The 56,466-nt window shown below is 68.4% G+C and carries 47 protein-coding genes, 1 tRNA gene and 2 pseudogenes (1 of these 50 only partly in view); 28 read left to right on the top strand and 22 right to left on the bottom strand.

Features of this window, described 5'->3' with window-relative positions; genetic code table 11:
* A protein-coding gene (locus CS1GBM4_RS18935) for a diguanylate cyclase (RefSeq protein ID WP_186420302.1) crosses the window boundary here: on the top strand, positions 1-1,251 show its 3' portion. It extends 54 nt beyond the left edge of the window; the window shows 1,251 of its 1,305 coding nt (coding positions 55-1,305); its start codon lies beyond the left edge, outside the window; its stop codon occupies positions 1,249-1,251.
* A 14-nt stretch (positions 1,252-1,265) separates the two neighbouring features.
* Here the strand turns inward: CS1GBM4_RS18935 and CS1GBM4_RS18930 are convergent, their stop codons facing one another.
* Positions 1,266-2,204, bottom strand: a complete 939-nt coding sequence (locus CS1GBM4_RS18930) for a LysR family transcriptional regulator (RefSeq protein WP_244607304.1) — start codon at positions 2,202-2,204, stop codon at positions 1,266-1,268.
* A gap of 121 nt (positions 2,205-2,325) precedes the next feature.
* Here CS1GBM4_RS18930 and CS1GBM4_RS18925 point away from each other — a divergent pair, with 121 nt between their 5' ends.
* The 4 genes from CS1GBM4_RS18925 to nudC all read left to right on the top strand — a co-directional run bounded on the left by CS1GBM4_RS18925 (position 2,326) and on the right by nudC (position 7,045).
* Positions 2,326-3,822, top strand: a complete 1,497-nt coding sequence (locus CS1GBM4_RS18925; RefSeq protein ID WP_186420300.1) for a CoA-acylating methylmalonate-semialdehyde dehydrogenase — start codon at positions 2,326-2,328, stop codon at positions 3,820-3,822.
* 21 nt (positions 3,823-3,843) lie between these two features.
* Positions 3,844-4,995: an isobutyryl-CoA dehydrogenase gene (locus CS1GBM4_RS18920; protein ID WP_186420452.1), complete on the top strand. Its 1,152-nt coding sequence runs from the start codon at positions 3,844-3,846 to the stop codon at positions 4,993-4,995.
* A 58-nt stretch (positions 4,996-5,053) separates the two neighbouring features.
* Entirely contained in the window at positions 5,054-5,995 is a 942-nt protein-coding gene (gene mmsB / locus CS1GBM4_RS18915; RefSeq protein ID WP_186420299.1) for a 3-hydroxyisobutyrate dehydrogenase, read from the top strand.
* A gap of 93 nt (positions 5,996-6,088) precedes the next feature.
* Positions 6,089-7,045, top strand: a complete 957-nt coding sequence (gene nudC / locus CS1GBM4_RS18910; RefSeq protein WP_186420298.1) for an NAD(+) diphosphatase — start codon at positions 6,089-6,091, stop codon at positions 7,043-7,045.
* Between the two features lie 127 nt (positions 7,046-7,172).
* Here the strand turns inward: nudC and CS1GBM4_RS18905 are convergent, their stop codons facing one another.
* Together CS1GBM4_RS18905 and CS1GBM4_RS18900 are read right to left on the bottom strand one after the other, a co-directional pair.
* Entirely contained in the window at positions 7,173-8,027 is an 855-nt protein-coding gene (locus tag CS1GBM4_RS18905) for a prephenate dehydratase (protein ID WP_186420297.1), read from the bottom strand.
* Positions 8,028-8,123: 96 nt separating this feature from the next.
* Positions 8,124-8,861, bottom strand: coding sequence for a 3-deoxy-manno-octulosonate cytidylyltransferase (locus tag CS1GBM4_RS18900; RefSeq protein ID WP_186420296.1), 738 nt, complete (start codon positions 8,859-8,861; stop codon positions 8,124-8,126).
* A 173-nt stretch (positions 8,862-9,034) separates the two neighbouring features.
* Between CS1GBM4_RS18900 and CS1GBM4_RS18895 the strand changes: the two genes are divergently transcribed.
* From CS1GBM4_RS18895 to CS1GBM4_RS18865, 7 genes are all read left to right on the top strand, one after another.
* Complete coding sequence (locus CS1GBM4_RS18895) at positions 9,035-9,580, top strand: cytochrome c family protein (protein ID WP_186420295.1); 546 nt, start codon at positions 9,035-9,037, stop codon at positions 9,578-9,580.
* 166 nt (positions 9,581-9,746) lie between these two features.
* Positions 9,747-11,609 (top strand): extracellular solute-binding protein, encoded by a 1,863-nt coding sequence (locus CS1GBM4_RS18890; protein ID WP_186420294.1) that lies wholly within the window; start codon positions 9,747-9,749, stop codon positions 11,607-11,609.
* On the top strand, positions 11,609-12,013 hold the full coding sequence (locus tag CS1GBM4_RS18885; RefSeq protein WP_244607302.1) for a DUF4260 domain-containing protein: 405 nt from the start codon (positions 11,609-11,611) through the stop codon (positions 12,011-12,013). The genes CS1GBM4_RS18890 and CS1GBM4_RS18885 overlap by 1 nt, the downstream gene beginning before the upstream one ends.
* Before the next feature lie 4 nt (positions 12,014-12,017).
* A complete protein-coding gene (locus tag CS1GBM4_RS18880) occupies positions 12,018-13,109 on the top strand; it encodes a microcin C ABC transporter permease YejB (protein WP_186420293.1) in 1,092 nt (363 codons plus the stop codon).
* A 73-nt stretch (positions 13,110-13,182) separates the two neighbouring features.
* The gene (locus CS1GBM4_RS18875; protein WP_244607313.1) at positions 13,183-14,289 is read left to right on the top strand and encodes an ABC transporter permease; all 1,107 of its coding nucleotides are present in this window, start codon (positions 13,183-13,185) and stop codon (positions 14,287-14,289) included.
* Positions 14,286-15,914 carry an ABC transporter ATP-binding protein gene (locus tag CS1GBM4_RS18870; RefSeq protein WP_186420291.1) on the top strand — a complete coding sequence of 543 codons (1,629 nt, stop codon included), beginning with the start codon at positions 14,286-14,288 and terminating at the stop codon, positions 15,912-15,914. Before CS1GBM4_RS18875 ends, CS1GBM4_RS18870 begins: the two co-directional genes overlap by 4 nt.
* On the top strand, positions 15,914-17,131 hold the full coding sequence (locus CS1GBM4_RS18865; RefSeq protein WP_186420290.1) for a phosphopentomutase: 1,218 nt from the start codon (positions 15,914-15,916) through the stop codon (positions 17,129-17,131). The genes CS1GBM4_RS18870 and CS1GBM4_RS18865 overlap by 1 nt, the downstream gene beginning before the upstream one ends.
* A gap of 4 nt (positions 17,132-17,135) precedes the next feature.
* Here CS1GBM4_RS18865 and CS1GBM4_RS18860 read toward each other — a convergent pair whose 3' ends face one another.
* The 5 genes from CS1GBM4_RS18860 to murA are packed head-to-tail and all read right to left on the bottom strand — an operon-like array spanning position 17,136 to position 21,191.
* Positions 17,136-17,540 carry an arsenate reductase ArsC gene (locus CS1GBM4_RS18860; RefSeq protein WP_186420450.1) on the bottom strand — a complete coding sequence of 135 codons (405 nt, stop codon included), beginning with the start codon at positions 17,538-17,540 and terminating at the stop codon, positions 17,136-17,138.
* Positions 17,541-17,586: 46 nt separating this feature from the next.
* Complete coding sequence (locus CS1GBM4_RS18855; RefSeq protein ID WP_186420289.1) at positions 17,587-18,060, bottom strand: UPF0262 family protein; 474 nt, start codon at positions 18,058-18,060, stop codon at positions 17,587-17,589.
* Between the two features lie 46 nt (positions 18,061-18,106).
* Positions 18,107-19,399, bottom strand: a complete 1,293-nt coding sequence (gene hisD / locus CS1GBM4_RS18850) for a histidinol dehydrogenase (protein WP_186420288.1) — start codon at positions 19,397-19,399, stop codon at positions 18,107-18,109.
* Positions 19,400-19,423: 24 nt separating this feature from the next.
* Positions 19,424-19,870: a DUF2948 family protein gene (locus CS1GBM4_RS18845; protein WP_186420287.1), complete on the bottom strand. Its 447-nt coding sequence runs from the start codon at positions 19,868-19,870 to the stop codon at positions 19,424-19,426.
* 31 nt (positions 19,871-19,901) lie between these two features.
* Entirely contained in the window at positions 19,902-21,191 is a 1,290-nt protein-coding gene (murA, locus tag CS1GBM4_RS18840) for a UDP-N-acetylglucosamine 1-carboxyvinyltransferase (protein WP_186420286.1), read from the bottom strand.
* Between the two features lie 673 nt (positions 21,192-21,864).
* On the opposite strand from murA, the gene CS1GBM4_RS18835 reads away from it, so the two are divergent.
* The 4 genes from CS1GBM4_RS18835 (at position 21,865) to CS1GBM4_RS18820 (ending at position 28,446) form a co-directional block, all read left to right on the top strand.
* Positions 21,865-22,824 carry an enoyl-CoA hydratase-related protein gene (locus tag CS1GBM4_RS18835; RefSeq protein ID WP_186420285.1) on the top strand — a complete coding sequence of 320 codons (960 nt, stop codon included), beginning with the start codon at positions 21,865-21,867 and terminating at the stop codon, positions 22,822-22,824.
* 167 nt (positions 22,825-22,991) lie between these two features.
* Positions 22,992-25,352, top strand: a complete 2,361-nt coding sequence (locus tag CS1GBM4_RS18830; protein ID WP_186420284.1) for an EAL domain-containing protein — start codon at positions 22,992-22,994, stop codon at positions 25,350-25,352.
* A gap of 179 nt (positions 25,353-25,531) precedes the next feature.
* A complete protein-coding gene (locus CS1GBM4_RS18825; RefSeq protein ID WP_186420283.1) occupies positions 25,532-26,980 on the top strand; it encodes an NAD(P)/FAD-dependent oxidoreductase in 1,449 nt (482 codons plus the stop codon).
* 11 nt (positions 26,981-26,991) lie between these two features.
* The gene (locus tag CS1GBM4_RS18820; protein WP_186420282.1) at positions 26,992-28,446 is read left to right on the top strand and encodes a HAMP domain-containing sensor histidine kinase; all 1,455 of its coding nucleotides are present in this window, start codon (positions 26,992-26,994) and stop codon (positions 28,444-28,446) included.
* A 48-nt stretch (positions 28,447-28,494) separates the two neighbouring features.
* Here the strand turns inward: CS1GBM4_RS18820 and CS1GBM4_RS18815 are convergent, their stop codons facing one another.
* Positions 28,495-29,121: a helix-turn-helix transcriptional regulator gene (locus tag CS1GBM4_RS18815; RefSeq protein ID WP_186420281.1), complete on the bottom strand. Its 627-nt coding sequence runs from the start codon at positions 29,119-29,121 to the stop codon at positions 28,495-28,497.
* Positions 29,122-29,369: 248 nt separating this feature from the next.
* On the opposite strand from CS1GBM4_RS18815, the gene CS1GBM4_RS18810 reads away from it, so the two are divergent.
* The 4 genes from CS1GBM4_RS18810 to CS1GBM4_RS18795 all read left to right on the top strand — a co-directional run bounded on the left by CS1GBM4_RS18810 (position 29,370) and on the right by CS1GBM4_RS18795 (position 32,991).
* Entirely contained in the window at positions 29,370-29,711 is a 342-nt protein-coding gene (locus CS1GBM4_RS18810; protein WP_186420280.1) for a DUF952 domain-containing protein, read from the top strand.
* The gene (locus CS1GBM4_RS18805; protein WP_186420279.1) at positions 29,708-30,796 is read left to right on the top strand and encodes a quinone-dependent dihydroorotate dehydrogenase; all 1,089 of its coding nucleotides are present in this window, start codon (positions 29,708-29,710) and stop codon (positions 30,794-30,796) included. The genes CS1GBM4_RS18810 and CS1GBM4_RS18805 overlap by 4 nt, the downstream gene beginning before the upstream one ends.
* A 57-nt stretch (positions 30,797-30,853) precedes the next feature.
* Positions 30,854-31,312 carry a helix-turn-helix domain-containing protein gene (locus tag CS1GBM4_RS18800; protein ID WP_186420278.1) on the top strand — a complete coding sequence of 153 codons (459 nt, stop codon included), beginning with the start codon at positions 30,854-30,856 and terminating at the stop codon, positions 31,310-31,312.
* A gap of 194 nt (positions 31,313-31,506) precedes the next feature.
* Complete coding sequence (locus CS1GBM4_RS18795) at positions 31,507-32,991, top strand: DHA2 family efflux MFS transporter permease subunit (RefSeq protein ID WP_186420277.1); 1,485 nt, start codon at positions 31,507-31,509, stop codon at positions 32,989-32,991.
* Here CS1GBM4_RS18795 and CS1GBM4_RS18790 read toward each other — a convergent pair.
* The 4 genes from CS1GBM4_RS18790 to CS1GBM4_RS18775 form a co-directional block, all read right to left on the bottom strand.
* On the bottom strand, positions 32,963-33,235 hold the full coding sequence (locus CS1GBM4_RS18790) for a DUF6460 domain-containing protein (RefSeq protein WP_186420276.1): 273 nt from the start codon (positions 33,233-33,235) through the stop codon (positions 32,963-32,965). The two genes, CS1GBM4_RS18795 and CS1GBM4_RS18790, sit on opposite strands and share 29 nt — an antisense overlap.
* A 264-nt stretch (positions 33,236-33,499) precedes the next feature.
* A complete protein-coding gene (locus tag CS1GBM4_RS18785; RefSeq protein ID WP_186420275.1) occupies positions 33,500-34,165 on the bottom strand; it encodes a response regulator transcription factor in 666 nt (221 codons plus the stop codon).
* Between the two features lie 131 nt (positions 34,166-34,296).
* The gene (locus CS1GBM4_RS18780) at positions 34,297-35,985 is read right to left on the bottom strand and encodes a cisplatin damage response ATP-dependent DNA ligase (RefSeq protein WP_186420274.1); all 1,689 of its coding nucleotides are present in this window, start codon (positions 35,983-35,985) and stop codon (positions 34,297-34,299) included.
* Positions 35,982-37,052: a ligase-associated DNA damage response exonuclease gene (locus CS1GBM4_RS18775; protein ID WP_186420449.1), complete on the bottom strand. Its 1,071-nt coding sequence runs from the start codon at positions 37,050-37,052 to the stop codon at positions 35,982-35,984. Before CS1GBM4_RS18775 ends, CS1GBM4_RS18780 begins: the two co-directional genes overlap by 4 nt.
* A gap of 60 nt (positions 37,053-37,112) precedes the next feature.
* On the opposite strand from CS1GBM4_RS18775, the gene CS1GBM4_RS18770 reads away from it, so the two are divergent.
* From CS1GBM4_RS18770 to CS1GBM4_RS18745, 6 genes are all read left to right on the top strand, one after another.
* The gene (locus tag CS1GBM4_RS18770; protein WP_186420273.1) at positions 37,113-38,048 is read left to right on the top strand and encodes a methyltransferase domain-containing protein; all 936 of its coding nucleotides are present in this window, start codon (positions 37,113-37,115) and stop codon (positions 38,046-38,048) included.
* A gap of 62 nt (positions 38,049-38,110) precedes the next feature.
* Positions 38,111-38,362 (top strand): type II toxin-antitoxin system ParD family antitoxin, encoded by a 252-nt coding sequence (locus CS1GBM4_RS18765; RefSeq protein WP_186420272.1) that lies wholly within the window; start codon positions 38,111-38,113, stop codon positions 38,360-38,362.
* Positions 38,362-38,676 carry a type II toxin-antitoxin system RelE/ParE family toxin gene (locus CS1GBM4_RS18760; protein ID WP_186420271.1) on the top strand — a complete coding sequence of 105 codons (315 nt, stop codon included), beginning with the start codon at positions 38,362-38,364 and terminating at the stop codon, positions 38,674-38,676. The genes CS1GBM4_RS18765 and CS1GBM4_RS18760 overlap by 1 nt, the downstream gene beginning before the upstream one ends.
* Before the next feature lie 44 nt (positions 38,677-38,720).
* Positions 38,721-41,219: a ligase-associated DNA damage response DEXH box helicase gene (locus CS1GBM4_RS18755; protein ID WP_186420270.1), complete on the top strand. Its 2,499-nt coding sequence runs from the start codon at positions 38,721-38,723 to the stop codon at positions 41,217-41,219.
* Positions 41,216-41,926 carry a ligase-associated DNA damage response endonuclease PdeM gene (pdeM, locus tag CS1GBM4_RS18750; protein WP_348522334.1) on the top strand — a complete coding sequence of 237 codons (711 nt, stop codon included), beginning with the start codon at positions 41,216-41,218 and terminating at the stop codon, positions 41,924-41,926. The genes CS1GBM4_RS18755 and pdeM overlap by 4 nt, the downstream gene beginning before the upstream one ends.
* Positions 41,927-42,115: 189 nt before the next feature.
* Positions 42,116-42,190 (top strand) — tRNA-Thr (locus tag CS1GBM4_RS18745).
* 384 nt (positions 42,191-42,574) lie between these two features.
* Here the strand turns inward: CS1GBM4_RS18745 and CS1GBM4_RS18740 are convergent.
* Positions 42,575-42,744 (bottom strand): annotated as a pseudogene (locus CS1GBM4_RS18740) (transposase); the annotation flags it as partial.
* Between the two features lie 356 nt (positions 42,745-43,100).
* Here CS1GBM4_RS18740 and CS1GBM4_RS24845 point away from each other — a divergent pair.
* Positions 43,101-43,205, top strand: a pseudogene (locus CS1GBM4_RS24845) (short-chain dehydrogenase); the annotation flags it as partial.
* 23 nt (positions 43,206-43,228) lie between these two features.
* Here CS1GBM4_RS24845 and CS1GBM4_RS18735 read toward each other — a convergent pair.
* From CS1GBM4_RS18735 to CS1GBM4_RS18705, 7 genes are all read right to left on the bottom strand, one after another.
* Positions 43,229-44,101: an FAD:protein FMN transferase gene (locus CS1GBM4_RS18735; protein WP_244607301.1), complete on the bottom strand. Its 873-nt coding sequence runs from the start codon at positions 44,099-44,101 to the stop codon at positions 43,229-43,231.
* Positions 44,102-44,236: 135 nt separating this feature from the next.
* Entirely contained in the window at positions 44,237-44,815 is a 579-nt protein-coding gene (locus tag CS1GBM4_RS18730; protein ID WP_186420268.1) for a nitrous oxide reductase accessory protein NosL, read from the bottom strand.
* Positions 44,812-45,642, bottom strand: a complete 831-nt coding sequence (locus tag CS1GBM4_RS18725) for an ABC transporter permease subunit (protein WP_186420267.1) — start codon at positions 45,640-45,642, stop codon at positions 44,812-44,814. Before CS1GBM4_RS18725 ends, CS1GBM4_RS18730 begins: the two co-directional genes overlap by 4 nt.
* The gene (locus CS1GBM4_RS18720; RefSeq protein ID WP_186420266.1) at positions 45,639-46,559 is read right to left on the bottom strand and encodes an ABC transporter ATP-binding protein; all 921 of its coding nucleotides are present in this window, start codon (positions 46,557-46,559) and stop codon (positions 45,639-45,641) included. Before CS1GBM4_RS18720 ends, CS1GBM4_RS18725 begins: the two co-directional genes overlap by 4 nt.
* Entirely contained in the window at positions 46,556-47,953 is a 1,398-nt protein-coding gene (locus tag CS1GBM4_RS18715; protein WP_186420265.1) for a nitrous oxide reductase family maturation protein NosD, read from the bottom strand. Before CS1GBM4_RS18715 ends, CS1GBM4_RS18720 begins: the two co-directional genes overlap by 4 nt.
* Positions 47,954-47,955: 2 nt before the next feature.
* On the bottom strand, positions 47,956-49,902 hold the full coding sequence (gene nosZ / locus CS1GBM4_RS18710; protein ID WP_186420264.1) for a TAT-dependent nitrous-oxide reductase: 1,947 nt from the start codon (positions 49,900-49,902) through the stop codon (positions 47,956-47,958).
* Between the two features lie 38 nt (positions 49,903-49,940).
* Complete coding sequence (locus CS1GBM4_RS18705) at positions 49,941-52,208, bottom strand: NosR/NirI family protein (protein WP_244607312.1); 2,268 nt, start codon at positions 52,206-52,208, stop codon at positions 49,941-49,943.
* 301 nt (positions 52,209-52,509) lie between these two features.
* Here CS1GBM4_RS18705 and CS1GBM4_RS18700 point away from each other — a divergent pair, with 301 nt between their 5' ends.
* Positions 52,510-53,391: a ferritin family protein gene (locus tag CS1GBM4_RS18700; RefSeq protein WP_186420262.1), complete on the top strand. Its 882-nt coding sequence runs from the start codon at positions 52,510-52,512 to the stop codon at positions 53,389-53,391.
* A 1,192-nt stretch (positions 53,392-54,583) separates the two neighbouring features.
* On the opposite strand, the gene CS1GBM4_RS18695 is transcribed toward CS1GBM4_RS18700, so the two are convergent.
* Positions 54,584-56,466, bottom strand: a 1,883-nt coding sequence (locus CS1GBM4_RS18695; protein ID WP_186420261.1) for an autotransporter domain-containing protein, incomplete at its 5' end; no start/stop codon positions are given.

Genomic DNA, 56,466 nt, shown 5'->3' with positions numbered 1-56,466 from the left:
AAGATCCTCGTCGTCGAGGATTCGCGGACCTATGCACTAGCCCTGTCGCGCCGCCTCGAAGCCGAGATTCGCCTGCCCATCGTCGTCTGCCAGTCGCTCAACGAGTTGCACGAGGTCGTCACCGAGGATCGCGCCGCCTTCACCATGGCGGTCGTCGACCTGAACCTGCCCGACGCCCCGCGCGGCGAGGCGATCGACTTCACCATCCAGCGCCACATCCCGACCATCGTCCATACGGCCAGTTTCGATATGGAGACGCGCAACCGCATCATGGAGCGCGACGTCATCGACTATGTGCCGAAAGACAGCGCCTTCGCGCTCGAAACGGTGGTCGGAACGGTCAAGCGCGCCCTGGCCAACCGGCTGACGCGCATTCTCGTCGTCGACGACACCGCAGCGACCCGAAAGCTGCTGGCCCATATGCTGAAGGTGCAGCAATACAGGGTGATCGAAGCGGATTCCGGGGCCGAGGCGCTGTCGCAGCTGCAGGCGGATCCCGCCATCCGTCTGGTGGTGAGCGATTACTACATGCCGGATATCGACGGATACGAGCTGACGCGCCGGATCCGCCGACAGTTCGCCTCCGACCGGCTGCGCCTGATCGGCATCTCGTCGTCGAGCGACCGCATGGTCTCGGTCGGCTTCCTCAAGGCCGGGGCGAACGACTTCATCTCGATGCCGTTCATTCCGGAAGAGCTGCAATGCCGGATCGCGAGCAATGTCGAGACGCTGGAGCAGATCGAGCAGCTTCACAGTCTCGCCGCCCGCGACGCGCTGACGGGCCTGTTCAACCGGCGCCATTTCTTCGAGCATGCCGGCAAGCTGATCGAGGAAGCCCAGGCCAAGAACCTGAAGAGCGCCGTCGCGATCCTCGACATCGACGACTTCAAGCAGCTGAACGACAGCTACGGCCACGATTTCGGCGACCAGGCCCTAGCCAAGGTGGCGCGCTACCTGGCCCAGTCGGTCGAGGGAAGCGGCCATCTGCTCGCCAGGATCGGCGGCGAGGAATTCGCCATCCTGTTCCCGGGCCTGAACGCCAAGGCCGCGCTGCGCCTCAGCGATCATATTCGGCTCGACATCTCGCATGAGACATTGCTGGTCGAGGATCGGCCGGTCACGCTGACGGTTTCGATCGGCGTCGCCGAGATCGACGGGACCGGCAAGCTCGACCAGCATCTCATCGCGGCCGACCGCGCGCTCTATGCGGCCAAGCACAACGGGCGCAACTGCGTGCACGTGGCCTCGTAAGGCCGTCGCCGCCGTCAATCGGCCGCCACGACCGCCCGACCCGCCCCCGCCATCGCCTCGCCCATCAGCAGGGCACGATTGGCCTTCGACTCGCGCACGATGAAGTCGACGACGGCGCGCACCCGGGCGACGTCCTTGAGATCGGCGTGGACGAGCAGCCAGAAGGAGCGGGTGATCGAGACGCTCTCGGCCAGGACCGGAACGAGCCGCGGCTCGTCGACGGCCATGAAATGATGGATCACGCCGATCCCGGCGCCCGCGGCCACGGCGTTCATCTGCGCCAGCACGCTCGAGCTCTGGATCTGCGCCCGCAGACCCTTGGCGACCTCGTCGAGATAGTCGAGCTCGGGGGTGAAGATCAGATCGTCGATATAGCCGACGATGCGGTGGGCGAAGAGATCCTCCGCCGCCGCGATCGGCGGCATCGCGTCGAGATAGTCCTGCGAAGCGTAAAGACCGAGCCGGTAGTCGCAGAGCTTGCGGGCGACGACCTTGCCCTCCTTCGGCGGGGCGAGCGTGATCGCGACGTCGGCCTCGCGCTTCGACAGCGAGAGCAGGCGCGGCATGGCGATGAGCTGGAGCTCCAGCCCCGGATAGGCCTTGGCGAAGCCGGCGAAGCGCGGGGCCAGGAAGGTCGAGCCGAAACCGTCCGGCGCGCCGATCCGGACGGTGCCCGACAGCGCCATGTCGGCGCCGCCGATCTCGCTCTGGATGGCGAGGGCCTCGGTCTCCATGCTCTCGGCCTTGGCGAGGAGCTGCTCGCCATGGCCGGTCAGCGCATAGCCCTGCGGGCGGCGCTCGAACAGCTTGGCCTTGAGCGATTCCTCCAGCGAGGTGATGCGGCGCGAGACCGTGGCGTGATCCGCCCCCAACCGGCGCGCTGCGGCCGTGAGACGGCCCGAACGGGCGACGGCGAGGAAGAAGCGCAGATCGTCCCAGTCGAACCGTTCCACGGCGCTCCTCCCATATCTGTGTTTTCGCACGACCTTGGCCGATAACCGCCTATAGCCGTGCGCAAACGATAATGATAGGGGTAGGGCCAATCCGCGGCACACGACTTTAGGGGAGGACGCCATGCGTCAGATCGGTCACTTCATCGGCGGCAAGCACGTCGCCGGCACCTCCGGCCGCACGGCCGACGTCTATCAGCCGATGGACGGCTCGGTGATCGCGAAGGTGGCGCTCGCCTCGCAGAAGGAGCTGCGCGCCGCGGTCGAGAACGCGCTCGAAGCCCAGCCGAAATGGGCAGCGGTCAACCCGCAGCGCCGCGCCCGCGTGCTGATGAAGTTCCTCGACCTGATCGCGCAGAACAACGACGAGCTCGCCGAACTGCTCGCCCGCGAGCACGGCAAGACCATCCCCGACGCCAAGGGCGACATCCAGCGCGGCGTCGAGGTCGTCGAATTCTCGCTCGGCGTGCCCAATCTGATGAAGGGCGAGTTCACCGACGGCGCCGGCCCGGGCATCGACATCTATTCGCTGCGCCAGCCGCTCGGCGTCGTCGCCGGCATCACCCCGTTCAACTTCCCGGCGATGATCCCGCTGTGGAAGCTCGGCCCCGCCATCGCCTGCGGCAACGCCTTCATCCTGAAGCCGTCGGAGCGCGATCCCGGCGTGCCGATGCGCCTCGCCGAGCTGTTCATCGAGGCCGGCGGCCCTCCCGGCATCCTCAACGTCGTCAACGGCGACAAGGAAGCGGTCGACGCCATCCTCGACGACCACGACATCAAGGCGGTCGGCTTCGTCGGCTCGACCCCGATCGCCGAGTACATCTACGCCCGCGGCTGCGCGGCGGGTAAGCGCGTGCAGTGCTTCGGCGGCGCCAAGAACCACATGATCATCATGCCCGACGCCGACATGGACCAGGCCGTCGACGCGCTGATCGGCGCCGGCTACGGCTCGGCCGGCGAGCGCTGCATGGCGATCTCGGTCGCGGTCCCGGTCGGCAAGGCCACCGCCGACGAGCTGGTGAAGCGGCTCATCCCGCGCGTCGAAAGCCTGAAGATCGGCCCCTCGACCGACGCCAGCGCCGATTACGGACCGGTCGTCACCAAGGCGGCGATGGAGAAGATCAAGAACTATGTCGACATCGGCGTCCAGGAAGGCGCCAAGCTCGTGGTCGACGGCCGCGACTTCAGGATGCAGGGCTACGAGAACGGCTTCTATGTCGGCGGCTGCCTGTTCGACCACGTCACGCCGGAGATGCGCATCTACAAGGAGGAAATCTTCGGGCCGGTCCTCTCGGTGCTGCGCGCCGACAGCTACGACCAGGCGCTGAAGCTGACCAACGACCACGAATACGGCAACGGCACCGCGATCTTCACCCGCGATGGCGACGCGGCGCGCGACTTCGCCTCCAAGGTCCAGGTCGGCATGGTCGGTATCAACGTGCCGATCCCGGTGCCGCTGGCCTACTACACCTTCGGCGGCTGGAAGCGTTCCTCCTTCGGCGATCTCAACCAGCACGGCCCGGATTCGATCCGCTTCTACACCAAGACCAAGACGGTGACGGCGCGCTGGCCCTCGGGCATCAAGGACGGCGCCAGCTTCGTCATCCCGACCATGGGTTGAGCCGACAGCGAAGGAGATCGGATCGTGTTCTCCCTCACCGAAGACCAGATCGCGATCCGCGACATGGCCCAGGGTTTCGCTGCCGAGACCCTGGCGCCTCACGCCGTGCGCTGGGACGAGGAGAAGCATTTCCCGGTCGAGGAGATGCGGCACGCCGCCGCGCTCGGCATGGGCGGGGTCTATATCGCCGAGGATGTCGGCGGCTCCGGCCTGACCCGGCTCGACGCGGCGCTGATCTTCGAGGCGCTCTCGACCGGCTGTCCGACGGTCGCGGCCTATATCTCGATCCACAACATGTGCGCCTGGATGATCGACCGCTACGGGTCGCAGGAGCAGCGGCAGACCTACCTGCCGAAGCTCTGCACCATGGAGCATCTGGCGAGCTATTGCCTGACCGAGCCCGGCGCCGGCTCGGACGCCGCGGCGCTGAAGACGAAAGCCGTGCGCGACGGCGATCATTACGTGCTCGACGGCCAGAAGCAGTTCATCTCCGGCGCCGGGGTCTCGGACATCTATGTCGTGATGGTCCGCACCGGCGAGGCCGGCCCGTCCGGCATCTCGACCATCGTCGTCGAGAAGGGCACGCCCGGCCTCTCCTTCGGCGCCAACGAGAAGAAGATGGGCTGGAACGCCCAGCCGACGCGCGCGGTGATCTTCGAGAACTGCCGCGTCCCGGTCGCCAACCGGATCGGCCCGGAAGGCATCGGCTTCAAGATCGCCATGGCCGGGCTCGATGGCGGGCGGCTCAATATCGGCGCCTGCTCGATCGGCGGGGCGCAGGGCGCGCTCGACAAGGCGCTGGCCTACGCCCAGGAGCGCAAGGCGTTCGGTTCCCGCATCGCCGATTTCCAGGCGCTGCAGTTCAAGCTTGCCGACATGGCGATCGAACTGGAGGCGGCCCGCACCTTCCTCTGGCGCGCCGCCGCGGCGCTCGACGCGAAGGCGCCGGATGCGAGCAAGCTCTGCGCCATGGCCAAGCGCGTCGCCACCGACACCGGTTTCGAGGTCGCCAACCAGGCGCTTCAGATCCATGGCGGCTATGGCTATCTCGCCGATTACGGCATCGAGAAGATCGTCCGCGATCTCCGGGTGCACCAGATCCTGGAAGGGACCAACGAGGTGATGCGGATGATCGTGGCGCGCTCGCTGGTCGGGCGGGCGAAGGGGAATTGAGGCTAAGACGTCATTCTCGGGCGAAGCGAAGCGCAGACCCGAGAATCTCCTGAGAGAGATGCTCGGGTCTGCGCCCGAGCATGACGCGAACGATAGTGGGAAGGACACGACCATGAGCACCATCGCCTTCATCGGCCTCGGCAATATGGGCGGGCCGATGGCCGGCAACCTGGTCAAGGCCGGGCACAAGGTCTCCGCCTTCGACCTCGTCCAGGCCTCGAAGGACGCCGCGGCGGCACTCGGAGTCGGCATCGCCGGCTCGGCGAAGGAGGCCGTCGCCGAGGCCGAGATCGTCGTCACCATGCTGCCGGCCGGCAAGCATGTGCTGGGGGTCTGGGCCGACATCCTGCCGGCGGTGAAGCCGGGCACGCTGCTGATCGATTCCTCGACCATCGATGTCGAGAGCGCCCGCAAGGCGCATGCGCTGGCGGCCGAGCGCGGCTGCCTCTCGCTCGACGCGCCGGTCTCGGGCGGCGTCGGCGGCGCCCAGGGCGCGACCCTGACCTTCATGGTCGGCGGCGGGGCGGACGCCTTCGAGCGCGGCCAGCCGATCCTCTCGGCCATGGGCAAGAAGGTCGTGCATTGCGGCGATGCCGGCAACGGCCAGGCGGCGAAGATCTGCAACAACATGATCCTCGGCATCTCGATGATCGGGGTCTCCGAGGCCTTCGTGCTGGCCGAGAAGCTGGGGCTGTCGCATCAGGCTCTGTTCGACGTCGCCTCGACCTCCTCGGGCCAGTGCTGGTCGCTGACGACCTATTGCCCGGTGCCGGGACCCGTGCCGACCTCGCCGGCCAACAACGACTACAAGCCCGGCTTCGCCTCGGCGCTGATGCTGAAGGACCTCAAGCTCGCCCAGGAGGCGGCGCAGGCGGCCGGCGCCTCGACGCCGCTCGGCGCCGCGGCGGCGCAGGTCTACGGGCTGCACAACGCCTGGGGCGAAGGCGGCACCGACTTCTCCGGCATCATCCAGCTGCTGCGCGGACGCGGGAACGGCTGAGCGCGGCGTCCGGCGGCCGACGAACGTTCGCATACGTATAATTCTGCTTTCGACCCCGTTCCGGTCGAACCGAAAGCGGAGTAGGACGGAGGCATGAACGACGCCTCCCGCCGCAAAGAACGCTCAGCCCAGACCGGATTCGCCACCAGCCCGCTCGACCGCCGCGCCGACCTGCGCGACCGGCCGGACGAGGTCGCCGAACTGCGCGCGCGCAGCGATGCCCGCTTCACCGTCGTCGCCGGCGAGACGCCGATCCTGTTGCGGACCGGCGCCGAGACCCAGAGCGTCTGGTTCGACGAAAGCGGCGCCGACGGGCTCGGCGACGCGCTGGAGGAGGTCTTCCTCGGGGTCGCCCCGGACGGGGCGCCGCGCTTCGGCCGGCTGATCGACCGCGACTTGCTGGACGGCCTGCGCGATCAGGCCGTGCTCGTGGTCAGCGACCTGCGCAGCGTGGCCCTCAAGCGGCTGGTGCCGAACGAGGAGCTCGGGCCGCTCGGCGAGGCCAAGGCCCTGCTCGACTGGCATGCGCGCCATCGCTGCTGCGCCCAGTGCGGCGCGCCGACCAGTCTCGCCTCGGCCGGCTGGAAGCGGCAATGCGAAGCCTGCGGCGCCCAGCATTTCCCGCGCACCGACCCGGTCGTAATCATGCTGGCGGTGCGCGGCGACAACTGCCTGCTGGCGCGCCAGGCCCGCTTCGCGCCCGGCATGTATTCCTGCATCGCCGGCTTCGTCGAGCCGGGCGAGACCTTTGAGGACGCGGTGCGCCGCGAGACCTGGGAAGAAGCCGGCCTGAGGACCGGCACGGTGCGCTACCTCGCCTCGCAGCCCTGGCCCTTCCCCGGCTCGCTGATGATCGGCTGCCTCGCCGAGGCGCTGAACGACGACATCGTCCTCGATGGCACCGAGCTCGAGGCCGGTCGCTGGTTCAGCCGCGAAGAGGCGCTGCAGATGCTGGAGGGCAAGCACCCCGACAACCTGTTCTGCCCGCCGCATATGGCGATCGCCAACACCATCCTGAAGGCCTGGGCGGTGGACGGCGAGGAGCCCTGATCCTTCGGCGCCGCGTCATTCTCGGGCGGAGCGAAGCGGAGACCCGACAAGCTCCTGACGAGAAAGCGCCGGCTGGCACTTCCTCCGGCCCGAGATGCTCGGTCGAGCCCGAGCATGATGCAAGTACCTACTCCCCCGGCTCCGGGAAGCTCTCGCGGAACTCGCTCGCCGGGTAGACGCCGAGAATCTTCATCTCCTTGGAGAAGAAGGCGAGCTCGTCGAGCGCGCGCTTCAGCGCCGGATCGTCGGGATGGCCCTCGACGTCGCTGTAGAACATCGTCGCCGAGAAAAGGCCGTCGACCATGTAGCTCTCGAGCTTGGTCATGTTGATGCCGTTGGTGGCGAAGCCGCCGAGCGCCTTGTACAGCGCCGCCGGCAGGTTCCGGACCTGGAAGATCAGCGTCGTCACCGTCTTGCCGGCGCCCTGGCGGGCGAATTCGGGATATTTCGAGAGCACGACGAAGCGCGTGGTGTTGTGCTTCTCGTCCTCGATGTCCTCCATCAGAATCTTGAGGCCGTAGACCTCGGCGGCGATGTGCGGGGCGATGGCGGCCCGGGTCGGGTCGCCGGCCTCGGCCACCTGCCGGGCCGAGCCGGCGGTGTCGGCCGCGACCTCGGCCTTGAGGCCGAGCTTGCGGATGATTTTGCGGCACTGGCCGAGCGCATGGATGTGGCTCTGCACGGTCTTCAGCGTCGCCAGGGTCGCGCCCTCGACCGCCATCAGATGGAAGCGGATCGGCAGGAAGTGCTCGCCGATGATGTGCAGGCCGGAGCGCGGCAGGAGATGGTGGATGTCGGCGACGCGTCCGGCGATCGAGTTGTCGATCGGAATCATGCCGTAGCGGGCGGTGCCGTCCGAGACAGCGGCGAGCGCGTCCTCGAAGGTCCGGCACGGCAGGAGCTCGCAATCCGGGAAGACCTGCAAAGCGGCCTGCGAGGAGAAGGCTCCGGGCTCGCCCTGATAGGAAACGACGACTGGCATTGGCGGACTTTCAGGCTCAGGGCACGCGCCGGTCAGATCGCGGCAATCTGACGGGTCACGCGTTCTCTATCATAAGTTCGGAGACGTATTCACCGATCAGGCGCGGGAGGTCAGGAAGGCGCGGGCGCGGTCCAGATCGGGCGGCGTGTCGACGCCGCGCGGGACGTGATCGATGATCATCGCATCGATGCGCATGCCGTCCTCGAGCGCCCGCAGTTGCTCCAGCTTCTCGCGAAGCTCGAGCGGCGATTGCGGCAGCGCGACGAAGCGGTCGAGCGCCCGGCGGCGATAGGCGTAGAGACCGACATGGTGATAGAGCGGGCCGTCGCCGTAAGGCGCCGTCGCCCTGGTGAAATAGAGTGCCCGCATCCGGCCCGGCGAAACCTCGCTGCCGATCAGCTTGACGACGCTCGGCGCGCTCTTCTCCTCGTCGTCGGTGATCTCGCCGGCGAGGGTCGCGATGTCGACCGCCGGGTCGGCCAGGGGCTCGATCGCGGCGGCGATCGCAGCCGGAGCCAAGGTCGGGAAATCGCCCTGGACGTTGACGATGATGTCGTGCCGCCCCTCCGGGTCGACGATGTCGGCGGCTTCCTTGATCCGGTCGGAGCCGGTCTGGTGCGCGGGGCTGGTCATCACCGCGCGGCCGCCGGCCTGCTCGACCGCCGCGAGGATGCGCTCGTCGTCGGTAGCGACGATGACCTCGCCGATGCGCGCCTCGATGGCGCGGCGCCAGACCCGGACGATCATCGGCTCGCCCAGAATGTCGGCCAGCGGCTTGCCCGGCAGGCGCGTCGCCTGCATGCGGGCCGGGATCAGGATCAGCGGATTGGGCATTGGCTGGGGAAAGCTCGCAAGGCGGCAAAAGGTCTCAAAGCGGTGCGTGCTTATACGAGTTGCAATGCAGCGCGCAAAGCGGTTAAGCAGCGCAGACGTGCCGGCCTCCGCAAGGGGCCGGCCGCAGCGCTGTCTTGCTTCGCCGACGGGCGGGCCGGGGGTTGTTAGAGACGATGAATATCGAACTGAACAAGATCGCTGGCGCAGGTCTTTCGACGCTGCTCGTCGTGATGAGCCTGAACATGATCTCGGGCATCGTCTTCGCCCCGAAGAAGCCGGCCGTGCCGGGCTTCGATCTGCCGAGCCTCGAGCCGGCCGCGGCGAGCGGCGGGGCCGCCCCCGCAGCGGCGGCCGAAGAGCCGATCGCGGTGCGCCTCGCCAAGGCCGATCCGGCGCGCGGCGAGAAGGCGGTTGGCGCCTGCAAGGCTTGCCATACCTTCGAGAAGGGCGGCGCCAACAAGGTCGGCCCGCATCTCTACGGCGTCTACGAGCGCAACAAGGCCTCGGTCGAAGGCTTCGGCTATTCCGCGGCGATGAAGGGCAAGGCCTCCGAGACCTGGACGGCGGAGAACCTCGATCAGTTCCTCAAGAATCCGAAGGCCTACGTCCCCGGCACGACGATGGCCTTCGCCGGCCTCGGCAAGCCCGACCAGCGCGCCGACGTCGTCGCCTATCTGAATTCGCTGGCCGAGGCGCCGAAGCCGCTGCCGAAGCCCTGATCCGGCGGCGTCTTTCGCACCGATGTGACCGCAGAGCCGGGCCGAAAGCCCGGCTTTTGCTTGTCCGCGCCATGCAATTGCCGTCACCATCGCGATGAATGCCGGTTGCTCTGGCTTTGGCCGGTGGCGACGACATAATCGAACAGCGAATCGCAAGGGGTTACGCATGGCGATCCGGATCACCCGCCGCAAGTTGCTGAAAGCCGGCGGCGCGCTCGCGGGTGCGGCCGCGCTGCCAGGCGCGCCCGCGCTGGCGCAGGAGGCAGAGGTCCACGGCCTCTCGACCTTCGGCGAGCTGGCGCTGCCGCCGGACTTCGCGCATTTCGCCTATGTCAATCCGAAGGCGCCGAAGGGCGGCTCGATCACCATCCAGATCAAGCGCGCCGGCGGCAATCAGAGCTTCGACACCTTCAACACCCTCAACACCTTCGTGCTGCACGGCGACGGCGCAGCCGGGATGGACGCCTGCTTCGACAGCCTGATGGCCGGCTCGGCCGACGAGCCCGGCTCGCTCTACGGCCTGCTGGCCAGAAGCGTCTCCGTCTCCACCGACAAGCTGACCTACCGCTTCCGCATGCGGCCGGAGGCGACGTTCCACGACGGTTCGCGCGTCACCGCCGGCGACGCCGCCTTCTCGTTCAACCTGCTCAAGACGAAGGGCCACCCGACCTATCGGCTGATCCTCGCCCAGCTGGCATCGGCCGTCGCCGAGAGCGACGATCTCCTCGTGGTCAAGCTCTCGCCCAAGCGCGACCGCGACCTGCATCTCGTCGTCGCCGGCCTGCCGGTCTTCTCCGAGAAATACTGGTCGACCCGCAATTTCGAGGCCTCGACGCTGGAGCCGCCGCTCGGCTCTGGCGCCTACAAGGTCGGCCGCTTCGAGCAGGGCCGCTTCATCGAGTTCGACCGGGTGCCCGACTATTGGGCCAGGGATCTGCCCGTGAATGTCGGCCAGAACAATTTCGACCGCGTCCGCTGGGAGTATTTCCGCGACCGGCAGGTGGCGTTCGAAGCGTTCAAGAGCGGCGTCATCACCTTCCAGGAGGAGTTCACCTCGCGGATCTGGGCTACCGGCTACGATTTCCCGGCGCTCAAGGAAGGCAAGGTCAAGAAGGAGGCCCTGCCGAGGACCGAGCCGATCGGCTCGCAGGGCTGGATCTTCAACCTGCGCCGCGAGAAATTCGCCGATCCGCGCATCCGCGAGGCGCTCGGCCTCGCCTTCGATTTCGAATGGACCAACAAGAACATCATGTTCGGCTCCTATTCGCGGGTCACCTCCTATTTCGAGAATTCGGATTCGAAGGCGGTCGGGCGGCCCTCGCCGGAGGAGCTGAAGCTGCTCGAGCCGTTCCGCGGCCAGGTTCCGGAGGAGGTGTTCGGGGAGCCCTGGCTGCCGCCGGTCTCGGACGGCTCGGGCAGCGACCGCGCCCTGCTGCGCCGGGCCGACGAGATGCTGCGTGCCGCCGGCTGCAAGCGCGAGAACAATGTGCTGAAGCTGCCGAACGGCCAGCCTTTCGAGATCGAGTTCCTCGATTCGACGCCGTCGCTGCAGCCGCACACCCAGCCCTTCCAGGCCAATCTCAAGCGGCTCGGCATCAACGCGACCTCGCGCATCGTCGACGGCGCGCAGTACCAGCGCCGGCTCGACGAGTTCGACTTCGACATGATCAGCCGGGCGATGACCGGCAGCGCCATCCCCAGCGACACGATGCGCGTCATCTACGGCTCGGAAGCGGCCAGGACGCGCGGCTCGCGCAATGTCGGCGGCATCGCCGATCCGGCGATCGACGCGATGATCGACAAGGTCGGCCAGGCCAAGAGCTACGCCGAGGTGGTGGTGGCGGCGAAATGCCTCGACCGGCTGCTGCGCGCCGGGCGCTACTGGATCCCGATGTGGTGGAACGCCAGCGAGTGGCTGGCCTATTGGGACATGTACGAGCGCCCGCAGACCAAGCCGAAATATGGCTCCGGTGCGCCGGGAACGTGGTGGTACGATGCCGAGAAGGCCAAGCGGATCGGGAAGGCGTGATGACGGTGGACAGCGGCATGGCTTCGGTTCGCGGCACCCCGCGCATGCTGCTGCGGCTCGAGGGCCTGTTGCTCGCCGGGCTCTGCATCTGGCTCTTCGCACGACTGGACGAGCCCTGGTGGCTCTTCGGCGTCCTGCTGCTGGCGCCCGATCTCAGCATGCTCGGCTATCTCGGCGGCGCTGCGCTGGGCGCGGCCAGCTACAACCTGTTCCACACGCTGAGCATGCCCATCCTCGCGATCCTCGCCGCTCTGGCGGGCGGCTCGAACCTGGCGCTCGCGATAGGCCTGATCTGGTGCGCGCATATCGGTGTCGACCGGGCGCTGGGCTATGGGCTGAAATATCCCTCTCGCTTCGCCGACACCCATCTCGGCCCGATCGGCCGCGCCCGAAAGGCCGAATAAGCGCATGCTGAACTACATCGCCCGGCGTCTGGCGCTGATGGTGCCGACCCTGTTCGGCATTCTGCTGATCTCCTTCGTCATCGTGCAGTTCGCGCCGGGCGGCCCGGTCGAGCGGGTGATCTCGCAGCTCAACAATCCCAATGCCGGCGCCACCGAACGTGTCGGCGGCGGCAGCGGGGGCGACGCCGGGACGCAGGCGATGGACGGGGCTTCAGCCTATCGCGGCGCGCAGGGGCTCGACCCCGCCTTCATCAAGGAGCTCGAAAAGCAGTTCGGCTTCGACAAGCCGGCGCATGAACGCTTCCTCAAGATGCTGAAGGACTATGCGACCTTCGATTTCGGCCGCAGCTATTTCCGCGACGCGCCGGTGCTGCAGCTGATCAAGGAGAAGCTGCCGGTCTCGATCACGCTCGGCCTGTGGATGACGCTGCTCTCCTATGCGATCTCGATCCCGCTCGGCATCCGCAAGGCGGTGAAGGACGGCTCGCGCTTCGACACCTGGACCAGCGCCGTGGTCATCGTCGGCTACGCCATCCCCGGCTTCCTGTTCGCGATCCTCCTGATCGTGCTCTTCGCCGGCGGCTCGTTCTGGCAGATCTTCCCCCTGCGCGGCCTGACCTCGGAAAACTGGGCGCAGCTCAGCCTCGTCGGCAAGATCGGCGATTATCTCTGGCACATCGCCCTGCCGGTGACGGCGATGGCGCTGGGGGCTTTCGCGACCTCGACGCTGCTGACCAAGAACTCCTTCCTCGACGAGATCAGGAAGCAATACGTGCTGACGGCGCGGATGAAGGGGCTCACCGAGCGCGGCGTGCTCTACGGCCACGTCTTCCGCAACGCGATGCTGATCGTCATCGCCGGCTTCCCCGGCGCCTTCGTGCATGCGCTGTTCGCCGGCTCGCTGCTGATCGAGACGATCTTCTCGCTCGACGGGCTCGGGCTCCTCTCCTTCGAGGCGATCGTCAACCGCGACTACCCCGTCGTCTTCGCCAATCTCTACATCTTCTCGCTGATCGGCCTCCTCGTGCACCTGATCACCGATCTGACCTATGCCTGGGTCGACCCGCGCATCGACTTCGAATCGCGCGAGGCCTGAGCCCATGAGCGACGCGCTGCTCGCCCCCCCGCCGCCGGCCCTGCGCCCGAGCGCCCCTGCCGCTCCCCCGCAGATGAAGCAGGGCTGGCTCAAGCTCTCGCCGATCAACCGGCGCCGCCTCGACAGCTTCAAGGCGAACCGGCGCGGCTGGTGGTCGTTCTGGATCTTCCTGACCCTGTTCGTGCTCTCGCTCTTCGCCGAGCTGATCGCCAACGACCGGCCGCTGATCGTCCGCTACAAGGGCGAGACGCTGTTCCCGGTCGCGATCACCTATCCGGAGGAGAAGTTCGGCGGCTTCCTCGCCACCACCGATTATCGCGACCCGACCATCGCCCGGGAGATCGCCACCAATGGCTGGGCGCTGTGGCCGCCGATCCGCTATTCCTACCGCACGCACAATCTCGACCTGCCGGTGCCCGCCCCTGCCCCGCCGACCTGGATGCTGAAGGACGAGCAGTGCCGGCCGATCGCCGAGCGGACCGGCGGCATGACCTGCCGCGAGCTCGAATGGAACTGGCTCGGCACCGACGACCAGGGCCGCGACGTGGTCGCGCGGCTGATCTACGGCTTCCGTATCTCCGTGCTGTTCGGGCTGATCCTCGCCTCGATTTCCTCGGTGATCGGCATCGCGGCCGGGGCGATCCAGGGCTATTTCGGCGGCTGGACCGACCTGATCTTCCAGCGCGTCATCGAAATCTGGACCTCGATCCCGGCGCTCTATCTCCTGATCATCGTCGCGGCCGTGATCACGCCGGGCTTCTTCGTCCTGCTCGGCATCCTCCTCCTGTTCTCCTGGGTCGCCCTCGTCGGCGTCGTCCGCGCCGAATTCCTGCGGGCGCGCAATTTCGAATATGTCCGCGCCGCGCGCGCGCTCGGCCTCTCCAACAGCGCGATCATGGTCAAGCACCTGCTCCCCAATGCCATGGTGGCGACGCTGACCTTCCTGCCCTTCATCCTCAACGGCTCGATCACCACGCTGACCTCGCTCGACTTCCTCGGCTTCGGCCTGCCGCCCGGCTCGCCCTCGCTCGGAGAATTGCTGGCGCAGGGCAAGGCGAACCTGCAGGCGCCCTGGCTCGGCCTCTCCGGCTTCGCCGTGATCGCGCTGATGCTGTCGCTGCTGATCTTCATCGGCGAGGCGGTGCGGGACGCTTTCGATCCGCGGAAGACCTTCGCATGACCGCCCCCCTCCTTTCCGTCCAGGACCTCTCCGTCGCCTTCCGCCAGGGCGGGCAGGAGACGCTCGCGGTCGACAGGGTCTCGTTCGAGATCGCCAGGGGCGAGACGCTGGCGCTGGTCGGCGAATCCGGCTCGGGCAAGTCGGTCTCGGCCCTCTCGATCCTGAAGCTCTTGAACTACCCGGCGGCGCATCATCCCTCCGGCAAGGTGCTGTTCAACGGCCAGGACCTGATCGCGGCCGACGAGGACGCGATGCGCAAGGTCCGCGGCAACGACATCACCATGGTGTTCCAGGAGCCGATGACCTCGCTCAACCCGCTGCACACGATCGCGCGGCAGATCGGCGAGATCCTCGAACTGCACAAGGGCCTGCGCGGCGAGAAGGCCCGCGCCCGCACGCTCGAACTGCTGACCCTGGTCGGTATCCGCGACGCGGAGAGCCGGCTCGACGCCTATCCGCACCAGCTCTCGGGCGGGCAGCGCCAGCGCGTGATGATCGCGATGGCGCTCGCCAACGAGCCCGATCTGCTGATCGCCGACGAGCCGACGACGGCGCTCGACGTCACCGTGCAGGCGCAGATCCTGACATTGCTGAAGGATCTGCAGACGCGGCTCGGCATGGCGATGTTGTTCATCACCCACGACCTCGGCATCGTCCGGCGCATCGCCGACCGGGTCTGCGTGATGCTGAAGGGCAAGATCGTCGAGCAGGGGCCGGTATCGGAAATCTTCGGCAACCCGCAGCACGCCTATACGCAGCGCCTGCTCGCCGCCGAGCCGAAGGGCCGGCCCGAGCCGGTGCCGCCCGGCGCCCCGATCCTGCTGGAGGCCGGCCCGGTCAAGGTCTGGTTCCCGATCAAGACCGGGCTGCTGCGCCGCACCACCGGCCATGTGAAGGCGGTCGACGGCATCTCGGTCACGGTGCGCGAGGGCGAGACGCTCGGCGTCGTCGGCGAATCCGGCTCCGGCAAGACCACGCTCGGCCTCGCCATCCTCAGGCTGATCGCCTCGGAAGGGCCGATCGTCTTCCTCGGCGACCGCATCGACGGGCTGAAGAGCAAGGCGGTCCGGCCGAAGCGCAAGGACCTTCAGGTGGTTTTCCAGGACCCTTACGGTTCGCTCTCGCCGCGCATGTCGGTCGCCGACATCGTCGCCGAGGGGCTCACCGTCCAGCAGAAGGGGCTGAGCTATCAGCGCCAGCGCGAGATCGTGGCGCAGGCGCTCGCCGATGTCGGGCTCGACCCGGCGACGATGGACCGCTACCCGCATGAGTTCTCCGGCGGCCAGCGCCAGCGCATCGCGATCGCCCGCGCGATGGCGCTCGACCCGAAATTCGTCGTGCTGGACGAGCCGACCTCGGCGCTCGACATGTCGGTGCAGGCGCAGATCGTCGAATTGCTGCGCGGGCTGCAGGCCCGGCGCAAGCTCGGCTATCTCTTCATCAGCCACGACCTCAAGGTGGTCAGGGCGCTGTCGCACCGGGTGGTGGTGATGCAAAACGGCAAGGTGGTGGAGGAAGGGCCGGCGGAGGAGATCTTCCAGCGCCCGCGCGAGGCCTATACGCAGGCGCTGCTCGCCGCCGCCCTCAACATCGAGCCGGCGAGCGGCGCCGCGGTGCGCGACTGATGGCACGCGCCATCCTGATCGTGCTCGATTCGGTCGGCTGCGGCGGCGCCGAGGATGCCACGGCCTATGGCGACGAGGGCGCCGACACGCTCGGCCACATCGCCCAGGCCTGTGCGGAGGGGCGCGGCGACCGCGACGGCCTGCGCAGCGGGCCGCTCCATATCCCCAACCTCGCCCGGCTGGGCCTCAGCCGGGCCTGCGAGGCTTCGACGGGCAGGCCGCTCGCCGGCGTGCCGCAGCCTGCGACGCCGCAGGGGCGGTACGGCTACGGAGTCGAGGTCAGCCAGGGCAAGGACACGCCGTCCGGCCATTGGGAGATCGCCGGCTGCCCGGTTCCGTTCAGATGGGGCTATTTCACCGCGCTGGAGAACTCCTTCCCGCCCGAGATCGTCGCCGCCATCATCCGCGAGGGCGCCCTGCCCGGCATCCTCGGCAACAAGCACGCCTCGGGCACGGCGGTGATCGACGAGCTCGCCGAGGAGCACATCCGGACGGGCAAGCCGATCTGCTACACCTCGGTCGACTCGGTGCTGCAGATCGCGGCGCATGAGGAGCATTTCGGCCTGGAACGGCTTTTCGCGCTCTGCAAGACCGTGCGGGTCCTGGTCGATCCGCTGAAGATCGGCCGCGTCATCGCCCGGCCTTTCCTCGGCAACAGGGAGAGCGGCTTCACCCGCACCGGCAACCGCAAGGACTTCGCCATCCCGCCGCCGGACGAGACCATCCTCGACCGCCTGGCGGCAAAGGGCAGGCCGATCGTCACCGTCGGCAAGATCGGCGACATCTTCGCGCACCGGAACACGGGCGAGGAGATCAAGCCGTTCGGCAACGCCGCCATGTTCGCGGCGGCGCTGCAAGCGTTCGAGCAGCTGCCGGACGGCGGCTTCTGCTTCGTCAACCTCGTCGACTTCGACACCGAATACGGCCATCGCCGCGATATCCCCGGCTATGCCGCGGCGATCGAAGCCTTCGACCGCACGCTGCCGAGGCTGGAAGCCCTGCTGCGCCCCGGCGACCTCGCGATCGTCACCGCCGACCACGGCAACGACCCGAGCTGGCCCGGAACCGACCATACGCGCGAGCACGTCCCGATCCTGGCCTTCGGCCCCGGCATGCCGCAGCAGCCGCTCGGCCGCCGCGAAAGCTTCGCCGACATCGCCGCCACGCTCGGCGACTGGCTGGGGATCGGGGCGGTCGGCCCCGGGCGCGCCTGGTAGCGGGCTACGACCTCAGCCGCGCCTTGATGCGCTGCATCAGCCCGTCGCGGACGGCGCGATAGGCCTCGAGCACCTGCTCGCGCGAGCCCTGCACGACGGTGGGGTCCGGCGTCGGCCAGTATTCGACTTCGGAGGCGAGGGTGCGGGTCAGGTCGAGCGCCTTGTGATGCGCCTCGGGCGAGAGCGAGACGATCAGGTCGAAGTTGAGACCTTCCCATTCCTCCAGCTCCTCCACCGATTTCGGCTTGTGCTTGCGTGCATCGATGCCGATCTCGTCGAGGACCTCGAGCGCGAAAGGGTCGACCTCGCCCTTCCGCGCTCCGGCGGACTGGACATAGATCGACTTGCCGAAGAAGTGCTTGGCCATCGCCTCGGCCATGGGCGAGCGCACCGCATTGTAGGCGCACATGAACAGCACGCTCTGGAGCTTGTTCGGGGCGGACGGCTCCAAACGCTCAGCCCTTCCAGTGCAGCGCGTAGATCAGGGTGAAGAAGCGGCGGGCGGTCTCGCGGTCGATCTCGACCTTGTTGGCGAGCCGCTCGATCAGGAGACCGGCCGCCTCGTCGTGCAGACCCCGGCGGCCCATGTCGATCGCCTCGATCTGCGAGGGCGTCGCCGTGCGGATGGCGGCGTAGTAGCTCTCGCAGACCAGCTGATAGTCCTTGATGATGCGCTTGAACGGCGTCAGCGACAGATGATGGGTGACGAGCGGCGCCCCGTCGGCGCTCCTGACCTCGAAGGCGAGCCGCCGCTCGACCAAGGCGAGATGAACGGCATAGGGCCCGCCGTCGAATTCCGGCAGGGCGAAGTGATTGCGCTCGATCAGGTCGTAGATCGCGACGGCACGCTCATGCTCCTGGTCGGCGCTGCCGCGCCCGAGCGAGGCTTCGTCGAGCGTGACGGCGACCAGATGGTTGCGTTCCGACATGTCCCCTCCGCCCAGCCCAGGGCGGGCGCAGAATCGCGTCCCGGCCTCAACCGTTGAGTCGGATCGTCACGGAACGCGCATGGGCCTGCAAGCCCTCGGCCTCGGCGAGCTCGGTGGCGGCGCCGGCCAGGGCCCGCAGCGCTTCGGGATCGCATCTCAGCAGCGAGGTACGCTTCATGAAGTCCGGCACGCCGAGCCCCGAGGAGAAGCGCGCCGAGCGGGCCGTCGGCAGGACATGGTTCGAGCCGCCGACGTAATCGCCGATCGCCTCCGGCGTGTATCCGCCGAGGAAGATCGCACCGGCATTGCGGACACGCGCCGCCAGCCCGTCGGCGTCGGCGGCGATGATCTCGAGATGCTCAGGCGCCAGCCGGTCGACCAGCGGGATCGCGGCCTCGAGCGTCTCGACCAGGATCAGCGCGCCGAAATCGCGCCAGCTCGCGCCGGCGATCTCGGCGCGGGGCAGTGTCCGGAGCTGGCCTTCGACCGCACGGGAGACGGCATCGGCCAGCGCCGCATCGTCGGTGATCAGGATCGACTGGGCGGCGGTGTCGTGCTCGGCCTGGGCGAGCAGGTCGGCGGCGATCCAGTCGGGATTGGCGTCGGCATCGGCCAGGACCAGCACCTCGGAGGGGCCCGCGATCATGTCGATGCCGACCGTGCCGAAGACCCGGCGCTTGGCGGCCGCGACATAGGCGTTGCCGGGGCCGACGATCTTGGCGACGGGCGCGATCGTCGCCGTGCCGTAGGCGAGCGCCGCGACCGCCTGCGCCCCGCCGATGCGGTAGACCTCGTCAATGCCGGCGAGCTTCGCCGCCGCGAGCACCAGCGGATTGCCCTCGCCGCGCGGCGTCGGCGCGACCATGACCAGGCGCTCGACGCCGGCGACCTTGGCCGGCACGGCGTTCATCAGCACGGAGGAAGGATAGCTCGCCGTGCCGCCCGGCACATAGAGTCCGACGGCCCCGATCGCGCTCCAGCGCCAGCCGCTCTCGACCCCGAGCCCGTCTACCACCCTGGAATCCGCCGGCTTCTGGCGCAGATGATAGGCCTCGATCCGGGCCCGGGCGGTCTCGAGCGCGGCGAGCTGCTGGCGCGTGCAGGCCGCGAGGGCCGCCTCGATCTCCTCCTCGTCGACACGCAGCGTCTGCGGAGTCAGGGAGAGCTTGTCGAAGCGCTCGGTGTAGTCGATCAGCGCGGCATCGCCGCGGCCGCGGACATCGGCGATGATCGCTGCGGCGACCTGGTCGACATCCTCGGAAACCTCGCGCTTCATCGCGAGCAGGGCGGAGAATTCCCGCTCGAAACCGGCATCGCGTGCGTCAAGCCTGATCGGCATCGGAGATCCTGAACGGAGAGGGATTCAGCCGGCGTCGGGATGGGCGGGCGTGGCGACGGCCTCCCAGATCGGGCCGAGATCCTTCATCTGCGCCTCGATGCATTCGACGTCGAGGCGGATGGCGGCGCCGTCGGAGAAATGCAAGGTCACCTGCCCGGCCGGGCCGTCGCTCTGCGCGAAGGTGACGGCGAGCAGGCTCAGCACGGCGTCGCCGGCGCCCGCCGCCATCCTGGTGCTGCGGGCGGCGGTGACGCGCTCGAAGTGGAGAGCGGCGAGCCGGCGGCGCTTGCGGCCCTTCGCGGCGCCCTCCCAGTCGAAGCGGCGCAGCGCCAGCGCGAAGCGCTTCTCGGCCGGGAGCCAGGCGATGTCCGCGCGCTTCAGCACCGCGTCCTGCAGATGCGCCGAGATCACCGACAGGTCGTCGGCGTCCAGAGCGATCAGCTTCAGCGGCTCGGCGGCGGGATCGGACATGCGCCCTATCTGGCGGGGGCGTGGCCTATCGTCAACCGCTGATGCGCTCGATCTGCGCGCCGCAGCGGCCGAGCTTGGTCTCCAGCGCCTCGAATCCGCGGTCGAGGTGATAGACGCGATTGATCATCGTCTCGCCCTCGGCGACGAGGCCGCCGATGACGAGCGAAACCGAAGCGCGCAGATCCGTCGCCATCACCGGGGCGCCGGTCAGCTTCTCGACGCCGTCGACATAGGCCGCATCGCCGTCGAGCCGGATCCTCGCGCCGAGCCGGGCGAGCTCCTGCACATGCATGAAGCGGTTCTCGAAGATGGTCTCGCGGATGCGCGAGGTGCCCCTGGCCCTGGTCATCAGCGCCATGAGCTGGGCCTGGAGATCGGTCGGGAAGCCGGGGAAGGGGTCGGTGGTGACGTCCACCGCTTCGAGCGCCGCGCCGTTGCGGCGAACGCGGATGCCCTCATTGGTCTCGGCGATGTCGACGCCGGCCTGGCTCATCACGTCGAGCGCCGCCTGCAGCAGGTCGGCACGCGCGCCTTCGAGCAGGACGTCGCCGCCGGTCATCGCGACCGCCATCGCATAGGTCCCGGTCTCGATCCGGTCGGGCAGGACGGCGTGATGGGTCCCGCCGAGGCGCGAGACGCCGCGAATGGTGATCCGGGAGGTGCCGGCGCCCTCGATCCTGGCGCCCATCTTGTTGAGGCAGAGGGCGAGATCGACCACTTCCGGCTCGCGCGCGGCGTTCTCGATCACGGTGTCGCCGCTCGCGAGCACCGCTCCCATCAGCGCCGTGTGCGTGCCGCCGACCGTGACCTTCGGGAAGACGATCTCGGCGCCCTTCAGCCCCTTGGGCGCGCGCGCCAGCGCATAGCCGCCTTCGATGGTGATGGTGGCGCCCAGGCGTTCCAGCGCCATCAGCAGAAGGTCGACCGGGCGCGTGCCGATGGCGCAGCCGCCCGGCAACGACACTTTCGCCTCGCCCATGCGCGCGAGGATCGGCGCGATCACCCAGAAGCTCGCGCGCATGGTCGAGACCAGCTCGTAGGGCGCGCAGGTATCGACGATCTGGCGCGCGGTCAGGGCGATGGTCTGCCCGGTCTCGGCGCTCTGGCCGGCCCGCTTGCCGGCGACCGAGCGGTCGACGCCATGGTTGGAGAGGATGCGCGAGAGCGCGCTGACGTCGGAGAGCCGCGGCACATTGGTCAGCGTCAGCGTCTCGTCGGTGAGCAGGCTCGCGATCATCAGCGGCAGCGCCGCGTTCTTCGCGCCCGAGATCGGGATCACGCCATCGAGGCGCTGGCCGCCGGTGATGCGGATACGGTCCATCTAGCTCGTCCTGCAGGACAGCCGGCGGCGGCGCCGGCCAAGAAAGGGGATCAGGACCGGGGAGGTTCGGCCTGGGCGGGCGGTAGCTTGTCCTCGGCCGTCGTGTCCGGAGCGCGCCGAGCCCTCGCCTGCGCCTTGCGGCGCTTCAGATTCTCGCGGAGGGCGGCGGCGAGACGCGCCCTTCTCTCATCCTCGGCTTCGGTCTGGCGGCTCAAGGCGTCAGCTCATCGGAATAGCCGCAGCGATCAGGCCGCGGAGGTCGATTCATGGTTAGCCGCTCACCCTCGCCCGGACAAGCCGGATCGGCGGCCGCGCCTCTCTTAGCGCGACCGATTGCGGCACAACTGCGGCGCCGCCGGTCCCTTCCTGAGACAGCCCTGTTCCAGGCCGCCTGCGACCGAGCGCGGGCGACCCTGGATTGGTAAAAATTTCCCTATCTCGGCAACCCTGACCGATCGATGGTATGTTGGCACGCCCATTGCGTGCATCGGTGCAGCGACGGCGGCACCGGGAAAACGGTCGACGGATACGCTTGCGGACTGTGAGCCGACTGCGGAGTCAACGAATAAAGCTTAATGAAATTAACCATTTCCGGCAGTTTGCGTTTACAATCCATTAACCTTCTGTACCCTCGGCGGCGTCGAGGGGTGCAATGCGAGGCGGAGACGAGACGATGTTCCAGAGCTATGCACCGACGAGCGACCAGGCCGTCGCCGAGCTCGCCACCGGCGAGGTGATCGAGGCGATCAGGCACCGGGCCGGCTTCCTGCCGGAGGTGCAGCTGGCCTATGAGCCGGACCTGCGCCTGCTCTGGGTCACCATCAAGCCGGAGCTGAAGCCGGTCTTCACGCTGCAGCTGCTCGACAGCCTCGGCAAGGTGCAGCAGGCCGTGATCGACCTATGGGGAGCCCCCGAGCAGTATCACGGCGCGCCGGTGCGCTTCCTCGCCTTCCGCGGCACCGGACCGTTCTTCACCCTCGGCGGCGATCTCGACTTCTATCTCGATTGCCTCGCCAAGAACGACCGCCCCGCCTTGGCCGAATACGCCCGGCTCTCGGTCGAGGACGCCCTGCGCAACGCCAGCGGGCTCAACGGCCTGGCCGTCACGCTCTCGACGATCCACGCCAAGGCGATCGGCGGCGGCATCGACGCGCCGCGCTCGTGCAATGTCATGATCGCGGAGGAACAGGCCTCGTTCGTCTATCCGGAGATCAAGTTCAACCATTTCCCGATCACCGCCGTGGGGCTCCTGTCGCGGCGTATGGGCCCGCGCGCGGCCGAGCGCATGCTGCAATCGGGCGAGGAGATGAGCGCTGCCGAGTTCATGGCAGCCGGCGGGCTGGAGGCGGTGGTGCCGACCGGGACGGGCGAGGACTGGATCCGCAAATACGCCGCCGACTCGCTGCCGATCCACGCCGCCCGCACGGCGCTGTTCTCGGCCTTCAATCGTCGCGCCGGCAACCTGCGGGAGGAGCTCGAATATCTCGGCCAGCTCTGGACCGATTGCATGCTGCGCCTGCATCCGAGCGCGATCTCGAAGCTGCAGCGTATCGCCCAGACGCAGGACCGCATGCTGTCGCGCGTCTATCAGCGCGGCTCGGAGGACGCTCTTGCGCGTACCGGAGTGGCCTGACCGGGCCTATCGCGAATCCCGAGCCGGCCGGCGTTTCCGGCGATCGGACGACTCCGCCCTGTAACTCTCATGAAACTTTTACCTTTTCCTCTTAATGCCGTTAGGTGACGCGGCAAAGGATGGGTCGTCAGCCGCCTCTCCAGATACCGTTTCAGGGCAGGGAGTGGATGGCGGGAGTGCCGAACCGGTTGCGCAATGCCAGCGCAGACAGGGCGATCGCGGAGCAGCCGGCCGAGCATGACGGCCGGCACGCGGTCGATCTCGCCGATTATCGCCTGCTCGTCTCCTCGCTGTTCTCCTCGCCGGGCTCGATCATCCCCGGCGGCGTCGCCGGAATCCTCACCCCCTTCCTGTGCTGGATCGCCACCCGGGCCGATGTCTTCATGGCGCTGACGCTGTGCGTCACGCTGGTCGTCATCCTGCGGATCATCACGGTGGTCCGCTACCGCAGGCTCGACCATTCCGAGGACACGCTCGCCCAGACCAAGCGCTGGGATCGGGAATACTTCCTCGGCGCGACCGTCTTCAGCGCCGTGCTCGGCCTGAGCTGCTATGCGGCCCTGGCCTGGACCGACGACCCGGCCGCCCATATCACCTCGGTGTCGTCGACGATCGCGCTGGCCTCGGGCTATGTCGCGCGCAATGCCGGACGGCCGAAATTCGTCGCCGTCCAGCTGCTCACCTTCTGCGTGCCGATGGCGATCGGGCTGATCCAGGCGCACAACCCGTACTACCAATACATCGGCTATTTCGCCTTCCTCTATGTCGGCGCCAACATCGCGATCACCAACTCCCTGCACCGCAACCTGCTGGCGCTCAGCGACGCGATGAAGCAGTCGAAGGCGCTGGCGACGGCGCTGCGCTCGCAGAACCTGACGCTCGACGCCGCGCTCAACACCATGATCCACGGGCTGGCGATGTTCGACCGCAAGCTCGACCTCGCCGTCTCGAACGCACCGCACGCCGCGCTCTACGGCATTCCCGAGACGCTCGCCCTGCCGGGCACGCCGATCAGCGCGATCGCGCGCTTCCTGGTGGAGCGCCAGGTGATGACGCCGGAGCAGGTGCGCGACATCAAGGCGGCGCTCGACGGCGTGCAGGCGACGCAGCAGGCGGCGGTCTACGAGTTGCAGTCGCGCAACGGGCGCATGCTCGTGGTCACCATCGCGCCGGCGGCCGAGGGCGGCGTGCTGATGCTGACCGAGGACGCGACCGAGCGGAAGGCGACGGAGGCGCGCATCGAGCAGATGGCGCGCTTCGACGAACTGACCGGTCTCGCCAACCGCTTCGAGTTCAACACGCAGCTCGCCGAAGCCTTTCGCCGCCACGACCGCACCGGCGAGACTTTCGCGCTGCTCTATATCGACCTCGACGGCTTCAAGCAGGTCAACGACAATCTCGGCCACGACATCGGCGACCGGGTGCTGATCCAGACCGCCGCGCGCCTGAAGAGCGCTATCCGCCACAACGACCTCCTGGCGCGCTTCGGCGGCGACGAGTTCGTGCTGATCCTGCCGGCGACCGACGTCGCGACGGTCAGGACGATCGCTCAGCGGATGATCGACACGATGGACCGGGCCTTCGAGCTCGAGACCAAGACCGTCTACGTCACCGCCAGCATCGGCATCGCGCTAGCGCCGACCGACGGCACGACGCCCGCCGACCTGCTGCGCCATGCCGACACCGCGCTCTACAAGGCCAAGGCGGCCGGCCGCAACACCGCGACCTTCTTCGATCCGGCCATGGCGGAGGAGATGCTCCAGCGCCACGAGATCGAGGTCGACCTGCGGCAGGCCTCGGCCGAAGGCGCGCTCGAGCTGCACTACCAGCCGATCATCGATCTGCGCACGCAGGAGGTCGTCACGCGCGAGGCGCTGATGCGCTGGCGGCACCCGAGCCGCGGCATGGTGCAGCCGGGCGTGTTCATCCCGATCGCGGAGCAGTCCGGCCTGATCGCCGGCATGGGCGACTGGGCGATCCGCCAGGCCTGCCAGGATGCGGCGAAGTGGCCGGACAATATCGGCGTCTCCGTCAACGTCTCGCCGTTGCAGTTCCGCGAGCCGCGCCGCATCGTCGAAACCGTCAAGAACGCGCTGCTGCTCGCCCATCTCGCGCCCGGGCGCCTGACGCTCGAGGTCACGGAATCGCTGCTGATCGAGGACAACAAGACGACGCTCGAGGTCATCAACGAGCTGCGCGCCATCGGGGTGAAGTTCGCGCTCGACGATTTCGGGACGGGCTATTCCTCGCTGGCCTATCTCTCGACCTACCCGTTCTCGCAGGTGAAGATCGACCAGAGCTTCAGCCGCAACGTCAACAGCGACGAGGCCTCGAAAGCCGTGATCGAGGCGGTCTGCCAGCTTGCCCGGCGCCTGTCGATGAACGTGGTCGTCGAAGGCATCGAGACCGAGGCGCAGCGCATGGCGGTACAGCTGCTCGGCGCACAGCGGGCGCAGGGCTACCTGTTCGGCCGGCCCCGGCCCGTGTCGGAGTTCGGCAAGGGCGACGAGCCGCGCAAGATCGCCTGACGACAGGGCTCCGCCATCGTCTTGCCGGAATTGGCCGCTCGACGCTTCCTTGGCGACGAGACGGGCCGAGGATCAGGTCGGGCGACCTGATCCGAACCGGCTCTCGCGCGGCGGCACGCTTGATTCCGCCGAGGCGGCAACGCATCTGCACGGCCAGAACAGCGACCCGGAGACGCGGCGTGAGCCAAACCGCCAGCCCATCAGCCAGCACGGCCCCGACGACGCCGGACATCTGCGTCATCGGCGACAGTCCCGGCGGGCTCGCCGTCGCGACCGCCGCCGCGCTGTTCGGCATCCGGACGGTGCTGGTCCGGCACGGCGGAAGTGCACTTTCCGCCCGTGAGGACGTGCGTGCGCAGGCCCTGCGTGCCGTCGCCGGGCGCGCACGGGCCGCCGCCGACGCGCGCCGTCTCGGCCTCCCGCCCGCGCATTCGGCCGAGATCGACCACGGGGCCGTGCGGGCTCGTCTCGACCATGTCGCGGCCAGGATGGCGAGGAACGATTCGGACGAGCGCCTCGCCGCCCTGGGAGTCCAGGTCGTCACGGGCGAGGCACGCTTCCAGAACCGCCATCAGATCGCCGTCGGCGAGACCGTGATCAAGGCCCGCCGCTTCGTCGTCGCGACCGGCTCCCTGCCTGCGATCCCGGCGATCGCCGGTCTTTCCGACCTGCCCTATCTGACCGCGGACGGCGTCCTCGCCCTGGCGAGACGGCCGGAGAGGCTGATCGTGCTCGGCGGCACGCCGGCCGCGCTGGAGCTGGCCCAGGCGATGCGCGCGCTCGGCAGCGAGGTCACCCTGGTCGCCCCCGACGGCCTGTTGCCGGAGGACGATCCGGAAGCGGTCGGCGTTCTCCGGCGCGCTGTGCTCGGCGACGGCGTCGCCCTGCACGAAGGCCGGCCGGTCCTGCGCGCCGAGAGCCGCCGGCAGCGGCCGCGGCTCGTGCTCGGCGGCGAGGTCCAGGTCGAGGGCACGCATCTGCTGGTCGCGAGCGGATGCAGGCCGAACATCGCCGGTCTCGAGCTCGACCTCGCAGGCGTGCGCTGGGACGATCATGGCATCCTCGTCGACCATTCGCTGCGTACCGCCAACCGCCACATCTATGCGATCGGCGGCTGCGCCGGCGGCGCGGCGGAAAGTCCGGAGTCGGGCCAGACAGCCCAGCACCAGGCCGGGCTCGTACTGCGCAATGCCCTGTTCCGGTGGCCGGCACGGTTCAGGCCGGAACAGGTGCCGCGCACCGTGCATGGCTGGCCGGAGCTCGCCAGCGTCGGCCTGAGCGAAGCGCAAGCCCGCGCGCGCGGCGAGATCCGGGTGCTGCGCTGGCCCTATGCCGAGAGTGGCCGCGCCCAGGCCGAGGGGGACAGCGAAGGACTGATCAAGCTCGTGACCGACCGCAGGGGCGGCATCCTCGGCGCCGTCATCGCCGGTGTCCAGGCGGCCGAGTTGATCGCGCCCTGGTGCCTGGCCGTGCAGAAGCGGATTAACGTCAAGGAGATGGCCGGCCTCGCCGCCCCATCCCGAAGCCTGTCGGAGCTTTCGCAGAAGGCCGCGCTCTCGTTCCAGGCGCCGCTGGCGGCGAAACCCGGGCTTCGCCGCCTCATCGGCTTCCTGCGCCATTTCGGATAGACTGGCGCTCGATGTCGGTGAGACGGTTCGATCCCAACACCCTGTCGATCAGCGTTCCGCGCGGGCCGACCCAGCTCGGCCTGTCGGCCAAGCTGCTGGTCCTGACCATCCTGTTCGTGATGCTGGCCGAGGTGCTGATCTACCTGCCCTCGGTCGCCAACTTCCGGCGCAACTGGTTGAACGACCGCCTGGCGGCGGCCCAGATCGCCGTGCTCGTGCTCGAGGGCGCTCCCGCCGACGGCCTCCCGGAGGGCAGCGAGGAGCGGATTCTGGCCGGGGTCGGAGCTTCCGCCATCGCCGCGCGGGTCGGCGGGGCGCGCCGCCTGCTCAGCCTCGATTCGATGCCGCACGAGGTCGCCAAGACGGTCGATCTGCGCGACCAGGGCTGGATCGAGGCGATCATGGAGTCGGTGGCGACGCTGGTGCGGCCGTCGCACGAGATGCCGATCCGGGTCGTCGGGCAGGCGGTCGGCGCGGCCGACTTCGTCGAGATGGTGATCGACGAACGGCCGCTGCGCCAGGCCATGCTGAAATTCTCGATCAACCTGACGCTGATCACCCTGATCATCTCGGTCCTGACGGCCGGGCTGGTCTATCTCTCGCTGAACTGGCTGATCGTCCAGCCGATCCGGCATCTCGCCGCCAATGTCATGGAATTCGAGCACGATCCGGAGAATCCGCGCCGGATCATCGAGCCGACACAGCGTGCCGACGAGATCGGCGAGGCGCAGCGGGCCCTGGCCCGCATGCAGGCGACGCTCGCCGACGATCTGCGCGCCAAGAAGCACCTCGCCGAGCTCGGGCTGGCGGTCAGCAAGATCAACCACGACCTGCGCAACATGCTGGCCGCCGCGCAGCTCATGTCGGACCGGCTGACCGAGACGCGCGATCCCAAGATCCGGCGTTTCGCGCCGCGTTTGATCGCGACGCTGGGGCGCGCCATCGATTTCTGCCAGGCGACGCTCGCCTATGGCCGCGCCGCCGAGGCGACGCCGGCCTTGCGCGACGTGGCCTTGCGCCAGCTCGTCGCCGACCAGGCCGAATTGCTCGGCCTGGGAGAGAACGGCGCGATCGACTTCGTCAACGAGGTTCCGCCGGGGCTGGTCGCCCCTTGCGACCCCGACCAGATGGCACGTGTGCTGTCCAATCTGATGCGCAACGCCGTCCAGGCGCTCGACAGCGTCGCCGAAGCCGGCGAGCGCAAGCCGATGCTGAGGATCAGCGCCGGGCAGCGCCATGACGATCTCGTCCTGCGCATCGCGGACAACGGGCCCGGCGTGCCGGCCCGGGCACGCGACAACCTGTTCCAGGCCTTTCGCGGCTCGGTCAATCCCGGCGGCACCGGGCTGGGGCTCGCGATCGCGGCCGAGCTGGTGCGGCTGCATGGCGGGACGATCGCGCTCGAAGCATCCGAGGTCGGCGCGGTGTTCACGGTGTCGTTGCCGGCGCGGCGGGCTGCTGCCTGAGCCCCGTCGGCATCGGCTCGGCCCGGAGGCCGTTCCGATGCGAGGCGCCTACTGGCTCGCCCAGATCACCCGCGCCATAAAGGCGATCTCGGCGAGCGCCAGCACGCGATCGGGATGCTCGGGGTTGAGCGAGGCGAGCTCGACCGTCTTCGCCGTCTGGCGCCTGAGCTGCTTGGCCAGCACCTCGCCGTCGACGGTCTTGACCACGACGCGGTCGCCGCGGCGGATGGCGGCGCCGGGCGAGACGATGATGGTGTCGCCGTCGCGATAGAGCGGCAGCATCGAATCGCCGGCGATCTCGAGCGCATAGGCCTTCTCGTCCTGCAGGCCCGGGAAGGCGACCTCGTCCCAGCCGGAGCCGACCGGGAAGCCGCCATCGTCGAAGAAGCCGCCGGAGCCGGCCTGGGCGAAGCCGATCACCGGGATGGTATGCGCCGGCGGCGCGCCGCGGCGGACCACGTTCATGAACTCGTCGAAGGAGGCGCCGGTCGCCGACAGGATCTTGGCGATCGATTCGGTCGACGGCCAGCGCTCGCGCCCATCGGCGCCGATCCGCTTCGAACGGTTGAAGGTGGTGGCGTCGAGCCCGGCCTTGCGGGCGAGGCCGGACGGCGTCAGTCCATAGCGCCGGGCGAGCGCGTCGATCGCGCTCCAGATCTGGTCATGGGACAGCATCGCGGAGAGGCCTCGTTCCTGAAAGTGCCGGCGCGGCGCAAAGCGGGGATGACCATAGGAAATATCCCCTATCGAATAAGAATTCAATCTGATTCGCATGAGAAAAATGCGCCTGAGGCCGCCTTTGTCCACCTGCGGAGGCAGCGCGGCCGCAGCGCGCTGCGACCCAGGCGAAGAAAACCGGAGCGGGACGGGGTGCGGCACGGTTTCCGCTTTTGCCGGCGGCATTCAGGCGATATGTCCGCAGCATGCCGCTCATCTACAAGATCTGTCCCGAGGCGCTCTGGCGCGAGGCCGAGGCCAGCGGCCTCTTCCGGGGAGCCCCGGTCGACCTCGCCGACGGCTTCATCCATTTCTCGACCGGCGCGCAGGTCCGCGAGACCGCGGCGAAGCACTTCGCCGGCCAGGACGGGCTGCTGCTGATCGCCGTCGACCCGGCCGTCCTCGGCGAAGCGCTGCGCTACGAGCCCTCACGCGGCGGGGCGCTGTTCCCGCATCTCTACGGCCCGCTCGATCCGAAGCAGGCGCGCTGGATCGCGCCGTTGCCGCGCGGCGAAACCGGCCATGTCTTTCCGGAGGATGTCGCGTGATCGGAGCGCTGTTCGGTCTGGCCCGGCCGCTGATCCACAAGCTCGATGCCGAGCAGGCCCATCGGCTGACGATCTCGGCCCTGGCGGCCGTGCCGCCGCTGCGCCCGGCCGCCGACCCGCCGTCGCTGACGGTCGAGGCCTTCGGCCTGCGCTTCCCCAACCCGGTCGGCCTCGCTGCGGGCTTCGACAAGAATGCCGAGGCGGTCGACGGCGCGCTCGGCCTCGGCTTCGGCTTCGTCGAGGTCGGCGGCGTGACGCCGCTGCCGCAGCCGGGCAATCCGCGCCCGCGCGTCTTCCGCCTGCCGGAGGACGAGGCGGTGATCAACCGCTACGGCCTCAACAGCGAGGGCATGGAGGCGGTCGCGGCGAGGCTCGCGGCGCGCCGCAAGAAGGGCGGCATCGTCGGCGTCAATCTCGGCGCCAACAAGGAGTCGGCCGACCGCAGCGCCGACTATGCGGTGCTGGCGGGACGGCTCGCGCCGCTCGCCGATTTCCTCACGGTCAACGTCTCCTCGCCGAACACGCCGGGCCTGCGCGACCTGCAGGCCGAGAGCGCGCTCGACGAGCTGATCGCGCGCACGCTCGCGGCCCGCGACGAGGCGGCCGCCGGCGGCAACCCGACGCCGGTGCTGATCAAGATCGCGCCCGACCTCTCAATGCCCGAGCTCGACGGCATGGTCGCTGTCGCCCGCCGCCGCAAGGTCGACGGCATGATCGTCTCCAACACCACGATCGCGCGCCCCGAGAGCCTGCGCAGCGCCAATCGAGCCGAGACGGGCGGCCTTTCCGGCAAGCCGCTCTTTTCGGCCTCGACGCGCATCCTCGCCGAGACCTTCCTGCGGGTGGAACGCCAGTTCCCGCTGATCGGCGTCGGCGGCATCGATTCGGCGCAGACGGCCTTCGCCAAGATCCGGGCCGGGGCGAGCCTGGTGCAATTCTACTCGGCGCTGGTGTTCAAGGGGCCGGGTCTGGTCGGCGAGATCAAGCGCGGGCTCGACATGGAGGTGCGCAAGGCCGGGCTGCCGCGCCTCGATGCGCTGGTCGGGCGCGATGCGGAAGCGATCGCGCGCGGGCAGGCGGTCTGAGAGGAGATCAACCGAGCACAAAGTTGCGTCACGCAAGCGATACATTATCTTTGCGACATGCTCGGACGCCTCTATGCCAATCAAGACTGTGCCGCCGCCTTTGCGCTGGAGCTGGTCGGCGAACGCTGGAGCCTTCTGATCCTGCGCGATGCGATGTTCCGCGGCTACACGCGCTTCTCGCAGTTCCAGAAGAAGCTCGGCATCGCCACCAACATCCTCGCCAAGCGCCTGGAGACCTTCGTGGCGGCTGGGCTGATGGAGCGCCGGCAAGGCGGCACGCCGGGCGAGCCGGCCGAATACGTGCTCACCCAGAAGGGGCTGGAGCTGAAGCCGGTAATCATCGCCCTGACTCAATGGGGCGACAAATGGGTCGAGCCCGGCCCGGTCCTGTTCGCAAACCGCACTGACGGCCAGCCGGTGACCGTACAGTTGCGAGAAGCCGACGGCGACGCCGAAGTCGCGGTCGCCGATGTCGTCGCACGACGCCGCCAGTCACGCCCGAAAATCCGGCGGTAATCGCTCGCGCGTCGTGATCGAGCCCGGACAATCGTCAGCCCGATAGCGGCCGCACCAGCACGTCGTGGCAATCCGCTGCCTGTCTCCCGGAGGATGGTCCGCGGCCTCTCGCTTCGCATGAGTCTTGACTTGCATCACGCAAGCGAGTCACAAACTTGCATGATGCAAGCAAACTTGTGACGGGAGCCTGCGGGATGAACGATGTGCGAGAGAACCCATCACTGGGGCCGAGCGCCGCGGCGCCATCAGCCGCCCAGAAGAACTGGGTGCTCGGCCTGACCTCGGCGGCCTCGCTCATGGCCGCGCTCGACGCCATGGTGGTGGCGACCAGCCTGAGCACCATCCGTGCTGATTTCGGCGCCTCGATCGAAGCGCTGCAATGGACGCTGAACGCCTATAATCTCAGCTTCGCCGTACTGCTCCTGACGGGTGCGGCGCTCGGCGACCGCCTCGGGCGCAAGCGGATGTTCATCGCCGGGGTCGCCCTCTTCGTCGCGGCCTCGATTGTCTGCGCGCTTTCAGGGAGTGCCGCGCTGCTGATCGCGGGACGCGCGGCCCAGGGCGTCGGCGCCGCCCTGCTGATGCCGCTCGCCATGGCGCTGCTCAGCGCGGCCTTTCCGCCGCAGGAGCGTGGCAAGGCGCTCGGCATCTTCAGCGGCGTCACCGGGCTCGGCATCATCGCCGGCCCACTCATCGGCGGCGCGATCTCGCAGGGACTGGCCTGGCAGTGGATCTTCTGGATCAACCTGCCGATCGGTCTCGCCATCATCCTCCTCGCCCGCCGTCATGTACCGGAGAGCCATGGCCAGGATCGAGCGGTCGACGGGCTCGGCGTGGTGCTGGTCACGCTCGCCGCTTTCGGGCTGGTCTGGGGCATCCTGCGCGGCAACGGCGCCGGCTGGGCCAGCACCGAGATCCTCACCGCCCTGATCGGAGGCGCGGCGCTCGCCCTGCTCTTCATCGCCTGGCAGCGCTCCGCGCCGCAGCCCATGGTCCCCCTGCGCCTGTTCCGCTCGCGCCGGTTCGCTGCCGGCGTCGGCGCAAGCTTCCTGTTCTATGCCGGCATGTATGGCGTCGTCTTCTTCCTGCCGCAGTTCTTCCAGGCCGCGCAGGGGCACGGGCCGCTCGCCGCGGGCCTGCGCCTGCTGCCCTGGACCGCAACGCTGTTCTTCGTCGCGCCGATCGCCGGCCGGCTGATCAACCGGTTCGGCGAGCGCCGCCTCGTCGCCGGCGGCGTGCTGCTGCAGGCGCTCGGCTTCGGCTGGATCAGCCTGATCGCCGCGCCCGGCCTCGCCTTCATCAATCTGATCGCGCCGCTCGTCATTGCCGGCGCCGGCATCTCGATGGCCATGCCCGCGGCCCAGAATGCCGTGCTGAACGCGGTCGACAAGCCGGAGATCGGCAAGGCCTCCGGCATCTTCAACATGTTCCGCTTCCTCGGCGGCGTCTGCGGGATCGCGGTCACTGTTGCCCTGTTCGGCCGCACAGGGAGCCTCCAGTCGGCCGAGGCGTTCAATGCCGGCTTCTCGGCAGCGATCGCGCTCTCGGCCGCCCTGTCGCTCGCGGCAGGGGGTATCGCCCTCGCGCTGCCCGGCAGAAACCTGCCAACGCCCGTTGAAGCCAGCGCGACGCCGGCGGTCGCCCCGCTCACTATCGCTTCGAGGCGAACAACCGGCTGATCAGCCAGAGCGGCACGACGACCAAGGCGCCGGCGAGGGCCCAGCCGCCGACCTCGCGGACCGCGTCGAAGCCCATATCGCCGAGCGAGCGGACGAAGCGCAGCGCCGAATCCAACAGGCCACGCGGCGACAGGCCGAGGAAGGCCATGGCGGCGCCGACCAACAGCGAGATGAAGAACAGGCGCACGAGGACGCTGAGGAGAGAGCCCCCGAGAAAGCGCTCGACGCCGCCGCCATTGGCCATGAAAAATCCCCTTCGGATCGTCAGCAGGACAAAACCCGCTCGCGGTTGAACCCGCGCTGAACGCCGCCGTCAACTGCCATCGCGTCATTCCGGGGCAGGCCGCAGGCCTGAGCCCGGAACCCATGAACACCGGCAACCGCAGGAGGACAAGCGCCGTCGTTCCGCGCCTCTTCGGGCATCGGCGTGGTCATGGGTTCCGGGCTCGCCGCCATGCGGCGCCCGGAATGACCGTGACGATCGGCCAGCCCGAGTTGGCGTCCCGACTCAGCTCGTCGCCGACGCGCCCTGGGCGGCCCAGCCGGCGCCGGCGATCTTGGCGGCGGCGATCACCGCCTGGGTGCGGCTGTCGACGTTGAGCTTGGTCAGGATCGCCGAGACATGCGCCTTGACCGTCGCCTCGGAGACGCCGAGCTCATAGGCGATCTGCTTGTTGAGCAGCCCTTCCGACAGCATCATCAGCACGCGCACCTGCTGCGGCGTCAGCGTCGCGAGGCGGCGCACCATGTCGGCGGTCTCGTGGTCGACCGGGGCGGAGAGATCGACGCCGGGCGGCGTCCAGACGCCGCCGTCGAGCACGGCCCGGATCGCCTCGCCCATCTGCCCGACCTCGGCGGTCTTGGGCAGGAAGCCGAGCGCGCCGAACTCGATGCAGCGGCGGATTACGGCCGGATCGTCATTGGCCGAGACGACGATCACCGGGATCTCGGGATAGGAGGCGCGCAGGAAGAGCAGGCCGGAGAAGCCCTGGACGCCGGGCATCGAGAGATCGAGCAGGATGAGGTCCGTATCGGCGGCCTCGGCGAGCGCCTGGCCGAGCGCCTCGAGCGAGCCGACCTCGCTGACCTCCGAGCCCGTCAGCGCATGCGACACCGCCTGGCGCAGCGCCCCGCGAAAGAGCGGATGATCGTCCGCGATCACGATCCGTGTCATGTGCCCTCCGCGCGCCAAGGCTCCGGCGCGATGCCGACGCGATTCCCTCGAAATTTCAAGCGCCCGGCATCCTGCGCTGTCAATGCTCCAATCGTGCGGAGCCACAGCGGATCGCGCGAGCATTTTCCGCTTCAGCCGCCTCGCAGCAGCGCCTCCAGCGCCTCGATCCGGTCGGCCTCGCCCGGCGGCTTGTCCCAGCGGATGCGGTTGATGCGCGGAAAGCGCATGGCGATGCCGGATTTGTGCCGTGTCGAGCGCTGAAGCCCTTCGAAGGCGACCTCGAAGACCAGGCCGCTCGAGGGCGTATGCGTCACCTCGCGAACCGGTCCGAAGCGGTTCAGCGTGTTCTTGCGGACATAGCGGTCGATCTCGATCAATTCCTCGTCGGTGAAGCCGAAATAGGCCTTGCCGACCGGCACCAGTTCGTCCGCACCCGCCTCCCCCGCCCGCCAGACCCCGAAGGTGTAGTCGGAGTAGAAGGAGGAGCGCTTGCCGTGGCCGCGCTGGGCATACATCAGCACGCAGTCGACCAGGCGGGCGTCGCGTTTCCATTTGTACCAGTAGCCCTTCGGCCGGCCGGGCAGATAAGGCGAATCGAGCCGCTTCAGCATGCAGCCCTCGACCGCCTCGGCATCGGCGCCGGCCCCGGCGGCAGACGGATCGGCGCGGGCCGCGGTCAGCTCCTCCCAGCTCCTGAAGGAAATGCGCGGCGAGAGATCGAAGCGGGCGCTGTCGAGCCTGCCGAGGAAGGCCTCCAGCCGGGCGCGCCGTTCGGTGTAGGGCAGGCTACGCAGATCGTCGTCGGCCTCGGCCAGCAGGTCGTAGGCGCGGATATGGGCCGGAAACTCGGCCAGCATCTTCGCCGTCACCTGCTTGCGGTTGAGCCGCTGCTGCAGCGTGTTGAAGCTCTGGACGACGCCCTCGCGCATCACCAGCAACTCGCCGTCGATCGCGCCGTCCTGCGTCAGAGCCTCGGTGAGGTCGGGGAAAGCGGCGCCGATCTCCTCGCCGGTGCGGGAATAGAGCCGGACGACGCGGCTGCCGTCGGGGCGCGTGCCGGCGACGGCCTGGACGCGGATGCCGTCCCATTTCCATTCGGCCGCGAACTCGTTCGCGTCGAGCTTGTCGAAATCGCCGTCCTCGACCGCATGCGAGAGCATCACCGGGCGGAAGGGCGCCGGATCGGTCGCTTCCGGCCGCGGTGCCCTGCCCTCCAGCCAGGCGAAGAGCTGGACATAGGGCGGCTCCAGCCCGTGCCAGACCTGCTCGACCTCGTCCGGCGCGATGCCGCCGAGGCTCGCGGCCGCCGTCTTGGCGAGCCGGGCGGAGACGCCGATGCGCAATCCCCCCGTGATCAGCTTGAGCAGGGCCCAGCGGCCGGTCTCGTCGAGGGCGTCGAGCCAGGACGCGATCAGGCGCGGAAGTTCGGTCTTGCCGGAGTTGCGCAGCCCGGCAACGACGTCGGGAAGGGTGAGCGGGGCGCGGTTGTGGCCGGGCTCCGCTGCGGGCAAAGGCGCTTCCCCTCCCCCTTGCAGGGGGGTTGCGTCGGCGACCGGCCACATCAGCGCGACGGTCTCGGAGAGGTCGCCGACATAATCGTAGGAGAGCGCGAACAGCACCGGGTCGGTGCGCTCGGCGATCAGCGCGCGGATCAGGCCGGGCTTGGCATTCCGGAACACCAGCCCGCCGGTCATCGCCGCCAGCGCATAGCCGCGGTCGGGATCCGGCGTGCTGCGCAGATAGTCGGCGATCAGCGCGAGCTTGCCGTTGCGGCGCGGCTCATAGGCGAGGCGGTCGAGCAGCCAGGCGAACCGGTTCATGGCGCGACCTCGGCCGGCTCTGCCTCCGCCGGCCTGGCCTCCGGCTCGGCCTCGCCCTCGTCGCCATAGCCGACGAGATGCAGCGGCTTGCCCCTGAGACCGACCGAGCCGCACCAATGCGCCAGCGCCTCGGCCTCGCCATGGGTGATCCAGATCTCGTTCGCCTGGACCTCGCGGATCGTCGCCTGGAGATCGTCCCAGCCGGCATGGTCGGAAATGACCAGCGGCAGCTCGACGCCCTTCTGGCGGGCCCGGGCCCGCACCCGCATCCAGCCCGAGGCGAAGGCGGTGACCGGATCGGGAAAGCGGCGCGACCAGAGGTCCTGGATCGCGCTCGGCGGGCAGATGACGATCTCGCCGGCCAATGCCCTGCGCCCCTCGGCGTTGCGCTCGCCCGGCTCGACCTTGCGGATGTCGCCGAGCGGGACGCCTTCGGCCCGGTAGAGCTCGGTGATCTTCTCGACCGCGCCATGGATATAGATCGGCCGCTCGTAGCCGGCCTCGCGGATCAGCGCCATCAGCCGCTGCGCCTTGCCGAGGGAATAGGCGCCGACAATATGGGTGCGCTCCGGGAAAAGCCGGACGGAATCGATGAGCTTGGCGGTCTCGGCATGGGCCGGCGGATGGCGGAACACCGGCAGGCCGAAGGTCGCCTCGGTGATGAAGACGTCGCAGGGAACCGGTTCGAACGGCGCGCAGGTCGGGTCACGCTCGCGCTTGTAGTCGCCGGAGACGACGATGCGCAGGCCCTTGTGCTCGACCACGATCTGGGCCGAGCCGAGGACATGGCCGGCCGGAACGAAGCGGAAATCGACCGCGCCGATGCGGACCGTCTCGCCGGGGGCTACCGGCTGCCGTGTACCGGCGAACGCCTCGCCATAGCGCAGCGCCATGATCGCAAGGGTCTCCGAGGTCGCCAGCACGGCGCCATGGCCGGCTCGCGCGTGGTCGGAATGGCCATGGGTGATCAGCGCCCGCGCCACAGGGCGGACGGGATCGATGTGGATGTCGGCCGGCGGGCAATAGAGCCCGGCCGGGGTGGGCGTCAGCAGCTCGGAAGGCTTCATCGTCTGGCCAGTGTCACGCACCTCGGTTAAACCCCGAGCATGATCGAAAAGGGCAGCAGCGTGTATTCCGCCAGTTCCGGCGACGAGCGTCTCGACCGCCGCTATGCCTGGGCCGAGGCGGCGCTGAAGGATGGCGATGCGCGGGCGGCGATCGACATCCTCGATCAAACGCTCGCGGAGCATGACGGTTTCACCGCCGCCTGGCACCTCTACGGGCTGGCGCAGGAAGCGCTCGGGCACAATGAGGAGGCCGCGACCGCCTGGCGGCAATGCCTCGGTCTCGACCCGAACGACCATGTCGGCGCGAAGCTCGACCTCGCCCGGATCGGCGCGCTCCCGGCCGATCAGGCGACCTCGGAGAATTTTTCCGGCGCGCTGTTCGACGCCTATGCCGAGCGCTTCGACAGCCATCTCGTCGGCACGCTGCAATACCGCGCGCCGGCGCTGCTCGAGGACGCGCTCGCCCGCCATTGCGCCAAGGCCGGCCGCCCCTTCCGCTTCGGGACCGTCCTGGATCTCGGCTGCGGCACCGGGCTGATGGGCGAGGCGATCCGTGCCGAGGCGGAGTTCCTCGCCGGCTGCGATCTCTCGCCGCGGATGATCGCCAAGGCGCAGGCCAAAAGGCGCGACGATGGCGGCCCGCTCTACGACAAGCTCGCCACCGCCGGCCTCACCGCCTTCCTGGCGAGCCGCCCCGACGCCTCGGCCGATCTCGTCCTCGCCGCCGACGTCTTCGTCTATCTCGGCGATCTCGCGCCGAGCTTCCATCAGAGCGCGCGGGTGCTCAGGACGGGCGGGCTGCTCGCCTTCACCGTGCAGAGCCATGACGGCGAGGGCGTGGCGGTCGGGCAGGATCGGCGCTTCGCCCATGCCGAGGGCTGGCTCCGGGCGGGGCTCGGTGAAGCGGGATTGCAGCCGGTGCTGGTCGAGGCGCAGAGCACCCGCATCGATCGCGGCCGGCCGGTGCCGGGACTGCTCGTGCTGGCGGAGCGCTGAGACCGGCATCAATAGCAAAAACTGCGCGTTTTATGCTATCGTCGACCGGACAGGAGGCGGACATGAATGTGTCGATCGGCCCACGCTGGGAAAACTTCATCGCCGACATCGTCGAAGCCGGCCGCTACGGCTCGGCAAGCGAGGTCGTGCGGGAAGGCTTGAGGCTCGTCGAGGAGCGCGAAGCGAAACTTCAGGCCTTGCGCGACATGGTCGAGGAATCGATCGCGCGGGGTGGTTCGCATACCGACGAGGACGTTTCAGCAGCTATCGAAACCGCGCTGGACGAGATTGATCGGACCGAAGCCAGCCGCTGATGCTGCGGCTCCATTATAATGATTCAGCGCGGGACGATCTCCTTGCGATCACTCGCTATGTCCGTCTCAGCAGCGGTAGCAGCGCGATCGCCCGCTCGTTCGTCGCCAGCCTGCGGAAACAGTGCGAAAAGATCGCAGCTCTGCCAGGTACGATCGGCCGTGCCCGCCCCGAGCTTCGATCAGACCTTCGCAGCTTCTCCTTCAAGGGCTACGTCATCCTCTTCAGATATCTCGATGAGGGCATCGAGATCGTGAATATCATCGAACGCCATCGGGACATCCTCGCTGCATTCGACGACGAGGCGAACAGCTGACAGGCGTTCCCTTTTCGTTCGACAGGGCCTATCTCTGTCGCTCGATGGATGCGCCCTCGCCTCTCCCACCCGCCTTCTCCGCCTGGTTCGCCAGCCGCGGCTGGAGCGTCAGGGCGCATCAGCTCGCGCTGCTGGAGGAGGCCCGGGCCGGGCGCTCGACCCTCTTGGTCGCGCCGACCGGCGCCGGCAAGACGCTCGCCGGCTTCCTGCCCTCGCTGGTCGAGCTGACCCGGCGCGGCGGCAAGGGCGCGGGAACGAGCGACGGCCTGCACACGCTCTATGTCTCGCCGCTGAAGGCGCTCGCCGTCGACATCGCCCGCAATCTCGAGACGCCGATCCGCGAGATGGGGCTCAACGTCAAAGTCGAGACCCGCACCGGCGACACCTCGCCGGCCAAGCGCGCCCGCCAGATCGAGCGGCCGCCAGACATCCTTTTGACCACGCCGGAGCAGCTCGCCCTCCTGGTCTCGCACCGCGACGCGAAACCGTTCTTCGCCGGGTTGCGCCGCGTCGTCCTCGACGAGCTGCACGCGCTGGTCACCTCGAAGCGCGGCGACCTGCTCTCGCTCGATCTCGCGCGGCTGCGGGCCCTGGCGCCGCAGATGAGCGCGGTCGGCCTCTCGGCGACGGTGCGCGAGCCGGCCGACCTGCAGGCCTATCTCGGCGGCGCCGGCACGCCGTCCGGCCTCGTCACCGTCACCGGCGGCGCGCAGGCGCAGATCGGGATCATGCAGACGCGCAACCGCCTGCCGCTCGCCGGACACGTCACCGCCCACGCGGTCGGCGACATCTACGCCGCGATCCGGGCGCACACATTGACGCTCGTCTTCGTCAACACCCGCATGCAGGCCGAGTTCATGTTCCAGGCGCTCTGGAGCATCAATGACGAGACGCTGCCGATCGCGCTGCATCACGGCTCGCTCGATGTCGGCCAGCGCCGCAAGGTCGAGGCGGCGATGGCGGCAGGCAGGCTCAAGGCCGTGGTCTGCACCGCGACGCTCGATCTCGGCATCGACTGGGGCGATGTCGACCTCGTCGTCAATGTCGGTGCGCCCAAGGGCGCGAGCCGGCTGATGCAGCGGATCGGCCGCTCCAACCACCGCATGGACGAGCCTTCGCAGGCGCTTCTGGTGCCCTCGAACCGCTTCGAATTGCTGGAATGCCGCGCCGCTCTCGATGCGGTGGCGGAAGCGGCGCAGGATACGCCGCCGCCGCGGATCGGAGCGCTCGACGTGCTCGCCCAGCATGTGCTGGGGGTCGCCTGCTCGGACGGTTTCGACCCCGACGCGTTCTACGCGGAGGTCCGCACCGCCTCGCCCTATGCCGATCTCGCCCGCAGCGATTTCGACGCGGTGGTCGATTTCGTCGCGACCGGCGGCTATGCGCTGAAGAGCTATGAGCGCTTCGCCAAGCTCAGGCGGGGCAAGGACGGGCTCTATCGCGCCAGCAATGCCCGGGTGATCCAGCAATACCGGATGAATGTCGGCACCATCGTCGAGGCGACCATGCTGAAGGTCCGGCTCGGGCGGGCGCGGCCGGCCCGGCCCGGGAGCCAGCCCATGCTCCGCCGCGGCGGGCGCGTGCTCGGCGAACTGGAGGAGTATTTCGCCGAGACGATGACGCCGGGCGACACCTTCGTCTTCGCCGGCGAGGTGCTGCGCTTCGAGGGCATCGTCGAGAACGAGGTGGTCTGCTCGCGCACCGCGGCCGGCACCGACCCGAAGATTCCGTCCTATGCCGGCGGCAAGTTCCCGCTCTCGACCTTTCTCGCCGCACGCGTCCGCGCCATTCTCGCCTCGCCGAAGGGCTGGGCGAAGCTGCCGGACGAGGTCTCGTCCTGGCTGCAGGCGCAGCGGCTGAAATCGCGCCTGCCCAAGCCGGGCGAGCTCCTGGTCGAGACCTTTCCGCGGGCCGGGCGCTTTTTCCTCGTCGCCTATCCCTTCGAAGGGCGCCTCGCCCACCAGACGCTCGGCATGCTGCTGACGCGCCGGCTCGAGCGCGCGCGGCTGAAGCCGCTCGGCTTCGTCTGCAACGATTACGGCATCGCCGTCTGGACGCTCGGCGACATGGGAGCGGCGATCGCGCGCGGAGCGCTGTCGCTCGACGAACTCTTCGCACAGGACATGCTCGGCGACGATCTCGAGGAGTGGCTGGCGGAATCGGCGCTGATGAAGCGCACCTTCCGTTCCTGCGCCGTGATCGGCGGGCTGATCGAGCGCCGCTTCCCTGGCCAGGAGAAGAGCGGGCGGCAGGTGACGATCTCGACCGACCTGGTCTACGACGTGCTGCGCCGGCACCAACCCGACCATGTGCTGCTGCGTGCCGCACGCGCCGACGCCGCGACCGGCTTGCTCGACATCGGCCGCCTGGGTCAGATGCTGACACGGATCAGCGGGCGAATCGTGCATCAGCCGCTCGATCACGTCTCGCCGCTCTCGGTCTCGGTCATGCTCGAGATCGGGCGCGAGGCGGTCCATGGCGAAGCGGCCGACGAGATCCTGGCCGAGGCGGAAGCGCAGATGCTCGAAGAGGCGATGGCGTGAACCTGGCGGCGAAGGAGACGGGAGAGGTGGCGGCCGAAGCCTTCATGCTCGGCCGGCTCGCGCTCGTGCCGGACCTGTCCGGCGCGCTCTATTTGCCCGACGAGCGCACGCTCGTCGTCGCCGACCTGCATCTGGAGAAGGGCTCGGCCTATGCGGCGCGCGGCGTCCTGCTGCCGCCTTATGATTCCGCCGCGACGCTGCGGCTGCTCGGCGCCGCGATCCGGCGCTACCAGCCGGCGCGCGTGGTCGCGCTCGGCGATTCCTTCCACGACGGAGGCGCCGAGGCGCGGATCGACGATGCCTGCCTTGCGAGCCTGCGCGCCTGCCAGGCGGGCCGCGACTGGCTCTGGATCAGCGGCAACCACGATCCTGCGATCTCGGCCGCGATGGGCGGCACGGTGGTCGACGAGTTCCACCTCCGCGGCGTCAGGCTGCGGCATGAGCCGAGCCTCGCCGGGGCGATGCCGGAGATCGCCGGCCATCTCCACCCCGCCGCCAAGGTCCGCATGCGCGGCCGGGCGCTGCGCCGGCGCTGCTTCGCGCTGTCGCCGAGCCGCTGCGTCATGCCGGCGATGGGCGCCTATGCCGGCGGCCTCAATGTTCGCGACGCCGCCTTCCGGCCGCTGTTCGGCCTGGGCTTGTCCGCCCATCTGCTCGGCGACGGAAGGCTGTTCCGCATCGACCAGCGCCTGCTGCTGCCTGACTGAGCAAGCCGGAAAGGCAAGCTCCGGGCGCGGGCGGGCGAACGCGGAGCCCTCGCTGCGTTTCAGATGCAGGGATACGTGCGTAACAGGTTGCGTCGGCGCGGGGCTTGTGGCATCAGGACGCCGCTTCGGAACGGCGCGGCGCCTTCCAGGGTCTCCCGGACCCGAAACGCCAGCACCCCGCGCGGTCCTGCTGCCGTAGCTCAGTGGTAGAGCACTCCCTTGGTAAGGGAGAGGTCGAGAGTTCAATCCTCTCCGGCAGCACCAGCCATCTCGCGGATAACCGGCGATTTTCCAACGGTGCGGAAAAGCCGCACTTCCGGCGTCACTTGCGAATCTAGCGACCGGTAGAGCGCAATGATCAGCCGGCGCTCACGCGCCGAACTCTCGGCCAGCCTGGCGCCTCTCTCTGACGTGCCATTTCGGATTTTCCGACTTTTCCAGCGCCCGCAGGCCAGAGACGGGGCAGCTTCGGAAAGAGACAGGTTCGCAATTCGGCTATGACCGCCCCTGGCTCCTAGCCGACGTCGAGAACGTCTGCTTCAGGGCATTCTGCTTAGGCCGGCAGTTGACCAGCCGAGAGTGGCCCAGAGCGGCGGCTGGAGATGACCGCTTTTCGCAGTCTAGAACGGCGTGCCGTCGTCGAAAGCATCGAAGGAGCCGGGCCTCGGACACGTCCACCCCGCCGAACTTCGCCTTCCATTTGTAGATGTGGCGTCGCTCACACCGTGCTTGCGGCACAGATCGGCGACCGAGACCCCAGACTCCTGTTCCTTCAAGATCGCGATGATCTGCTCTTCCCAGAAGCGGCTGCACTTCATGCTCTGGTCCTCTCAATGGGCCAGAACGAACTTCAAACTGGATAACCAGCGCAACGTCAATCACATGCCTGGCCAGCGCTATTACGAGGCAACAGTCGTCCACTGGTGGCGTGGCGAACGGTGGTTCCGTAACGAAACAGACGCGCAGGCGGCCGGCTGGCGGCGCGCCAGAAGCTGACAGCCGCGCCTTCGTCAACCACTTGCCTTCTCGGTCGGCTTTCGGCCGTCGCCCAATGCCTCCCTCTGGCGCTGCCCGTCGACCCCTCGCCGGAAGATGGCTCGCTGCCGCCCGCTGCCTGACTCCTTTTCGTTTCCCCATTCGTCTTAGCTCCATCACATGATCGGAGCGCGTAGACATGAGTTTGCAGGACAAGAATGTCGTGGTCACCGGCGGCAGCCGCGGGCTCGGATTGGGCCTGGTCGAGACGCTTGTCGATCATGGTGCCAAGATCACCGTGCTCGGTCCGCCCACGCCGCAGTCGGCTCAGGCTCGGAACTCGAGGCGCGCGCCCGACGCGGAGACGATGCCGGCCCGCCCATCCCCCAGACGGCGGAGCGTCCGTTCGATATCCGCGGGCACCATCAGGCTGAAGGCGGTGGAAAGGGCGTCTGCCGCAGTCGCGGTCGGCATCACCACGGTCACCGATTCATGCACGTGCGCACAGGTGCCGGCTCGCGGATCGAAGAGATGGTTGAAACGCCCGGCCGGATCGAAGCGGAAGCCATAGGCTCCGGACGTCGCGACCGCCTCGTCGACCGCGTCCAGGGTCGATGCCACCCGGTCCGGCCGATCCGGATCCGCGATCCCGATCCGCCATGGCGTGCCGTCGGGTCGCGCGCCGAGCGCCCTGCTCTCGCCCATGTCGACCAGGCTGCTCACGACGCCTTCTCGGCGCAGCAAGGCCACGACCCGGTCGGTCGCCCAGCCCTGGGCGATGCCGTTGAGGGTGAGGGCCATTCCCGGCCGATGGAAGACGATCCGGTCCTGGTCGAAACCGACCTGGTCGAATCCGACCCGGGCGAGGGTGGCCTGCAGCGTCGGCGCGGGGGGCCCCTGCGGATCGGCCCCGGGCCGGGAGAAATGCTCGCGATAGAGGCCCCAGAGCGCCTGCACCGTCGGATCGAAGCGGCCGCCGGTCAGCTCGAAATAACGGCGGCACTCCGCCAGCAGGGTCACGAGCTCGGCGGGCGGGGCGAGCAGCACGCCCCGGCGATTGAGCACGGACAGCGCCGAATCGTCCCGGTAGAGGCTGAACACCCGTTCGACCCGGCGCATCTCCCCCAGTGCCCGCTCGATCAGCCGCTCGGCAGCGGCCCGGTCGGGGTGATGGATCTGCAGGCTCGCGGCAGCGCCCATGACCTGGCCCTGCCAGGTGACGAGCGGGGCCTGCGCTCCTGCCCTGCCGCCGAGGGGAAGCAGGTTCAGCCCGGCCGCGGCGGCGCTGATGCCGATGAAGCGCCTGCGCGAGAGGTGGGAAGACATCGCGGCCTCCTAGTGTCCGGTCTGGGAGGCCGGCGCAGCCGGGCCGTCGGTCTGCCCGCCTTCGCCATGCTCCTGCTCCGCCGGCTCGGCGCCGCCACCGAGGACATACCCCTTCGGCACCTCCGGAAACGCGACGACGCGCCCGCCGTTTTCCAAGGCGAACTTCTCCGCCGCGCTCCTGTCGGAGAACGGCACGGCCTCATCGGCGCCCATGCCACCCTTCATCCGGCTGCCGATCACGAAGGCGGCCTTCCGGGCATCGATCCAGTTGGCCGCTCCGGGCTCCTCCCAGCTCGGCGCCTTGCCCATGTCGGAGACATAGATGGCCCGAATGTCCTTCGCCTCCTCCGGCAGCATCGTGAAGGAAAGCGTGTCGCGGGCCGAGGAGAACCAGACCGGCTGGAGTCGGCTCGCCAGGATGATCTGGCCCTTCGGACCGGGATGCTCGAGCACGTTCATGCCGCAATAATGGCCCATCGCGACCTGCGTCAGCTCATGCGGCGGCGGCGTCTCAGCCGCCTTCTGCTCGTTGCAGCCGCCGAGGCCGAGGCCCACGGCCAGGACAGCGGAGATGACGAGAACCCTCATAGTTCCCTCCTCGAGAAAGCGAGCGCCGCGAGCGCGAGCGGAACCAGCGCCCAGGCCGCGAGCGCGGCGAGTAGGACCGGCGGGCTCAGGGTGGCGGTCTGCGCGACGCCGGCCATGCCGGCAAAGGCGCTGACATTGCCGGAGCCGGTGAGATTGAAGAGGCGATAGGCATCGGTCGGGTTGAGCAGCAGCAGCGCGTTCAGCGCCGCGCCCGTGACCGTCTGTCCCTGGTCCATGACCAGGACGCCGAGCAGGGCCATGTCGTAGATCAGGACGAAGACCAGCCAGATGCCGATGGCGATGCCGGCCGCCGTGCCGCGCTCCCTGACGAGCGCGCTGACCAGATAGCCGACCGCGATGAAGGCGGCGCCCAGCAGGACCGAGGAGCCGACCATGGCGGCGAAAGCGGCCCAGCTCTGCGGATCGATGGCGGCGCCGGTCGCGACCAGGGCGGCGGCCGCCGCGCCGTAGCCGACCAAGGTCGCGAAGGTCAGGATCGCGAGATGGCCGACGAACTTGCCGAGCACGACCTGCCAGCGCGCCACCGGATAGCTCAGCAGCAGCAGCATGGTGCCGCGCTCCATCTCGCCGACGATGGCGTCGTGCGAGATCAGCAGGGCGATCAGCGGCAGCAGGAAGATGGTCAGGCTGGAGAGGCTGACGATGACCACGTCGAGGGCGCGCACTCCGACTTGCCCGGTCGGGGCGCTGCCCAGGAAGGTGAGCGTCAGGGCGAGGGCCGCCAGCAGCAAGGTGGTGGCGAGGACCCAGCGGTTGCGCAGGCCCTCCTGGATCTCCTTGCGCGCGACGATCAGGATGGTCCTCACAGCGGCACCTCCTGCGAGCGGAGGAAATGGGCGTAGAGCTCGTCGAGGGTCGGCGGAGCCACCTCGACATCCTCGACGGGAAGCCCCTCGGCGGTGGCGCGCCGCAGCAATTCGATCTTGCGATCCGGGGCGGCGTCGATCTCCAGCATATGGCCGTTGACGCGACGCCAGGCCCCGAGCGGAGCGAGCCGCCCCTCGACCTCTGCAAGGCCGGAGGCCGCGACCGTCAGGCGGATGCGAGTGGGCAGGCGGGCGATATGGCGCAGCTCGTCGAGGCTGCCATCGGCGACCTTGAGACCGCGATTCATGATCACCACGCGGCCGGCGCGCTCCTCCAGCTCGGTGAGCGCATGCGACGACAGGAGAACCGTCGCGCCCCGCCGCCGCAACGCCTCGACGATCTCGTAGAAGCTCTGGCGCAGCGCAGGATCGAGGCCCGTCGTCGGCTCGTCGAGCAGGAGGATGCGCGGCTCGCCCAGCAGCGCCTGTGCCAGGCCGAGGCGCTGCCGCATGCCCTTCGAATAGGTTCCGACCCGGCGGTCTGCGGCATGGCCGAGACCGACGCGCTCCAGCAGCGGCGCCACGGCGTCCCCACCTTCGCGCTTGAGGCGGGCATAGAAGGCGAGGGTCTCGCGCCCGGTCAGCGCCGCATTGAACGAGACGTTCTCCGGCAGGTAGCCGAGATGGCGGCGGGCTGCGAATTCGCCCGCGGCCGGATCCTCGCCGAGTACGGCGATGCGCCCTTGCGACGGCCGGATCAGGCCGAGCATCAGTTTCAGCAGCGTGGTCTTACCGGCCCCGTTATGGCCGACCAGGGCGATGGTCGCGCCTTCCGGCAGCGAGAAAGAGACGTCGCGGACCGCCTCGACCTTGCCGAAGCGCTTGGTCACCTTGGCGATTTCGACGGTCGCGGTCATAACCGGCCACCGAGAGTCGGCCTGGGGCGGGTCGGTGGCGTCATCAGTGGGTGACTGTCGACCACGCCTCCCGGCAAGAGCGCCGGGAACTGCGCCTGTGCCCAGCGGATCACCTGCACGGCGGGCGAATTGGCGAGCAGCTTCGCCTGGGGCGCGGTCCAGAGCACCTTGTCCATCAGATCGTTCGGCCGATAGGCGCTGTCGCCCAGCCCATCACCGTTGAGGTCGAAGGCGGGGTTGTCGCTCCAGAAATTGCCGCGCCCGCCCTTCGACCAGTCGAGATAGCGCGTCCCGACATATTTCACCTGGTTCTGGTTCCTGACGAAGGCGTTGCCGGCGATCTCGTTGCCTTCGGAACCCGCGGTGAAATGGATGCCGATCTCGCAGCCCTCGAACCAGTTGTCGCGGAAGCGGTTCCGATTGGCGTTGTAGATGAAGACGCATTTCCCCGGCCCGCTGCGCGCACCAGCGGCGACGAGCGGCTCGGCCTCGCCGGCCACTGGCAGCCCATGCTCGCGCGCCTCGTTCGTGCGCATGCCGGAGGTCATCCAGCGCTCTGCCGGCTGGAGGCGACCAAGCACCGTGTTGCCGCTGATCTGCGAGCCGTTGGCGTAGTTGAACAGGAAGCCATGGTCGCGGTCGCCGTCGGAGAGGTTGCCGCTCACCTTCAGCCGGTGCGAGTACATGATCGCAAAGCCCACTGTATTGCCGGTCGAGACGTTGTCGGCGATCTCGCTGTCGTTGGTGTACATATAGTGGACCGCGAAGCGCAGGTCACGGAAGCGGTTGCCCTTGAAGACGTTGTTCCTACTGGTGATCGAGAAGATGCCGTCCCGTCCGAACGAGACGTCGTTGTCGAGTACCTTGGCGCCGGCCGCGTTCCAGACCGAGATGCCGTTGCCGGCTTCGTTCACCCGGCCTTGCCTGATGCCGATGATCGTGTTGCCGCGCGCGATCGCCTGCTCGGCGCCGTGCAGATAGATGCCGTAGAGATTGCCTTCGATCCGGTTCGCCTCGACGATCGCCCGGCTGGCGGACTTCGCGAGGAACACTCCCGAATCGAGCTTCTCGGCATCGGTGCCGGAGCCACGAATGGTGAGGCCGCGGACCACGGCCCCCGGAGCGGAGACCGTCACGACGCTGCCATGCCCGGCGCCGGCCAGCACCGCCCCAGGCTCGCCCTCGAGGACGAGCCTGCGGTCGAGGCGGACGGGCGCGCGGTGCTCGCCGGCGCGCAGGACGACGACATCGCCCTCGGCTGCCCGGTCCAGGATGGCTTGGAGATCCTCGCTGCCCGGCCCGACGAGGATCCGTTCGGCGCGCGCGGGCAGGGCGAAGCTGGCGGCGAACATCGCTGCCAGCCCCAGGCGCACGGTGGTGCGGACAGGCTGCATGCTCAGGTCGCTTGCGGCTCGACGAACATCCGCCCCTTCATCTCCATGTGCATCGCATGGCAGAACCAGGAGCAGTAGTACCAATAGACGCCGGGCTTCGAGGCGGTGAAGGTCACGGACGCCGTCGCCTGCGGCGCGACCTCCATGTTGATGCCGTAGTTGGTGATGCAGAAGCCGTGGGTGAGATCCTCGACCTCGTCGATATTGGTGACGTAGACGGTGACCTCGTCGCCCTGCTTGACGGTGAAGTCCTCAAGGCCGAAGGCCGGCGCCGCCGACGTCATGTAGACGCGCACCTTGTTGCCATCGCGGACCACCTTCGAATCCTGCTCGAGCGTGACTCCGTCCGCCTTGGCCTGCTGCACGGCGGGCGCGAAGAACGGGTCGTCGCGCTTCCAGACGTGCAGCGGGTTGATCTTCGAGCGGTGCACCAGGGTGGCGTCGTGCGGCTCGGCGAAGCTCGGGCCGTCATGCACGAGCACCATCCGGTCGCCAGAGATGTCGATCAGCTGGTCGTTCTCCGGCTTGAGCGGTCCGACGTTGAGGAACCGATCCTTCGAGAACTTATTCAGTGATATCAGCCACTTGCCGTCGGCCTCCTTAGTCTGGCCCATCGAGGTGTGGTTGTGGCCGGGCTGGTAGTGGACATCGAGCTTCTGGAGGACCGGGTTGACCTTCTCGCCTTTGAACGCCCGCTTCGCCAGGTCGATGTTCCATTTCACCACCTGGCTGTCGAGGAACAGCGTCGTATAGGCGTTGCCCTTGCCGTCATAGGCGGTGTGCAGCGGTCCGAGGCCGAGCTCCGGCTCCGCCACGACGACGTCGCGCGGCTTGATCTTGTCGTCGAAGAGGTCGTCGAGCTTGCGGGCGTCGAACACCGTCACGGTCGGCGACAGCTTGCCGTTGGCGACAAAATGGATTCCATCCGGGGCGGTGTTGATGCCGTGCGGACTGTTCGGCACCGGGATGTAGCGCGTGAACTTCGAGCCGGCGCGTCCGTCGAGAACAGGAACGCCGCCCAGGGTCTCGAACTCGCCGTTCTTGACCGCCTCCTCAATGCGCTTGAGGTTGAAGACGACGACCCAGTCCTGCTCCTTCGCCATCATTTCCGCGAGGGTGACGCCCTCCTCGGAATTGTAGCAGGTCGCCCAAGCGTACTTGCCCTGATAGTCGGCATCGACATTGTCGAGGTTGCCGTCGACCTTGACCTGCCAAGCCACCCTCATGGTCTCGCCGTCGACCGCCGAGAAGATCGAGGCGTATTTCTTCGGGTCGTTCAGGATCTTGCCGTCGTTCGGAATCGGAACGCGATCCTCGCCATTGCAGAAGACGTAACCAGTCTTGGGATATTTCTGCACGCGCAGGCCATGCACGGTGTGCTGGTTCGGCAGCTGAATGATCTTGTCGCACTTCATCACGTCGAGGCGGATGCGGCAGACGCGCGTGTTCGCCTTGTCGTTGGCGAAGAGATAGCGCCCGTCATAGGTGCCGTCGGTGAAGGACGGGTGCGGGTGGTGCAGGTCGCCGTTGAGATAGATTCCGCCCTTGTCCTTCAGGAATTCGCGGCTCTCCGGCGTGAGCCCTTCGGTGAGGACCCTCAGGCTCTCATTGGTCTGTCCCCAGCCGGTGGCGCTGTCGCGGTTGAAGACCGGGATGCGCATCAGCTCGCGCATCGACGGGCAGCCGACGACGCGGACCTCGCCGGTCTGGCCGCTCGAGAAGAACACGTAATACTCGTCGAGCTCGCCGGGCTTGACCTCGTATTTGTTCGCCACCGCGGGACGCGCCGGAGCAGCCGGCCGGGTCTGCGCCTCGGCGGGGGTGATCGCGCCCGACGGCGCAAGGGCGAGGCCGCCCGCGACGCCGGCGGCTCCCGCTGCGCCGACCGCTGCGGTCGTCCCGAGCATGTCGCGCCGGCTCAGTCCCTTCTTCCTGCTTTCCTCTGACATGGCAGTCTCCTCGTTGCTGTGGGCCTGTGGCCGAGCCGTCAACCAGCGGTTGGCGCCTCGGCCGGATCGGCATCCCGGATCGGCTTGCCCATATGGGTGATGGCCGGCTTAGCAGGCCCTCGCCCTCCTTCTTTGCTCTGGCGCACGGACGGGGATGAGAGCGCGTCGCGCCGCTCGCGCTTCAGCCGCACCTGGATCATGTGCGGGCAGCGGTGATCGTCGTGGTAGAGCTCCTGGCAGTGCATGCAGTAGATGCACTCGTTGACGTTGATCTGCCCTTCCGGGTGGATCGACTGCACCGGGCATTCCTTGGCGCAGCGCTGGCAGGGCGAGCCGCATTCGGGCCAGCGTTTCAGCCATTCGAACATGCGGATCCGTCCGGGGATCGCGAGCGCGGCCCCGAGGGGGCAGAGATAGCGACAGAAGAAGCGCTCGATGAACAGCCCCGCCGCGAGCAGCGTCAACGCGTAGATAACGAAGGGCCAGTCGCGCGCGAATTTGAGGATGATCGCGGTCTTGAACGGCTCGACCTCGGCGAGCACCTCCGCCAGCGCGACCGAGTAGAGCGACAGGCCGAACAGGCCGAGGAAGATCATGTATTTGACCGGCCAGAGCCGCTCGTGCAGGCCCCAGGGGACCTTGATCTGCGGCACCCTCAGCCATTGCGCGAGATTGTTGGTCAGCTCCTGAAGCGCGCCGAACGGACAGAGCCAGCCGCAGAAGGGGCCGCGTCCCCAGAACAGCAGCGCCGCGGCGATGGCCGTCCAGAGGATGAAGATCAGCGGCGCGGCCAGGAAGAACTCCCAGTTGAAGCCCGTGATCAGAGCGTTGGTGAAGGTCAGGACGTTGACGACCGAGAGCTGCGCATTGGCGTACCAGCCGAGCCAGACGAGGGTGAAGGCGAGATAGGCGCGCCGGACCCAGACGTAGGTCCGGGGGCGCCGGACCAACGCGTCCTGGAAGAAGAAGATGGCCGTGAGGACGAGGATCGCGGCGGCGGTTATGCCGATCGAGACGGTGTTGGACCGCCAGATCCGCAGCCATAGCGGCTCGTCCAGCGCGCCGCCGAGGGAATCGGCGCCGGCCTGGCCGGGTTCCGCCGCCCGATCGTTGCCGGCGAGCCGTGGCGCATCCGGGGCCGGCTGCGCTGGAGCTGCCGCTGCCGGCGCCTGCTGCTCGACGCGCAGATACCGATCCGGAAGCGCATAGGCGAGCTCGTAGGTCAGGAACGCCTTGTCGCGTGCGCCGACATTGCGCTGGACCAGCAACTGCAGCTGCCAGGGCTCGGAGAGGTCGAGCTTCAATTCCTCGGGAACGACGAACAGGGCGATCTCACGCAGATCGGGCGCCCCCTCGGCGGAGATTGCGCCAAGCCGGGTATGATTTCGATCGCGGAAGCGGGTGCTCTGCCCGTCCTGGAGGAGCTCGATGCGGTCGAAGATGCCGCCGCGGACATAGCCGGAGCCCTTGAACGAATACGCGCCATTCCCCGCGACCAGGATCGCCTGCTGCTCCGGTTTCAGCCGGGCGCGCAGTTGCTCATAGGCGCCATCGCCGAGAAGACTGCGGCCGATGGTCGGCACGCTGACCGGAGCTACATAGAGATCGATGAACGGCTCGCTGGCATCACCAGGTTCGGGATTGTCGGCGGCGGCCTGGTTTCCGGCCTTCGCGAAGGCTTCGCTGACCTCGCCGATCGTCAGAGAGAGCCGGCGCACCGAGCCGTCGCCGATGAGCGTGTCCCAGTCGCGCGCCTCGCTCTGCTTGAGGTCGACCGTCCTGACCGCCGGCGCCGCCCCCGCCACGGAACCGGGGTGCCCGCCGGCGCCGAGCCGTCCGCTCTTGATCAGGCGCACGGCCGAGCGCACGACGCTGTCGCCCATCACCAGAACCGTGACGGTCGCGCCGCTGACGATGTCGACCTGCGGCGGGCGCTCCGCCCCCGCGGCCACCGGCCTGAGATCCTTGCCGATGAGCCGGTTCATCGAGTCGACGATGCGCTGCTCGGGGATGCCGATCAGAACGATCGGCTCCTTGTGATCGACGAGCCTGAGCCCGCGGACGACGCCCTCCGGGTCGATGCCGACCAGCATGTGGATCGGCTTGCCGGAATAGCCGGTCGCGTTGGCGAAGTCGGAGTTCAGGTAAACGAAGCCGAGGAGCTGGTCGCCGCGATAGGCGGGAGCCAGCGGCGGATCGCCCTGCACGGGCCCGAAACGGTCCGCCTGCGCAAAAAACGCGCTGGCCTGGATCTTCGGGAGGAATTCCTGCAGCCGCCCCGCAGCCGTGGCCGGCCCTGCAAGCATGAGCGCGAGGATGACAAGCGCCGCCGCCACCATCAAGCGCGCGAATTCTGCGAGGTGCGGGCGTCGAGGCGACGGCGTGCAGGCCAACGGGAATCGTCCTATCTGACAAGGTTCCCACTGCGGATTATCCGGCGTGGAACGCGACAGGGGGGACGCTGGTTCCCCCTCGATCAGGTTTTTTGCCGATTGCCTGGACGGCGATCGGCGGAGAGACTCCTATCCCGCCGGGGGCGGTGTTGTTTGATCTGCCGCAAGTTGACGGGCAGGATTTCACGCCATGAACGTCCGATGAGGAGGTCAGATGTCGCTGCTGAAAGCTGAGCCGTCCGCCCCGGTCAGGTCATTGGAGGAGCTGTTTGCGCTCGCCCATGCGATGGAGCAGGAGGCCGCCGAGCGTTACGCGGAGATCGCCAGGCGGATGCGGGAGGAAGGCAATCCAGGCCTCGCCGCTGTTTTCGACGGCCTCTCCGCCGACGAGACCGGGCATCTCGACCAGGTGGTGCGCTGGTCGCGGCACGTGAAGGGGCAGGCTCCCGACCCTTCGCTGATCCGGTGGAAACCGCCCGAGACATTCGACGACGAGGGGGCCTCGACCATCGCGCCCGAGCTGCTCAGCGCCTATCGGGCCCTGGCGATGGCGGTGCGCAACGAGGAGAGGGCCTTCGCGTTCTGGAGCTATGTCGCCGCACAGGCCCAGGACGCCCCGATTCAGCAGGCCGCGGAAGCGATGGCGCGGGAGGAGCTCGGCCATGTCGCCACCCTCCGACGCGAGCGGCGGCGCGCCTTCCATGCCGCCCGTGCCGGAGCCGGCGGCGATGGCGAGGTCGCCGGCGACGAAGCCGCGCTCGAACGCCGGCTCGCCGATCTGTTCGAGCGGCTGGCGGCTCAGGCGCCTGCGGACGAGCAGACCCGCCTGACGGCCTATGCGCAGGAGGCGAGGCGACACGCGCTCGAACTCGAAGCCGCGCCGATCCGCACGCCCGCCGCCTCGCATCTGCGCGCGGCCGCCACCAGCCCGGTCGCCCTGGCCGAATTGCTGACGGAGCGCTATCTCGAAGTCGCCGACGGCCAGCGCGACGAAGCGGAGCTGGTACGCCTGCAGGCCCTCGCCGGGCGCGCCGTAGCCCGCCTCGTCTGGCTGAGAGCGGATCTGCCTGAGCTGGACGGAATTGGGAAGCGCTGAGCGGCTTCTGCCCGCAGACCGTCTGGACCGACCTTTTCCTGCTGGTCGAGCGCCTCGTCGAAGGCGACAGACGCGGACGCCTGAAGAGGCCGACAGAGAGCCTGACGACAGACGGGTTGCGGAGATCGCGGCCAAGCACGTGGCCTGGTTTCTCATTGCCATGGGCACCGGCGGCGGCCTTTTGCGTCGATGCCTGCCACAGTGTCATGAAGAAGCTCGCCCGCCCCCACCGGACTGATCCATTACGAGGCTTGGGCGAATATCGAACGGGCGCGACGTGGCCAGCCCCAGCACCGGCGGGTCGTGCGGCCGAAGACGATTGCACTCGCCGACGCGATCTCGGCGCTCGCGGCGCTGATGGGAGCCGGCCTCGCAGGCCGAAGCGACGCGATGCTGACAGCCTGAGCGAAACCCGGTGGCGGTCACCTTGTCCGACGGGCGTATCCGCCGCCGTTCGGCCCGGGTCCGTCGCCTTGCCCGGAAGAAGCGGCGCGATCCGCGTCCACTGCGCCTCGCTCAGCGCTTCACACCCATCAATCCGCTCCGAATCAGAAAATCCGGAACGGATTGATTCACCACCCTTCAGCCTTGGGAATCCTGATTGTGGATTGGACCTAGAGGTCGCTGATCTGCAGCGGAAGCTTCCCTGTTCCCGCTCCAGGGAAAGCTCTGGCTAACTCACTGCATTGTCCAAGGAAGTGTCGCGACTTTGCGGCTGAGAAACGCCGATTTTCCGCGCTTTCCCTGTTTCTTTCCGTGTTAGCAGGGAAAGTCACTGCAGAGACGGGGCTCCACGGACTGCCAGCAGCACCAGACTTACTAGCAAATTCAATAGCTTAGCAGCGTGCAGCTCTGGTGCGGTTCGGCACAATTCGGCGAACGCATGCGGAACCCGGCATGTGGACTCGTGGAAAACGGTGGAGCGTCGCTTCCTTCCCGCCGCGGCCTTCTCACCTCCGCGTTCGCCCTGATCGCCGCTCCTGCTCTGGCGCGCGCTTCATCGATCATGCCGGCGCGCACGCTTCGGCCCTGGCACGACGCCTCATGGCATTGCGGCCGGACGGCCGCCGTCTGAGCGACCTCGCCGAGAGGCTGAGGCCGTGAGGCCGGACGACGCCGAAGCTCCGACCGATCACGCATGCTCCTGGCGCGGCACGGTCGCGAGGCTGCTTCAAACGACCTCGCAGCCGGGTCAGAAGCGCATCTCGACCCTGCCCTTGAGGGTGTGATCGCGGGAGCGTTCGCCGACGACGGCGGAATAGGTCAGGCCAAGCGCGGTGGCCGGCGAGATCCGCCAGTCCAGGCCGGCTTCCGCCACCAGCGCCTCGCGGTCGATCCGGGCGGCGAAGACCTGCGCCGGGGCCGTGCCGGCGACGAAGGCGGTGCGGGCTTGCGGGGTCAGATCGCCGAAACCATGGCGCCAGCCGAGCATGGCCCGGGCGAACAGCGGCATCGCGCCGAGCTGCGCTTCGGCGCGCAGGCCGAGCGTGGTGAAGCCGAGCGTCTGGTCGCTGCCGAACACCCGCAGCGCTGCGGCGCCGCCACGCTCCGTACCGGCATTGGTCGAGACCCGGATCAGGGCAAGCTGCGCGAAGGGTTCGAGCGCAAAGCCGCTGAAGGCGAAGGCGTAGCCGAGCTCGGCAAAGCCCTGCGTCACCGAGCCCGGGCGCTGCAGCCGCAACAGGTCGCCGAAGCCGCGGATCTGGACTTGGCGGCGGATGTCGCTCTCCGACCAGCTATAGGCCGCGCCGGCATCGAAGTGCAGGCCGCCCAACCGCGCCCCGGCATAGAGCGCGGCATGGCCGCTCTCGAGCCTGCCCGAGGAGAGGCGGGCATCGAGATCGAAGCGCGACTGGCTGTAGCCACCGGCGACGCCCACCTTCAGCGAGGACCCCGGCGCGTCATGGAGCATGATGTCCGCCCCGAGCAGCGCACCGCCGCTGCGGCGGCTGAGGCTGGCGGCATTGCCGTCGCCATCGGTGTTGCCGGTGCTACCGAAGGCCGTGCCCCAGAGCGCGTAGCGCGGCAGCGGCAGCGGGGCGGGCATCACGGCCGCGCCCTTGCGGCCCGGCAGGTCGGCGGCGAAGGCGCCTGCGACCTGTCCGGGAGCCGGCGTCAGTAGCGGTCCGCGCAGATGGCCCAGGATCGTTTCGCGTACCAATCGGCTCTCGTCGATCATCACGCTGATGCCCTGTGCATGCGCCTCGCCCGAGAGCAGGTCGAAGCCGGCCCTTGCCTCGGCCGCCGTCGCCGAGATCAGCGCGTCATAGACCGGGTTGCCACCCCCCAGCCGCTCCGCAGCGCTCGCGATGAAGCCCTGGTTGCGGGTCGTGGCCACGTAATTGCCGGATGCGGCGCCGCCCGGTGTCGTGCCGCCGCCATCACCCGGGCCGAAGCCGGTGTCGTTGCGCGTCATGGTCAGCGTGACGTTCTGGCTGTCATAACTCAGCGACGGCGTCAGGAAGGCGAGGTTCGAGGTGACCGTGCTGAAGGTGCCGGTGACGCCCCCCGACGCGGTCAGGATGGTGTAGCTCGTCGCCGCCGCGTAGTTGCCGCTCTCGGCCAGCACCTGGACGGTGCCGTCCGCAATCATCGCCGCGCCCGAAGCGACGATCCTGTCGCTCCGGCCGGCAGCGTTGACCTCGACCCGATAGGTCGATCCGCTCGCGAAGGAGACATCGCCGTTGACGGTGAGCGTGCCGATCGAGTTGCCGGGGGCGATCGTCGCGCCGGACTGGATCGTGGTGGCGCCGACCGTGCCTGAGCCGCCGAGCTCCGCGCCGCTCATCACGGTGACCGCCGAGGCGGCGAGCGAGCCGTTGACCGAGAGCTTGCCGGCCTCGACGGTGGTCGAGCCGACGAGCGTGCTCGTGCCGGTCAGGTCGAGATCGCCCGCGCCGCGCTTGGTGAAGGAGCCGGTTCCGTCGATCGCATTGGCGAAGCCTGCATCGCTCGGCTGGTCGATCACCAGCGCGCCGGTGATCTCGATCGCGCCGCTGCCGAAGCTCGTCGCCGATCCGATCAGCGTGCCCTGCGCGATCGTCGTCCCGCCGGAATAGGTGTTGGTTCCGGTCA

The sequence above is a fragment of the Allobosea sp. CS1GBMeth4 genome (assembly GCF_900185715.1).
Classification (GTDB): Bacteria; Pseudomonadota; Alphaproteobacteria; order Rhizobiales; family Beijerinckiaceae; genus Allobosea.
Note: the sequence above shows the minus strand (reverse complement) of the source record. Positions and strands in the feature narration are given on the sequence as shown.

What these genes read in the sequence shown, in the direction of transcription:
- CS1GBM4_RS18925 (WP_186420300.1), top strand. Translation starts at nt 2,326, where the DNA reads ATGCGTCAGATCGGTCACTTCATCGGCGGCAAGCACGTCGCCGGCACC.
- mmsB (WP_186420299.1), top strand. Translation starts at nt 5,054, where the DNA reads ATGCTCGGGTCTGCGCCCGAGCATGACGCGAACGATAGTGGGAAGGAC.
- nudC (WP_186420298.1), top strand. Translation starts at nt 6,089, where the DNA reads ATGAACGACGCCTCCCGCCGCAAAGAACGCTCAGCCCAGACCGGATTC.
- CS1GBM4_RS18905 (WP_186420297.1), bottom strand. Translation starts at nt 8,027, where the DNA reads ATGCCAGTCGTCGTTTCCTATCAGGGCGAGCCCGGAGCCTTCTCCTCG.
- CS1GBM4_RS18900 (WP_186420296.1), bottom strand. Translation starts at nt 8,861, where the DNA reads ATGCCCAATCCGCTGATCCTGATCCCGGCCCGCATGCAGGCGACGCGC.
- CS1GBM4_RS18895 (WP_186420295.1), top strand. Translation starts at nt 9,035, where the DNA reads ATGAATATCGAACTGAACAAGATCGCTGGCGCAGGTCTTTCGACGCTG.
- CS1GBM4_RS18890 (WP_186420294.1), top strand. Translation starts at nt 9,747, where the DNA reads ATGGCGATCCGGATCACCCGCCGCAAGTTGCTGAAAGCCGGCGGCGCG.
- CS1GBM4_RS18885 (WP_244607302.1), top strand. Translation starts at nt 11,609, where the DNA reads ATGACGGTGGACAGCGGCATGGCTTCGGTTCGCGGCACCCCGCGCATG.
- CS1GBM4_RS18880 (WP_186420293.1), top strand. Translation starts at nt 12,018, where the DNA reads ATGCTGAACTACATCGCCCGGCGTCTGGCGCTGATGGTGCCGACCCTG.
- CS1GBM4_RS18875 (WP_244607313.1), top strand. Translation starts at nt 13,183, where the DNA reads ATGAAGCAGGGCTGGCTCAAGCTCTCGCCGATCAACCGGCGCCGCCTC.
- CS1GBM4_RS18870 (WP_186420291.1), top strand. Translation starts at nt 14,286, where the DNA reads ATGACCGCCCCCCTCCTTTCCGTCCAGGACCTCTCCGTCGCCTTCCGC.
- CS1GBM4_RS18865 (WP_186420290.1), top strand. Translation starts at nt 15,914, where the DNA reads ATGGCACGCGCCATCCTGATCGTGCTCGATTCGGTCGGCTGCGGCGGC.
- CS1GBM4_RS18860 (WP_186420450.1), bottom strand. Translation starts at nt 17,540, where the DNA reads ATGTGCGCCTACAATGCGGTGCGCTCGCCCATGGCCGAGGCGATGGCC.
- CS1GBM4_RS18855 (WP_186420289.1), bottom strand. Translation starts at nt 18,060, where the DNA reads ATGTCGGAACGCAACCATCTGGTCGCCGTCACGCTCGACGAAGCCTCG.
- hisD (WP_186420288.1), bottom strand. Translation starts at nt 19,399, where the DNA reads ATGCCGATCAGGCTTGACGCACGCGATGCCGGTTTCGAGCGGGAATTC.
- CS1GBM4_RS18845 (WP_186420287.1), bottom strand. Translation starts at nt 19,870, where the DNA reads ATGTCCGATCCCGCCGCCGAGCCGCTGAAGCTGATCGCTCTGGACGCC.
- murA (WP_186420286.1), bottom strand. Translation starts at nt 21,191, where the DNA reads ATGGACCGTATCCGCATCACCGGCGGCCAGCGCCTCGATGGCGTGATC.
- CS1GBM4_RS18835 (WP_186420285.1), top strand. Translation starts at nt 21,865, where the DNA reads ATGTTCCAGAGCTATGCACCGACGAGCGACCAGGCCGTCGCCGAGCTC.
- CS1GBM4_RS18830 (WP_186420284.1), top strand. Translation starts at nt 22,992, where the DNA reads ATGGCGGGAGTGCCGAACCGGTTGCGCAATGCCAGCGCAGACAGGGCG.
- CS1GBM4_RS18820 (WP_186420282.1), top strand. Translation starts at nt 26,992, where the DNA reads ATGTCGGTGAGACGGTTCGATCCCAACACCCTGTCGATCAGCGTTCCG.
- CS1GBM4_RS18815 (WP_186420281.1), bottom strand. Translation starts at nt 29,121, where the DNA reads ATGCTGTCCCATGACCAGATCTGGAGCGCGATCGACGCGCTCGCCCGG.
- CS1GBM4_RS18810 (WP_186420280.1), top strand. Translation starts at nt 29,370, where the DNA reads ATGCCGCTCATCTACAAGATCTGTCCCGAGGCGCTCTGGCGCGAGGCC.
- CS1GBM4_RS18800 (WP_186420278.1), top strand. Translation starts at nt 30,854, where the DNA reads ATGCTCGGACGCCTCTATGCCAATCAAGACTGTGCCGCCGCCTTTGCG.
- CS1GBM4_RS18795 (WP_186420277.1), top strand. Translation starts at nt 31,507, where the DNA reads ATGAACGATGTGCGAGAGAACCCATCACTGGGGCCGAGCGCCGCGGCG.
- CS1GBM4_RS18790 (WP_186420276.1), bottom strand. Translation starts at nt 33,235, where the DNA reads ATGGCCAATGGCGGCGGCGTCGAGCGCTTTCTCGGGGGCTCTCTCCTC.
- CS1GBM4_RS18785 (WP_186420275.1), bottom strand. Translation starts at nt 34,165, where the DNA reads ATGACACGGATCGTGATCGCGGACGATCATCCGCTCTTTCGCGGGGCG.
- CS1GBM4_RS18780 (WP_186420274.1), bottom strand. Translation starts at nt 35,985, where the DNA reads ATGAACCGGTTCGCCTGGCTGCTCGACCGCCTCGCCTATGAGCCGCGC.
- CS1GBM4_RS18775 (WP_186420449.1), bottom strand. Translation starts at nt 37,052, where the DNA reads ATGAAGCCTTCCGAGCTGCTGACGCCCACCCCGGCCGGGCTCTATTGC.
- CS1GBM4_RS18765 (WP_186420272.1), top strand. Translation starts at nt 38,111, where the DNA reads ATGAATGTGTCGATCGGCCCACGCTGGGAAAACTTCATCGCCGACATC.
- CS1GBM4_RS18760 (WP_186420271.1), top strand. Translation starts at nt 38,362, where the DNA reads ATGCTGCGGCTCCATTATAATGATTCAGCGCGGGACGATCTCCTTGCG.
- CS1GBM4_RS18755 (WP_186420270.1), top strand. Translation starts at nt 38,721, where the DNA reads ATGGATGCGCCCTCGCCTCTCCCACCCGCCTTCTCCGCCTGGTTCGCC.
- CS1GBM4_RS18735 (WP_244607301.1), bottom strand. Translation starts at nt 44,101, where the DNA reads ATGGGCGCTGCCGCGAGCCTGCAGATCCATCACCCCGACCGGGCCGCT.
- CS1GBM4_RS18730 (WP_186420268.1), bottom strand. Translation starts at nt 44,815, where the DNA reads ATGAGGGTTCTCGTCATCTCCGCTGTCCTGGCCGTGGGCCTCGGCCTC.
- CS1GBM4_RS18720 (WP_186420266.1), bottom strand. Translation starts at nt 46,559, where the DNA reads ATGACCGCGACCGTCGAAATCGCCAAGGTGACCAAGCGCTTCGGCAAG.
- CS1GBM4_RS18715 (WP_186420265.1), bottom strand. Translation starts at nt 47,953, where the DNA reads ATGCAGCCTGTCCGCACCACCGTGCGCCTGGGGCTGGCAGCGATGTTC.
- nosZ (WP_186420264.1), bottom strand. Translation starts at nt 49,902, where the DNA reads ATGTCAGAGGAAAGCAGGAAGAAGGGACTGAGCCGGCGCGACATGCTC.
- CS1GBM4_RS18705 (WP_244607312.1), bottom strand. Translation starts at nt 52,208, where the DNA reads ATGCTTGCAGGGCCGGCCACGGCTGCGGGGCGGCTGCAGGAATTCCTC.
- CS1GBM4_RS18700 (WP_186420262.1), top strand. Translation starts at nt 52,510, where the DNA reads ATGTCGCTGCTGAAAGCTGAGCCGTCCGCCCCGGTCAGGTCATTGGAG.